The following is a 57,671-nucleotide window of genomic DNA, read 5'->3' as shown; positions in this document are numbered from 1 at the left end:
ACCGAGGAGTTCGCCGCCGGCTGACCGGCGAAACGCCGCGAAGGCGCCTCGGCGCAACGGGAGCGCGGGGTAGCGTCCGAGACATGCCCAGCCCCGAGCCCGCCCTGAGCCTGCGCGGACTGACCAAGCGGTTCGACGACGTCGTCGCCGTGGACCGGATCGACCTCGACGTGCCGCGCGGCGCCTTCTACGGGCTGGTCGGGCCGAACGGCGCCGGCAAGACCACGACGCTGTCCATGGCGACCGGGCTCCTGCGCCCCGACGCGGGGACGGCGCACGTCCTCGGGGTCGACGTCTGGGACGACCCGGTCGCCGCGAAGTCCCGCATCGGGGTGCTCCCGGACGGCCTGCGCCTGTTCGACCGGCTCACCGGCCAGCAGCTCGTGACGTATGCCGGCCTGCTGCGTGGCATGGACCGGGACCTGGTCGCGCAGCGGGTGGCCGAGCTGCTCACCGCGCTCGGGCTGACCGACGCCGCCGACAAGCTCGTCATCGACTACTCCGCCGGCATGACCAAGAAGGTCACGCTGGCCTGCGCGCTCGTCCACGCCCCCCGCCTGCTCGTGCTCGACGAGCCGTTCGAGGCCGTGGACCCCGTCTCCGCGCGCACCATCCGCGGCATCCTCGAGGACTTCGCCGGCAGCGGCGGCACGGTCGTCCTGTCGAGCCACGTCATGGAGCTCGTCGAGAGGATCTGCACCGACGTCGCCATCCTCGCCGGGGGTGTCGTGCGCGCGGCCGGCCCACTCGACGACGTCCGCGGTGGGCGGAGCCTGGAGGACCGGTTCCTCGAGCTGGTCGGGGGCGCTGCAGACGTGGAGGGGCTCGCGTGGTTGCGCACCTCGTCCGACTGAAGCTGCAGCTGCTGCGCAACAGCCTGCGACGCGGCGTCGCCGTCATCGTCGGGCTCGTCGTCGGCGTGCTGTACGGCGGCGGGTTCCTCCTGGCCGCGCTGGTCGGCCTCGTCGGGGTGCGCGTCGCCGGCGACCCCCAGCTGCTGCGGACCGTCCTCCTCGTGGGCGGGTCGGCGCTCGTCCTCGGCTGGTCGGTCCTGCCGGTGGTGCTCTTCGGCACCGACCCGACGCTCGACCCGGCGCGGTTCTCCACCTTCGCCGTCCCCGAGCGGACCCTCGCCGCCGGTCTCGTGGTCACCGGTTTCGTCGGGCTGCCGGGCCTGGCGACGGTGCTGCTCGGGCTCGGGGCCGTCGTGGCCAGCTCGTTCAGCGTGGGGTCGCTGCTCGTCGCGCTGGTCGCCGTCCCAGTGGCACTCCTCGGGTGCGTGCTGCTCAGCCGCATCGTGACCGCCGCCGCGGCGGCGGTCCTCGCCAGCCGGCGGGGCCGCGACGTCGCCGGTGTCGGCGGCCTCGTGCTTCTCCTGGCCGTCGGACCCTTGGCGGCGAGCCTCGGCAGCGGAGGGGTCACCGCGCAGACGACCCGACGGGTCGCCGACGTCCTCGCGTGGACGCCGCTCGCCTGGGCCTGGGGCGCACCCGCCGAGGCCGCCGCCGGGCACTGGGCGCACGCCCTCGGCCTGCTCGCCCTCGCGGTGGCGTGGACGGGGGTGCTCCTCGTCGCGTGGGAACGGCTGCTGACCTCGGTCCTGCGCAACCCCCGCAGCACCGGTGGCGGGGGAGGCGGTCACCGCGGTCTCGGCCTGTTCGGGCGCCTGCCCGCCACCCCGCTCGGCGCGGTCGCCGCGCGGGCCGGGACCTACTGGGTGCGGGACCCGCGGTTCAACGTCCCCGCCCTCATGACCATCCTGCTGCCCTCGGCGCTGCTGTTCCCCGGGCTGGCCAAGGACTCGGAGCTGGCCCTCGTCGCGATGCCGCTGGTGTCGGCATACCTGATCGGCTGGGGGCAGCACAACGACGTGGGTTATGACTCCACCGCGTTCTGGATGCACGTCAGCGCCGGCATGGACCCCGTCGCGGACCGGCTCGGCCGGCTCTTCCCGTCGGCGGTGATGGCGACCGCCTGCATCCCGCTCTACGCCCTCCTCGGCCCGCTCGTCGGGGGCCCGTGGCGCCTGCTGCCGGCCACCCTGGGCGTCGCGGTCGGCCTGGTGCTCAACGGGTTTGCCGTCGCGTGCGTCACCAGCGCGGTGAAGCAGTATGCCGTGCCGCCGCCGGGGGAGAACCCGTTCAGCAGCCGCCCAGGATCCGTCGGGGTGACCATGGCGGTGCAGACGGTCTGCGGCGGCGCGGTCATCGCCCTGTCGCTGCCGGCGCTCGCCCTGGGGGTCGCGGCCTGGTACGGCTTCCAGTGGGCGGCCTGGACCGCCCTGGTGGTCGGTCCGGCGCTCGGCGTGGTCGCCCTTGTCGTCGGGACGCGGTTGGGGGCAGACCTGTTCACGCGGCGCCAGGCCCTGCTCCTGCAGGACCTCGTCGCGATGCGCTGAGCAGCGTTACTTGTGGGCGGCCAGCCAGGCCGCCCCGATGATGCCGGCCTTGTTCTCGAGCTTGGCCGGGACGATCGGGGTCTTGAGCTTGAGCAGCGGCAGGAACTCCTCGTGGTCCTTGGACACGCCGCCACCCACGACGATCAGGTCCGGCCAGAGCAGCGCCTCGAGGTGGCTGTAGTACCGCTGGAGCCGCTTGGTCCACTCCGGGTAGCTCAGCCCCTCCTTGTCCTTGATCGAGGAGGCGGCGCGCGTCTCGGCGTCGTAGCCGTCGATCTCGAGGTGGCCCAGCTCGGAGTTGGGGATGAGCACGCCGTCGTAGATCAGCGCGCTGCCGATGCCGGTGCCGAGCGTCGTCATGACGACCAGGCCCTTCTGGCCCTTGGCCGCCCCGTAGTGGAGCTCGGCGACGCCCGCGGCATCGGCGTCGTTGACGAGCACGACGTCGTGGCCGAGCTTGGCCTCGAACAGCTTCTCGCCCTCGAAGTCGATCCACGACTTGTCGATGTTGGCGGCGCTGCGGACGACCCCGTGGGTCACGACGCTCGGCATGGTGATGCCGATGGGCGAGTCGCCGCGCACCTCGTCGAAGTGGTCGACGATGCCGTGGATGACGTCCGCGATCGCGTCGGGCGTGGACGGCACCGGGGTGTCGACGCGCATCCGCTTCGCGGCGAACGCCCCCTCGTCCAGGTCGACGGGTGCGCCCTTGATGCCGCTGCCACCGACGTCGATGCCGAGGGGAAGTCCGTGCTTGGCCATGTGTCCGCCTCCTTGCGGTCGCCGTGCGTCACGGCGTGGTGAGGGTGTCGCCGCGCGTCACGGCAGGGTCAGGATCTCGTTGCCGCTGTCGGTGATGAGGATGGTGTGCTCGAACTGTGCCGAGCGCCGGCGGTCGCGGGTCACCACGGTCCAGCCGTCGTCCCACATCTGCCACTCGTGGGTGCCGAGGTTGAGCATGGGCTCGATGGTGAACGTCATCCCCGGCTCGATGAGGGTGTCGTATGCCGGTGCCGCGTCGTAGTGGGGGATCACCAGGCCGCTGTGGAAGGACCGGCCGATCCCGTGGCCGGTGAAGTCGCGCACAACTCCGTAGCCGAAGCGCCGGGCGTAGCTCTCGATGACGCGACCGATGACGTTGACGGACCGGCCGGGCTGGGCCGCCTTGATGCCCCGGGCCAGGGCCTCGCGCGTGCGCTCGACCAGCAGGCGCGACTCCTCGTCCACATCCCCGCAGAGGTACGTCGCGTCGGTGTCGCCGTGCACGCCGTCGACGTAGGCGGTGATGTCGATGTTGACGATGTCGCCGTCCTCGAGGACCCGGCTGTCGGGGATCCCGTGGCAGATGACCTCGTTGACGCTCGTGCACAGCGACTTCGGGAAGCCGCGGTAGCCGAGCGTCGACGGGTACGCCTTGTGGTCCATGAGGAACTCGTGGCCGACCCGGTCGATCTCGTCGGTGGTGACCCCCGGGGCGATGACCTCGGCCGCGGCCGCCATGGCCCGGGCGGCGATCCGGCCCGCGACCCGCATCTTCTCGATCGTCTCCGCGTCCTTGACGTCGCCGTCGAGGTCGCGCCGCGGCTGGGGTCGGTCGACGTACTCCGGGCGGGCGATCGAGGCCGGCACCGGACGACGTGGCGAGACCACGCCGGGCGCCACGCTTGCGTACGTCAACGGCATACGGTGGAGTCTAGGGACGTCACCGCATCCGTCGAGTGGGAGGTCACCCCATGGCTTACTGGTACAACGTCGACACCGGACAGGTGGAGACCGACGAGGACAAGAGCCAGGGCGCCGACCTCATGGGGCCCTACGACAGCCAGGACGCCGCGTCCCGCGCGCTGCAGACCGCCCGCGAGAAGACCGAGGCCTGGGACGCTGCCGACAAGGAGTGGGAGGAGGGCGAGGACTGACCTCGCCGCCGGCCCGGTCGCTCGCCGAACCCGGTCGTCGAGGAGGCCCCGTCCGCGGGGAGCCTCAGTCGTCGAGGTGGTTGACCGCGACGACGTAGCCCGACTCGGGCCGCCAGACCTGCTTGTCCCATGTCGCGTACCGGGGGCCGACCGACAGCCCGGCCACCGCGCAGGCCCGGTCGTACTCCGCGAGCGGGGTGACGGGGCAGCCCTGGGGCAGGTGCGCGGCGTCGAGCCCGAACCCGGCCACGACGATCCCGCCGGGCCGCAGGTGGGCCGTGACCCGCTCCACGGCCTGCAGCAGGGTGCCCGGCGCGAGGAGGGGGACGACGTTGCCGGCCAGGACGGCGACGTCGAAGGCCTGGCTGCGCAGCTGCAGCCGGCTGAGGTCCTGGCGCACCCAGCGCGTCTTGGTGTCGCGCTGCTCCGCCACCGCGATCATGTCGGCGTCGGCGTCGACCCCGACGCACAGGTAGCCGAGGGCGGTGAGCTGGGTCGCCACGCGCCCGGTGCCGCACCCGGCGTCGAGGACGCGCGCGGGTGGGGGCAGCAGCGCCTCCACGAACGCCGCCTCGCCGTGGATGTCCACCCCGCTCGCCGCCAGGTCGTCGAAACGCTGTTGGTATGCCGTGGCCGCACCGATGCCGCCGGACACCTCCGACCACCTCGTGCGGGGCTCGCCCTCCAGTCCGTCGCTCATGCCCACAGCGTAGATTCGCCTGCGCTGGAACGGAACCCGGCGCTCACCCGAGCTCCCGGAGGCCCGGGAGCACGCGCTCGGCGAACGTGGTGAGGAACCGGGACTGGTCGTCGCCCGGGGCGTGGAAGACGAGGTGGTCGAAGCCCAGGTCGACGTAGGGCCGCACCGCCTCGACGACCTCCTCCGGGTCGTCGGAGACGATCCAGCGGGAGGCCACCTGCTCGTCGGACAGCTCGTCGCCCAGCCGTTCCATCTCGAGCGGGTCGCTCGTGCCGTGCTTCTGCTCGGCCGTCAGCGACAGGGCCGCCCAGAACCGGCAGTTGGCGACGGCCCGCTCCCGGTCGGGGTCCCAGGACAGCTTGACCTCGATCATCCGGTCGATGTCCTCGCGGGTGCGGCCGGACTTCTCGAGGCCCTCGTCGACCGCAGGGACGAGCTGGTCGCGGTAGAGCTCCTCGCCCTTGCCCGAGGTGCAGATGAAGCCGTCGCCGGACCGCCCGGCATACCGGGCCACCAGGGGGCCGCCCGCGGCGACGTAGACGGGCACCGGCTCCTCGGGGCGGTCGTAGACGGTGGCGTCGGTCAGCGTGTAGTAGTCGCCCTCGAAGCTGACCCGCTCGCCGGTCCACAGGGCACGCATGAGCCGCACCGACTCACGCAGCCGGGCGAACCGCTCCTTGAACTCCGGCCACTCCTGCACCGACCCGACGACGACCTCGTTGAGCGCCTCGCCGCTCCCGATGCCGAGGGCGACGCGGCCCGGGTACAGCGACCCGAGGGTGCCGAACGCCTGGGCCACGACGGCCGGGTTGTACCGGAACGTCGGGGTCATCACGGACGTGCCGAACTGGACGTGCTCGGTGCGCTCACCCAGCGCCGCGAGCCAGGCGAGGGAGAACGGCGCGTGCCCCCCGTGGTGGCGCCAGGGCTGGAAGTGGTCGGAGATCCACACGCTGTCCAGTCCCACCTGCTCGGCCTGCACGGCGTAGTCGAGCAGCTCGCGGGGTGCGAACTGCTCTGCGGAGGCCTTGTACCCGATGCGCAGCGTCATGGCGCCACCGTATGCCGCGCCCCGGTGCACGGCGCGACCGGGAGCCCGCAGTGGCAGGCTCGAGGGGTGCGGAGCGAGGACGAGGAGACCCAGCGGGACACGGCGGCCGGCGTGCTCGAGGGTGAGGCGCTGGAACGCGCAGTGCTCGACGCGGTCGACGAGGAGGCGTTGCTGGCGGACCTCGCCGCGCTGGTCGCCGCGGCGCCGGTCGGTGGCACGGTCGGCGAGGTGGCCGCGCAGCGGTGGGGAGCCCAGCGGCTGCGCGGGCTCGGCCTGGCCGTGGACGAGTGGGACGTCGACCTCGACGAGCTGCGTGCCTCGGACGGCCACCCCGGCGAGGAGGTCGACCGCTCCGAGCTGGTGGGAGTCGTCGGCACCTGGGCAGCCGAGCCACCTGTCCCGGGTGCTGACGAGGTGTCCGCGCTCGTCCTGTGCGGGCACACCGACGTCGTCCCGGTGGGGGACCGCTCCGGGTGGACCGACGACCCGTTCCGGCTCGCGCGGAAGGGCAACCGTGTCGTCGGTCGAGGGGCCTGCGACATGCTCGGGGGAGTCGCAGCCGTGCTGGCCGCGGTCAGGGCGCTCCGGTCAACGCACGTGCAGCTGCGCCGGCCGCTGGCGGTGCACCTGGTCAGCGGCGAGGAGGACGGCGGGGTCGGCGCGTACGCCACCCTGCGAGCCGGGCACCGCGGTGCCGCCTGCGTCATCGCGGAGCCGACCGGTGGTGCGGTGATCCCCGCGAATGCCGGGTCCCTCACCTTCCGGTTGGAGGTCCCGGGGCGCGCGGCCCACGGCTCGACCCGCACCCTGGGGGAGAGCGCAGTCGACCACCTCGCCCCCGTCCTGGCGGCGCTGCGGGACCTCGAGGCACGAAGGAACGCGGGTGTGGCTGGGCTGTTCGCGCACCTGGACCTCGCCGCCCCGCTGTCGGTGGGTTTGCTGCGTGGGGGCGACTGGGCCAGCACGGTGACGGACCTGCTCGTCGCCGAGGGGCGCTACGGCGTGCTGCCGGGTGAGTCGCTGGACGAGGCCCGGGCAGCCTTCGAGGAGGCTGCGGCGGCGGTCGGCCACCAGGATGCCTGGCTGGCCGAGCACCCGGTGCGCGTCTCCTGGCCCGGGGGCGCCTTCGCGCCCGGCTCGCTGCCGGAGGGCGACCCGCTGCTCGGGCAGGTGCTCGAGGCCGCTGCCGCAGCGGGGGCCGCTGGCGGGGACGGTGGCGGTGACGGCGCGAGCGGCCGGCCCCGTGTCGAGGGCGCGCCGTACGGGTCGGACCTGCGGCACTACGCCGGGCACGGCATCCCGACGCTGCAGTACGGGCCGGGGCTCCTCGCGGACGCCCACGCGGTCGACGAGGGGGTCGCCGTCGAGGAGCTGGTGGCCTGCGCGCGGGCCTACGTGCTGCTGGTCCTGCGCCGGTGCGGCGGCACGGGACCTGCAGCGTGGACGGGACGGGCGGCGCACCTCGGACGAGGTGCGCCGCCCGGATCGGACGAGGCGGCTCGGCTCAGAAGGTGATGCCGCGGGCGGCGAACCGGTCCTTGACGAGGGCGGCGGCCTTCGCGCCGTCACGCGCCAGCGCCTTGTCGTAGATCGCCTTGGCCGCGGCGGAGAACGACGTGTCCGGCGCGAAGTCGAACTGGGCGTCGATCATGGTCGTGTCCCAGGCGGTCGTGGTGCGGCCCATCGCCTCGTAGCCCTTGCGGATCTCCCACAGGGCCTGGCTCCAGATCTGGCCGTCGTAGTGCACCTCGCCCTTGCGGGTCGCCACGGTCAGGTTGCGGTCGAAGCGCCGGATGCAGTGCGGTGCCGCGGTGTACGACGTGGAGTCCCAGTCCATCGGGCAGGCCTCCTCCGCCTTGACCGGCCAGCCGTACTGCTTGGCCGCGGCGAGACCCACCGAGACGCCGAAGTAGTCGCCGAACGCCTCGCCGATCGACCCGGCGTCGAGCGACGTGCCGTAGCCGGGCACCTGCGACGCGTGGACCGCGTGGCCGTACTCGTGGACGATCACCTCGGCGTCCTCGGCGTCGTCGACCCCGCCCTTGCCGAGCCGGATCCGGTACGGCTTGTCGGTCTGGTAGCTGTTGTCGCCGCCGTACTGGTCGATCTTCACGTCGAACGGCTGCTTGACGATCCCCGGCAGGGTCGACCCGAAGCCGAGCGACTGCAGGTACTCCTGCGCCTGGTTGACCCAGAAGTAGCCCATGACCTGCTCGAACTGGTCCTGGTGGCGGGTGTAGACGAACGTGTTGGTCGAACTGAACGCCGGTGTGCCCGTAGCGGACTCGACGGTCACCCACTTGCCCCGCAGGTAGCCGGACCCGTCGAGGTTGCGCAGCTGGACGGTGGCGTAGGCGCTGGCCGGGACGGCGGCGTCGGAGTCGTTCTGGTCGGTCAGCGACTCGTCCCCGGACGACTGCACCGGGTTGACCATGAACACCGAGGCGGTGCCGGTCGCGGTGCCGGGGGTGGACTTGGTCGCGGCGGCGGGGGCGGCGACCGCGAGGGTCGCGGCCAGCCCGGTGACGGCGACGGACGCCAGGGCTGCGAGGTGGTGACGGCGCACGGGCACGGGTTCCTCCATACGGGTGGCGGCCCCCGGTTCGGGGCCGGACGCGGCGACGTTAGCCGCTCCGGCACCCGTTGTGGGTCCTACCGCTGCACGACTTCGGTGTGTCCGTCCGACCGCTGCAGGGCGGGACGACGGTCACGTGTCGGGCCCGAGCGCCTCACTCCGGGAACGAGTGCTCCGCCGCCGGGAACGCGCCGGAGGCGACGTCCGCGGCATACGCCTGGGCCGCCCGGCCGAGGTCGCCACGCAGGTCCGCGTACTTCTTGACGAAGCGGGGCGCCTTGCCGCCGCGCAGACCGGCCATGTCCTGCCAGACGAGCACCTGCGCGTCGCAGTCGGGGCCGGCGCCGATCCCGATGGTGGGGATGCCGAGGACCTCCGTGACCCGTGCGGCCAGTGGCGCGGGGACCATCTCCATGACGACGGCGAAGCAGCCGGCCCGCTCCAGCGCCACGGCGTCGTCGACCAGTCGGTCGGCGGCGTCGCCACGGCCCTGCACCTTGTAGCCGCCGAGGACGTGCTCGCTCTGCGGGGTGAAGCCGATGTGTCCCATGACCGGGATGCCTGCGCGGACGAGGAGCTCGACCTCGGGGACCATCGCCGCCCCGCCCTCGAGCTTGACCGCGTGCGCCAGGCCCTCCTTCATGAAGCGGGTCGCGGTGGCCAGGGCCTGCTGCGGGCTGGCCTGGTAGGAGCCGAAGGGCAGGTCCGCCACGACCATGGCGTGCCGGGCCGCGGACGTGACCGCACGGACGAGGGGGACGAGGTGGTCGACCGTCACCGGCACCGTGGTCTCGAAGCCGTAGACGTTGTTGCCGGCCGAGTCACCCACGAGGAGCACGGGGATGCCCGCCTCGTCGAAGATCTCGGCCGAGTACATGTCGTATGCCGTGAGCATGGCCCACTTGCGCCCCTCCTCCTTCCACGCCTGCAGGTGCGGGATGCGCACGCGACGCTGCGGTGCCGCCTGCACCCCCGTGCCGTACGGCGCGGTCGTCTCGGGGGCGGGGGAGGACGGGCTGGGCTGCTCGGTCATGGCGGCATCCTAGGAGCAGGGTCGTGTGTCGGCGGGGGAGCGGCCGGCACGGGTCGGGCCGACGGTGGAGGTGGTTGCGTCGCGCAACGAAGTTGGTTCCTCGCTGCAACCAAACGGACGCAAGTGGCCACGGACGCCCACCAATTCTCGACCGATCGGTCACAAATTTACGAACTCCTTAACAGCAGGGGTCTAGGTGTGGTCCGCCCTGCCGTGTTTGGCTCGCCCCTGTGTGTGCCGAAGGGTGCGCAACACACATAAAACTGGAGGATCCGTGAAAAGACGTCATCTGAGCGTCATCTCGGGCGCGGCCATCGCAGCCGTCGCCCTGAGTGTCGCGACGGCGCCGGCGCAGGCGACCCCCGCGCCGACCCAGAACGAGCCGAAGGCCGCCAACCGGGCGCACGACCTGCCCAACCCGCTGGGCGACGCCCAGCGCGCGCTGCGCAAGGAGGCGGTGGAGAAGCTCGTGAAGGGCGAGGCCACCACCGAGACCCGCGGCGGGCAGCGCGTCATCAAGCTGAAGGGAAACGCCAAGGCCGCCAAGGGCAGCAAGGCCGCGCAGGACCGCTACGTGTCCTACCCCGTGGAGCGTGAGGAGGACATCTTCACGATCCTCACCGACTTCGGGACCCAGACGATGCCCGCCACCGGTGGGACCGCGGGACCCGTCCACAACAACATCCCGCAGCCGGACCGCAACTGGGACGGCAACAGCACCGATGACAACTCGACCGCGTGGACCAGCAACTACGACCGCCAGCACTACCTGGACATGATGTTCGGCGACGGCGAGTCGTTCAAGGACTTCTACGCCAAGCAGTCCAACGGCCGGTTCGCCGCCAAGGGCGACGTCTCCGACTGGGTGACGGTGCCGTACAACGAGTCCCGCTACGGCCACAACCCGGTCAAGGGTGACGGCACCAGCGAGGCCGACGGCTACTGGAACTACATCAAGGACACGGCCACCGCCTGGTACGACGACCAGAAGGCACAGGGCAAGACCGACGCCCAGATCGCCGAGTACCTCAAGCAGTTCGACAAGGTCGACCGCTACGACTACGACGGCGACGGCAACTTCAACGAGCCCGACGGCTACATCGACCACTTCCAGGCGATCCACGCCGGGGAGGGCGAGGAGGCCGGTGGCGGCGCCCAGGGCGCGGACGCGATCTGGTCGCACCGCTGGTACGCCTACTCCACCAACCAGGGCAAGACCGGCCCGGACTTCAACAAGCTCGGCGGCGTGCCGCTCGGCAGCTCCGGCATGTGGATCGGTGACTACACCACCGAGCCCGAGAACGGTGGCCTCGGCGTCTTCACGCACGAGTTCGGCCACGACCTCGGCCTGCCGGACCTGTACGACACCCAGGGTGGCGACAACGGCACCGGCTTCTGGACGCTGATGTCGGGTGGCTCGTGGCTCAACCACGGCACCGACTCGATCGGCACCACCCCGGGCTACATGGGTCCGTGGGAGAAGCTGCAGCTCGGCTGGCTCGACTACAAGGTCGTCCCGTACGGCCAGGACTCGACCGTCAAGCTCGGCTCGGCCGACAAGCCGGCGAGCCGGTCCGACTACCAGGCGCTCATCACGACCCTGCCGGACAAGACGGTGACCACCGACTACAACAAGCCGCACGGCGGCTCGATGGAGTGGTGGGGCGGTGCGGACGACAGCCTCAACAACACGCTGACCCGCACGGTCGACCTGACCGGCAAGAGCTCCGGCTCGGTCTCCGCGTGGCTGCAGTACAACATCGAGTACGGCTACGACTACCTCTACGCCGAGGTCAGCACCGACGGCAGCAACTGGACCCAGCTCGGCTCGCCGATCAGCGGACCGGTCGACAACGAGGCCATGACGCCCTGGGCGCAGCAGACCTGGGACCTCACGCCGTACGCCGGCACGAGCGTCCAGTTCCGCTTCCGCTACGCCACCGACGGCGGCCTCCACTACGAGGGCCCCTTCGTGGACGACGTCACGGTGAGCGCTGACGGCGCACAGGTCTTCAGCGACGACGTGGAGTCCGGCGACAACGGCTGGACGGCCAAGGGCTTCACCCGCATGGGTGGCTCGACCTCCGTTCAGGCCAGCCACTACTACATCGCCGAGAACCGCACGTACACCGGCTACGACAAGACGCTGCAGACCGGCCCGTACAACTTCGGCTGGGCGAAGACCAAGCCCGACTGGGTGGAGCGGTTCCCGTACCAGAACGGCATGCTCGTCTGGTACATCGACGGCCAGTACACCGACAACAACACCAGCGGCCACCCCGGTGGCGGCGAGGTGCTCCCCGTCGACGCCCGTCCGGCCCCGGTGCGGTTCTACGACGGCACCAAGCTGGGCAACCGGCGCCAGCCGTTCGACGCCACCTTCGGCCTCGAGCGCACGGACGCGGTGACGTTCCACAAGAACGGCATCGCCACGGACGTCCCGTCCCGGCCGGGCATCCCCACCTTCGACGACAGCAACCCGAGCGCCTACTGGGACGCCACGAACCCGTGGAGCTCCACGAAGGTCGCCGGTTCCGGCACCGTCATGAAGGTGAGCAAGTCCGAGGACGGCGGCAACGAGCTGCAGGTGCAGGTCAGCTTCAAGTGAGCTGACCGGACGCCCTGAGCGCCCGTCCCAGGAGCCCCGCGACAACGGCGTCGCGGGGCTCCTGCGTGTCCCGCCCACGGAAGGGCCCCGCCGGCTGCTGCCGGCGGGGCCCTCCGTGGTGCTTGTCGGACCTGTTACCTGGGGGCCACCGTGATGTTGAGGTGACCGCCGTTGGCCTTGCCGTTGACCGTGACGGTCGTGCCCGTCCTGGGGACGTCGACGCCGTACCAGCCCGGCTCGTACCGGCCCGCGTGGGCGCCGGTGCAGGCGTGCTCGTCGCAGTTGCTCCACCACGACTTCGTGTCGTCGAAGACGCTCACCGCCGGCTTGGAGGCGATGCTGCCCGCGACGCCGTTGTTGTGCAGCGTGATCGGGTCCGTGGGCTCGACACCGAAGGTCGAGTCGTAGGACAGGATCCGGTTGCGCATCAGCGTGCCGTCCGGCCAGTGGCTGAACTGCGGGTGGGCGTCGACGGGCAGGACGAGCCCGCCGCCCGGGTGGTCACCGACGTTGTTGTCGCTGAACGAGTCGTCCCAGTACGACACGAGCAGGCCGTCCTGGTACGGGTAGGACTCGACCCAGTCGGGACGGGTGTTGAGGAAGCCGAAGTTGTACGCCGTCCTGAGCGAGGCGTCGTACCCGTCGTACTGACGGTTCTCCAGCACGTAGGCGTTGAAGAAGAACTGGTCCTCCGACCCCGTGGTCGAGACGAAACCGTCCAGCGTCCACGCGGAGTCCGCGACCGCCGTGCCACCGACCGCGACGGCGTCCACCTGGAAGCCGGGCTCGACCGCGGCCGCGTCCGTCTCGTAGTGGAACCGCATCCGGGTGGTGCCCGCCGGCAGGGTGGCGGTCAGGTCCACCCAGCTGCCCGCCGTCGAGCCCGTGATGCCGGTGCCGGAGTCGTTGAACCCGCTCTGGTTGTGGCCGGTGTGCGGGCCGGTGTCGGACCGGTTCGTCGGGACCTTCGTCCACGTGGTGCCGTCGGGCGACGCCTCGAGGAAGGCGTAGTCCCAGTCCTGCTCGATCTGGTACCGGACCTTGGCCGTCACCGCTGTACCGGCGACCGGGGCGGTCATGTAGGTGTTGAGGTCGTTGCCGGCCGTCGACCAGAAGAAGGTCGAGCCCTCCGCCGGTGCGCCCAGCTCGAGCGGGACGTTCTTGTCCGGCAGGACGACGAACACCGCCTGCGGCGACTTCGTGGCCGGCGTGTTCGGGCCGAGCTTGTGCGTCGACTTCTGGCCGGCCCTGGCCACCTCGTAGAAGGGTCCGTTGTCTCCCTGCGGCGAGAGCCACCCGAGCTGGAACTTCTCCCACACGCCCATGTCGGTCGGTGCGTCACCGATGCCGTCGGGACCGCCGTCGCCGATGTTCGCGCCGGACGACATCAGGGTCCAGAACGCCGTGTTGTTCTCGGCGCCACCGGTGTTGCCCGAGGTGTCGTAGAGGTCCGGCAGGCCGAGGTCGTGGCCGAACTCGTGCGCGAAGACGCCGAGCCCGCCGTTCTCCGGCTGGACCGTGTAGTCGCCGACCCAGACGCCCGTGGGGTTGTTCGGCACCTGCGCGCTGGACACGAGCCCGGTGTTGGAGCCGATGTTCACGCCGGGAAGGCCGCCGGGGCCGCCACCCTGGAGGTTGGCGTACGACCGGTGGCTCCAGATGGCGTCCGAGCCCTGGTTCGGGTCGCCGGCGGCCTGGTCGCCGCCCGCGTGGACGATCTGGAAGTGGTCGATGAAGCCGTCGGGCTCGGCGAAGTTGCCGTCCCCGTCCACGTCGTACCGGTCCTGCTGGTCGAACGTGCGCAGGTACGCCTGCACCTGCGCCATCGTCATGCCGCTGTCGAGCTGGTTCTTCGTCCACACGGCGAGCGCGTCGCGGATCAGGGCCTTGCTCGTGTTGCAGACGATGTCACCGCAGTAGTCGCGGCCGTACAGCGCCTCGTTGAAGGGGACCCTCACCCACTCGGTGACCGCGCCGTCGACGGAGTACCGGCCCGAGGACTGCGCCTCGTAATACTTCCGCATCCGGTTGAAGTACATGTCCTGGTAGTGCGCCCGGTCGTAGTCCGGCTGCCACAGCGTCGAGTTGTCGACGGAGCGGTCGGGGGCCGGGATCTCGTTGCGGCGCGGGCCCGTGACGTCGGTGGCGCTGCCGTCCGGCGGCGGCCCCTGGAATCGCGGGTCGGGGTACTGCTGGTCCCCGAACTCCGCGAGCACGACGAAGATCTTGTCGGTGCCCTCGTTGTCGAGCTTGACGTACTGACCCTTGCCGACCTTGGCGACCTTGCCCTGCATGGCCTTGTCGCCCTCGAGGCGTCGCTGGAGGGCGGCTTCCTTCTGGGCCGCCTTCTTCTGCGCGATGGGCAGGGGGTGGGGCCGGTTGTCCGACCCGCCCTTGCCCTTCCCCGCGGCCGTGTCCGTCGGTGGGACGGCGCTGGCCGGGCCGGTGGTGAGGAACGCCCCCACCACCAGCGAGCTTGCGGCGAGCAGGCTGTAGACCCGCCGCCGTCGTGCGCGGACTGCTTGTGTCACGTGGACCGTCCTTGTGTCGCTGGAACTCCTCCTGGTGACTCGGTCGGCCCCGTCGATCAGGTGCGGCTGACCGGGACGGGGACAGTGAACGCCCCGCAGCCACCGCTTGTGATCACCCGACAACCGTTTCGTTATGCACTCGTGACCTCCGGCCGCCTCGTCCCGCAGCGCGGACGGGGAGCCGAGACCGTCCCATGACATCGGTCATGGGTCCCGGGGAGCCGCCCGCGCCGTCCTCCCGGCCACCCGTAGGCTTCCGGCCGTGGACTACGACGACGTCGTCATCGGTGCCGGGCACAACGGGCTCACGGCCGCGGCATACCTCGCCCGTGCCGGGCGGCGCGTCCTCGTCCTCGAGGCCGCCGACCACGTCGGCGGCGCGGCCGTCTCCGCGCAGGCCTTCGCCGGGGTCGACGCCCGGCTCTCGCGGTACTCCTACCTCGTCTCGCTCCTGCCCCGGCAGGTCGTCGGCGACCTCGACCTGGACCTGCGGCTCATCCGGCGCCGCTTCTCCTCCTTCACGCCCGTCCCCGCCGACCCGGCGCGCGGGCTGCTGGTCGACAACGCCGACGAGGCGGCGACCGCCGCGGGCTTCGCGGCGCTGACCGGCGGGCAGGGCGAGCACGCCGCGTGGCAGGACTTCTACGGACGCGTGCAGGCCGTGGCGGGGAAGGTCTTCCCGACGGTCCTGGAGCCGTTGCGCACGGAGGAGGACCTCGCTGCCCTCGTGGGCGACGACGAGCTCTGGGCGGCCCTCGTGCGCCGCCCCCTCGGCGAGGTGCTCGAGGAGCGCTTCGCCGACGACACGGTGCGCGGGGTCGTCGCCACCGACGCCCTCATCGGAACCTTCGCCGACCTGCGCGGCGACGACCTGCGCCAGAACGTCTGCTTCCTCTACCACCTCATCGGCGGCGGCACGGGCGACTGGGACGTCCCCGTGGGCGGCATGGGTGCGGTCACCGAGGGGCTGGCCCGCGCGGCCACCGCCGCGGGCGCCGAGATCCGCACGGGCACGAGGGTGCTCGCCGTGGACCCGGACGGCACCGTCGACTGGGACGGCGGCTCGGCGCGGGCCTCGACCGTCCACGCCGCCTGCGCGCCGGCCGTCCTCAACGAGCTCCTCGCCGCCGCCGGCGCCGACCCGGTCGAGACCGAGGCGCAGCCCGAGGGGGCCCAGCTCAAGGTCAACATGCTGCTCTCGCGCCTGCCGCGGCTGCGCGACGAGGCCGTGGACCCGCGCGCCGCCTTCGCGGGGACGTTCCACGTCAACGAGGGCTACGCCCAGCTGCAGGAGGCGTATGCCGCGGCCGCCGACGGGCGCGTGCCGCAGGTCCCGCCGTGCGAGATCTACTGCCACAGCCTGTCGGACCGCTCGATCCTCGGGCCGGGGCTCGCCGGGTCGGACGCCCAGACCCTCACGCTCTTCGGGCTGCACCTGCCCGCGCGGCTGTTCCGGGGCTCGCAGGAGCAGCACGACCAGGTCAAGGACCTCGCCCTGGCCCGCACCCTCGAGTCGCTGAACTCGGTGCTCGCCGAGCCGATCCAGGACGTGCTGCTGCGCGACGGCGACGGCGCCTACTGCCTCGAGGCGCGCACCCCGGTCGAGCTCGAGGCCGACCTCGGGCTGCCCGGCGGCAACATCTTCCACCGGTCGCTGCAGTGGCCCTGGGCCGAGCGGCCCGAGGAGGTCGGTACGTGGGGTGTCGAGACGCGGCACGAGAAGGTGCGCCTCGCGGGTGCCGGCGCGCGACGCGGGGGCGGCGTGAGCGGCATACCCGGGCACAACGCGGCACGGTCGGTGCTCGAGGGCTGAGCGGCCCGCGGCAGGTAACCCCGGCGAAACACGACTAGGGCAGGATTCGTCACATGGATCGTCAGCAGGAGTTCGTCCTCCGCACCATCGAGGAGCGCGACATCCGCTTCGTGCGGCTGTGGTTCACCGACGTGCTCGGCACGCTGAAGTCGGTGGCGGTGGCGCCGGCCGAGCTCGAAGGGGCGTTCTCCGAGGGGATCGGCTTCGACGGCTCGGCGATCGAGGGCTTCGCCCGGGTCTACGAGGCCGACATGCTGGCCAAGCCGGACCCCTCGACGTTCCAGGTGCTGCCGTGGCGCGGTGACAACCCCGGCACCGCCCGCATGTTCTGCGACATCACGCTGCCCGACGGCGCCCCGAGCTTCGCCGACCCGCGCCACGTCCTGCAGCGGGCCCTGGGCAAGGCGGCCGACCTCGGCTTCACCTTCTACACGCACCCGGAGATCGAGTTCTACCTGCTCAAGCAGGGCTTCGCGCCGGGCGAGGTCCCCGAGCCGGTCGACCAGGCCGGGTACTTCGACCACGTGCCCCACGGCACCGGCCACGACTTCCGCCGCGCGGCCATCACCATGCTCGAGTCGATGGGCATCTCGGTGGAGTTCAGCCACCACGAGGGCGGCCCGGGCCAGAACGAGATCGACCTGCGCTACGCGGACGCGCTCTCGACCGCCGACAACATCATGACCTTCCGCACGGTCATCAAGGAGGTCGCGCTCGAGCAGGGCATCTTCGCCTCCTTCATGCCCAAGCCGTTCGCCCAGCACCCGGGGTCCGGCATGCACACCCACATGTCGCTGTTCGACGGCGACAGCAACGCCTTCCACGAGCCGGGAGCGCCGTACCAGCTGTCCAAGGTGGGGCGGCAGTTCATCGCCGGGCTGCTGCGGCACGGTGCCGAGATCACCGCGGTGACCAACCAGTGGGTCAACTCCTACAAGCGGCTCTGGGGCGGCGGAGAGGCCCCGGCCCACCTCACGTGGGGCCACAACAACCGCTCGGCCATGGTGCGGGTGCCGATGTACAAGCCCACCAAGGGGCAGAGCAGCCGGGTCGAGGTGCGCACGCTCGACGCCGCCTGCAACCCCTACCTGGCGTTCGCGCTCATGCTCGCCGCAGGCCTCAAGGGCATCGAGGAGGACTACCCGCTGCCGCCCGAGACCGAGGACGACGTGTGGGGCCTGACGTCGGCGGAGCGCCAGGCGATGGGCATCGAGGCGCTGCCCACCTCCCTCCACGAGGCGATCCGGGTCATGGAGCGCAGCGACCTCGTCGCCGAGACGCTGGGCGAACACGTCTTCGACTTCTTCCTGCGGAACAAGCGGGCGGAGTGGGACGACTACCGCGGCGAGATCACCCGCTTCGAGCTGGAGCGGTACCTCCCCGGCCTGTGAGCGGACGCACCCCGCTGACGAGGGGAGCCCTCACTAGGGTGGTCGGGTGAGCACCGGTCGGTCGTCGTCGCAGGCCGGCACGCTGGCCAGGCTCGGGTTCGCCGACGCCCAGCGGGCCGGGCAGCTGCTCGCCGACCCCGCGCTCGCCGGCCTCGTCGACCCGCTCGACGACGTCTTCCGCGACGGGCTGCCCGACGCCCTGGGGGCGGTCGCCGACCCCGACCTCGCCCTGCTGTCGCTCGTGCGGCTCATGGAGTCCCTGCGCGCCAGCGAGCCACGCCGCCGCGACGAGGAGGACGGGCCCGGGGCCGAGGTCCGTGGCCTGCTGGCAGCGATGCGCCACCCGGGGCCCGCCCGGGACCGGATGCTGGCCGTCCTCGGCGCCTCGACCGCGCTCGCCGACCACCTCGTCGCCCACCCCGAGCACTGGCGCAGCGTCGCGCACGCCGCACCGGTCGAGGTCGACGACCGCGTGCACGACGTCGTGGCGGCCGTCCGCGACCGCGGCGAGGACACGGCATACGACGCGCTGCGCATCGCCTACCGGCGCAACCTGCTCGGCATCGCAGCCCTGGACCTCACCGCACCGGACGCCGTCGAGGAGCTGCCCCGCACGGCGGCGGCGCTCGCCGACCTGGCGCAGGCCGCGCTCGAGGGGGCGCTCGTCATCGCGCGCGAGCAGGTGGGGGAGCAGGCAGACGCCTGCGACTTCGCCGTCATCGGCATGGGCAAGACGGGCGGCCGCGAGCTCAACTACGTCAGCGACGTGGACGTCATCTTCGTCGCCGAGCCCCGCGACGGCGTCGAGGAGGCCGTGGCCATGGCCGCCGGCACGGCGCTCGCGACCCAGCTCATGCGGGCCTGCTCCACCTCGACCGGGCAGGGCACGCTCTGGCCGGTGGACGCGGCGCTGCGCCCGGAGGGCAAGAACGGGCCGCTGGTGCGGACGGTGGAGTCGCACCGCGCCTACTACGAGCGCTGGGCCAAGACCTGGGAGTTCCAGGCGCTGCTCAAGGCGAGGGTCGTCGCCGGGGACCGCGACCTCGGGGAGGCCTACCTCGGCGCCCTGCGCCCGATGGTGTGGCAGGCCGCCTCCCGCGAGAACTTCATCGAGGACGTCCAGGCGATGCGCCGCCGGGTGGAGCAGCACGTGCCCGCGGCCGAGGCCGACCGCCAGCTCAAGCTCGGGCCCGGCGGGCTGCGCGACGTCGAGTTCAGCGTGCAGCTGCTCCAGCTCGTCCACGGGCGCACCGACGAGGCGTTGCGCTCGGGGACCACCCTCGAGGCCCTCGACGCCCTCGCCCGCGGCGGCTACGTCGGCCGTGACGACGCCGCGGTGCTCGACTCCAGCTACCGGCTGCTGCGCACGCTGGAGCACCGGATCCAGCTCTACCGCCTGCGCCGGACCCACCTCATGCCCACCGGCGACGCCGACCTGCGCCGCCTCGGCCGGGCCCTCGGCCACCGGTCCGACGCCGCCAAGGCGGTCGTGGACCAGTGGCAGAAGCAGGCGCGCGAGGTCCGGCGCATCCACGAGCGCCTGTTCTACCGGCCGCTGCTCGCCGCCGTGGCCCGGCTCAGCAGCAGCGACGCGCGGCTGGGTCCCGAGGCCGCGCGCGACCGGCTCTCCGCCCTCGGCTTCCGCGACCCGGCCGGGGCGATCCGGCACCTCGAGGCGCTGACGTCGGGCGTGAGCCGCCGCGCCGCGATCCAGCGCACGCTGCTGCCGGTCATGCTCGGGTGGTTCGCCGACGAGGCCGACCCCGACGGGGGGCTGCTCGCGTTCCGCAAGGTGAGCGAGGAGCTCGGCTCCACCCACTGGTACCTGCGGCTGCTGCGCGACGAGGGCTCGTCCGCCGAGCGCCTCGCGCACATCCTCGCGCGGAGCCGGTATGCCGCGGACCTCCTCGTCGGGGCGCCCGAGGCGGTGGCCATGCTCGGCGAGGCCGGCGGGCTGCGGCCGTTGCCGCGTGAGGACCTCGTCCGCCGGATGACCGCCGCCGCGGGGCGCCAGGACGACCCGGACAAGGCGGTCCGCACCGCGCGCGGCCTGCGCCGGCAGGAGCTGTTCCGCGTGGCGGCCGCCGACCTGCGGGGCGAGCTCGACCTGCAGGAGGTGGGCGTGGCGCTGACCGACCTCACGGCCGCGCTCGTCGAGGCGGCCCTCGCCGTGGCCCGGCGCGTCGTCGAGCAGCGGCACGGCGACCTCGTGACCCGCATCCTCGTCGTCGGCATGGGACGCCTCGGCGGACGGGAGGTGGCGTACGGCTCGGACGCCGACGTCCTCTTCGTCCACGACCCGCTCCCGGGCGCCGACGAGGGCGTGGCCCAGGACCAGGCCCTGGAGGTGGTGCAGGAGCTGCGCCGCCTGCTCGGCTCGGCCGGGCCGGACCCCCAGCTCGGTCTCGACGCCGACCTGCGACCGGAGGGCAAGAACGGGCCGCTCGTGCGCAGCCTCGCCAGCTACCGCGCCTACTACGAGCGGTGGTCGCTGACGTGGGAGTCCCAGGCGCTGCTGCGGGCCGACCCCATCGCCGGGGACGCCGAGCTGGGGGAGGAGTTCGTGCGGCTCGTCGACCCGCTGCGCTGGCCGAGCGAGGGGCTGAGCGAGTCCCAGGTCCGCGAGATCCGCACGCTCAAGGCCCGGATGGAGGCCGAGCGGCTGCCGCGGGGCGCCGACCCCAAGGCCCACTTCAAGCTCGGCCGGGGCGGGCTCAGCGACGTCGAGTGGACCGTCCAGCTGCTGCAGATGAAGCACGCCCACGAGCTGCCCGGCCTGCGGACCACGAGCACGCTCCCGGCGCTCGCGGCGGTGGAGGAGGCGGAGCTGCTGCCGGCGGACCACGTGGCCGCGCTGCGCGAAGCCTGGACGCTCGCCTCGCGGCTTCGCAACGCGGCCGTGCTGTACCGCGGCAAGCCGGTCGACAGCGTGCCGTCCGACCTGCGCGTCGCCGACGGCGTGGGTCGGATCCTGGGCCTCGAGCCCGGCTCCGGAGCCGAGCTCGCCCAGACCTACCGCAGGGTCGCGCGGCACGCCCGGACGGTCACCGAGCTCGACTTTTACGGGACCCGGTAGCGAGGTACGGTCGAGCGCATGGTCAGGGGCAGGGATGGCGCTGTCGTGGTGCCCTCGTACGCCGAGGTGCTCCGGGCTCCGTCGTTCCTGCCGATCTTCGTCGCCTCCACCCTGTCCACCTGGGGCGACTACATCGCGCGGATCACGATCGCGGCCGTCGTCTTCGGCTGGACCGGCTCGGCGCTCGCGACCGCGGCCACCTTCGCCGTCTCCCTGGTGCCCACGATCCTCGGGCGGGGCCTCCTCGGGCCGTTCTGCGACCGGTTCCCCCCGAGGCTGACCCTCATCGGCGCCCACCTCCTGCGCGCCGTCATCGTCGGCCTGCTCATCCTCACGGTCACCACGACCCGTTCCGTCGCCCTCGTGCTCGTGCTCGTCTTCGCGCTCGAGTTCGTCGGTGGCCCGGCCGCCACCGCGGGGCAGATGCTCCTGACCGACGTCTTTCCCGACCGCCGCCTCTACGCCCGCGCCTTCGGGCTCAACACCCTCGCCACCCAGGTCAACCAGGCGATCGGCCTCGCCGTCGGTGGCGCGGTCGTGGGGGTGCTCGGCGACACCAAGGCGCTGATGCTCGACCTGGTCACCTTCGTCGTCGGGGCCGCCGTCCTCGCCGGCATCCGCCCCCGGGCCTCGGGGGTGGCCCGCGACGACACCTCCTTCGTCCGGGACCTCGTCGCCGGCTGGCGGCAGATCCGCGGCAACCGCGTCCTGACCCGCCTGCTGGCCCTCTCGCTCGTCAGCGGGCTCGGCATCGCGGCGCCCGAGGCCGTCGCGCTGCCCTACGCCAGCACCCACACCGGCTCCTCGGCCTGGGGCGGCCTGCTCATGGCCGCGCCCATCGTCGGCGCCGTGGCGGGGCTGCTGCTCATCGGCCGGCTCCCCGCGGAGCGGCAGTCCGGCCTCATCATGCGTCTCGCCCTGCTCATGCCGCTGCCCCTGCTCGTGACCGTCTTCGAGCCGCACCTCGGCGTGGTCTGGGTGGCGTGGTTCGTCTGCGGCGCCCTCCAGTCCTACATGCTTCCGCTGCAGGCCGCCTTCACGCTCCTCGTCCCCACGGCCATGCGCGGGCGCGTCTTCGGCCTCGCCGGTGCGCTGTCGGTCGGGGTCACCGGCCTGTGCTTCCTGGCCGCCGGGTGGGTGTCGGAGAAGACCTCGCCCGCGGCGTCGGTCGGGGTGTGCGCCGTCGTGACGTTCGGCGCGCTGGTGCTGCTCGCGGCGCGCTGGCCGCGCGAGGAGGTCGCCGGCCGGATCCACGACACCTTCGCCGGCCCGGACGACCACGAGGCCGCGCACGAGGTGGTCGACACCACCACTCCGCCCACGACCGCGCCCCCGGCCCGCATCGTCCTGGGCGACTCCGAGGAGGGGCCCGCGGCACGTGCCGCGTCCGACCAGCGCAAGGGCACGGTTCCCGGGGGCTGAGACCGCCGCAGGGGCCACTCCGGGGGCTCCGTAGAATCGTGACCATGATGGCCACGATCGACCTGCGCGGACGCGCGCTGGGAGCCCGCGAGCTGCGGGACCTCCTGCCGCGGGCGGACTTCGACGTGGCGGCCGCCGTCGAGACGGTGCGGCCGCTGTGCGAGGACGTGCGCCATCGCGGTGCCGAGGCCCTCTACGACCTCGGCCAGCGGTTCGACGGTGTCCGGCCGCCCCGCCTGCGCGTGCCCGCGGAGGTGCTCGCGGCTGCCCTCGAGCAGCTCGACCCGCAGGTGCGCGAGGCGCTGGAGGAGGCGGTCCGCCGCACCCGCCAGGTGCACGAGCGCCAGCGCCCCACCGAGACGACGGTCGACGTCGTCGCCGGCGGCCGCGTCGAGAACCGCTGGCTCCCGGTGGACCGCGTCGGCCTGTACGTGCCCGGCGGCCGGGCGGTGTACCCGTCCAGCGTCGTCATGAACGTCGTGCCGGCCCAGGTCGCCGGCGTCGGCTCGCTGGCGGTGGCGAGCCCGCCGCAGCGCGAGAACACCGGCATCTTCGAGGGCTACCCCCACCCGACCGTGCTCGCCGCGTGCGCGCTGCTCGGCGTCGAGGAGGTGTATGCCGTGGGCGGCGCCCAGGCGGTGGCCGCCTTCGCGTTCGGCTTCACCGACGGCGAGGACTCCTGCGAGCCGGTCAGCCTCGTCACCGGCCCGGGCAACATCTACGTCGCGGCGGCCAAGCGCTACCTCAAGGGCGTCATCGGCATCGACTCCGAGGCCGGCCCCACCGAGATCGCCGTCCTCGCCGACGACACCGCCGACCCCGTGCACGTCGCCTCCGACCTCGTGTCGCAGGCCGAGCACGACCCGCAGGCGGCCTCCGTCCTCGTGACCCCGAGCGCCGCGCTGGCCGAGGCCGTCACCGCCGAGGTCGCGCGTCGCGCGGCTGCCACCAAGCACTCCGGCCGCGTCACCGAGGCGCTGTCCGGCCAGCAGTCCGGCGTCGTGCTCGTCGACGACCTCGACGCCGGTCTCGCCGTCGTCAACGCCTACGGCGCCGAGCACCTCGAGCTGCAGGTCGCCGACGCGGAGGCGGCCAGCCGCCGGATCCGCAACGCGGGTGCCGTCTTCGTGGGTCCCTTCTCGCCCGTGAGCCTCGGCGACTACCTCGCCGGGTCCAACCACGTCCTGCCGACCGGTGGCTGTGCCTGCCACAGCAGCGGCCTGTCGGTGACCTCGTTCCTGCGCTCCGTCCAGGTGATCTCCTACGACGAGGAGGCCCTGCGCGAGGTGGCGGACCGGGTCGTGGTGCTCGCCCAGGCCGAGGACCTGCCCGCCCACGGCGAGGCGGTCTCGGCCCGGTTCGGCGACCGGTCGTGACCGGGCTGCAGGAGCTGCTGCGCGAGGACCTGCGCGGCAGCACGCCCTACGGCGCGCCCCAGCTCGAGGTCCCGGTCCGGCTCAACACCAACGAGAGCTCCTACCCGGTGCCGCCGGAGGTGGTCGCCGAGATCACCTCCGCCGTCGCCGCGGTGGCGCCCGACCTCAACCGGTACCCCGACCGGGAGTTCACCGCGCTGCGCACCGAGCTCGCGGCATACCTGACCCGCACCACCGGCACCGCGGTGGACCCGGCCCAGGTGTGGGCCGGCAACGGCTCGAACGAGGTGCTCCAGCACGTCGTCCTGGCGTTCGGCGGACCCGGGCGCACGGCACTCGGCTTCACCCCGGCGTACTCCATGCACCCGATCATCAGCCGGTCCGTCGGCACGACGTGGGTCGACGGCCTGCGCGGGCAGGGGAGCACCCAGGCGTTCGACCTCACCGCCGAGTCCGCCGTGGAGCAGGTGCGCGCACACGACCCGCACCTCGTCTTCCTCTGCTCGCCCAACAACCCCACCGGCACGGCGCTGGGGCTCGACGTGGTCGAGCGCGTGTACGACGCGGCGGAGCGTGCGGTGGTCGTGGTGGACGAGGCGTATGCCGAGTTCGCCCGGCCGGGGACGCCGAGCGCCCTGGGGTTGCTCGAGGGCCGGCCGCGCCTGGTCGTGACCCGCACCATGAGCAAGGCCTTCGCGTTCGCCGGCGGCCGGCTGGGCTACCTCGCGGCGGACCCCGCCTTCGTCGACGCGCTGCGCCTGGTGCGGCTGCCGTACCACCTGTCCTCGCCCACGCAGGCCGTCGCGCTGGCGGCCCTGCACCACGCCGACACCATGCTGGCGACGGTCGAGGCGATCAAGCACGAGCGCGACCGGATGGTCGACGGGCTGGCCGCGCTGGGGCTCGAGCCGGTGCCGAGCGACGCGAACTTCGTGCTCTTCGGCGGCCTCGCCGACGCCCGGGCGACGTGGCAGGCGCTGCTCGACCGGGGTGTGCTGGTCCGGGACGTGGGCATCCCGCACTATCTTCGTGTCACGGCCGGGACCCCGGCCGAGACCGACGCGTTCCTCGCCGCCATGGCGCAGGTCGCCGGTCAGGACGGTTTCGGGACGGACGACGGGAGCACGCGGTGACCGCAGGGGACCGCACGGCGGCACTGAGCAGGACGACCTCGGAGTCCAGCGTCGAGCTCGAGCTGAACCTCGACGGCACCGGCCAGGCGGACGTCGACACCGGCGTCCGCTTCTACGACCACATGCTGGCCTCGCTGGCCAAGCACTCGCTCCTCGACCTGCGGGTCAAGGCGACGGGTGACGTCGACGTCGACGTGCACCACACCGTGGAGGACGTCGCGATCGTCCTCGGCGACGCGCTGCGGGAGGCGCTCGGCGACAAGAGCGGGATCGCGCGCTTCGGCGACGCCACCGTCCCGCTCGACGAGGCGCTGTGCCAGGCCGTCGTCGACGTGGCGGGGCGGCCCTACGTCGTGCACACCGGCGAGCCCGAGGGACAGCAGTACGCCCTCATCGGCGGCCACTTCACCGGCTCGATGACGCGCCACGTCTGGGAGTCCTTCGCCGGACGAGCCGGGATCGCCCTGCACGTGCGGGTGCTCTCCGGCCGCGACCCGCACCACATCGTCGAGGCGCAGTTCAAGGCCGTGGCGCGGGCGCTGCGGGCCGCGGTGGCCCGCGACCCGCGGGTGGTCGGCGTCCCCAGCGCGAAGGGCAGCCTCTCCACGTGAACGAGCGGTGGCAGCCGGCGCAGGAGATGCGCGGGCTGCTCCTGGTGCGGGCCGAGCCGCCCGCCGTGACGAGGTGGGTGCGCGGGGGACTCGTGGCGTGCCAGCTCGTCCCGCTCGCGTCGTGGACGGCCGTCGTCCCGGTCGAGCCCGCGTCCCGGGTGCAGGCGCCCTACGACGGTGCCGCGTCGGTCCTCGTCGGCCGTCCGCTGCCCCGACGGCTGCGGCCCGCCCTGGGCTTCGTCGTCGCCGACCACCGGGCCGCGGTGGTCGTCCGTGCGCGGGGGCTGCGGGACTCGCCACGCTGGCTCCTCTGGGAGCCGGGCCGGGGTCCGGTGCGGACCCGCGAGCTCCAGCAGGCCGGGCCACGGGAGCTGGCGGCAGCCGCCGGGCACCCGGCCGCGGCCCGGGAGGTCGCCGCCGTCGTGCGGGACCGCTCGGGCGACGCCCAGCGCCTGCTCACCGACCTGTTGACGGTGCTCGGCCTGCCCGGTGCGGACCTCATCGGGCCGCACGTGGGCCTGCGCGGGCAGGTCGTCGCGCCCACGGCCCAGGCCGTCGCCCGGTTCGAGCGCCGCATGGCCGAGATCGCCCGCCACCACAGGGAACTGGAGGACAGCTGATGACACGGGTGGTCGTGTTCGACTACGGCAGCGGCAACGTCCGCTCCGCCGTCCGCGCGCTGGAGCACGTCGGCGCGCAGGTGGAGCTGACGGGGGACCGTGCCCTCGCCCAGGAGGCCGACGGCCTGTTCGTGCCAGGGGTGGGCAACTTCCACGCCTGCATGGCGGGGCTGCGCGCAGCCGACGGCCCCCGGGTCATCGAGAGCCGGCTCGCCGGTGGGCGCCCCGTCCTCGGGGTGTGCGTGGGCATGCAGGTCCTCTTCGAGGGGTCCGACGAACCCGGCGGCTCGGTCGCGGACGGCATGGGCGAGTGGCCCGGGCGGGTCGAGCGGCTCAAGGCCGACGTCGTCCCGCACATGGGCTGGTCGACGGTCGAGCCCGGGGCCGGGTCGCGGCTGTTCGCCGGGATCGAGCGCGAGCGGTTCTACTTCGTCCACTCCTACGCCGTGCAGGACTGGGTCCTGCCCGACCCGCACGGGCCCATGGCCGTCATGACGCCCACGGTGACGTGGGCCGAGCACGGTGGCCGCTTCGTCGCCGCGGTGGAGAACGGTCCCCTGTCGGCGACGCAGTTCCACCCCGAGAAGTCCGGTGACGCCGGCCTGGCCCTGCTGGAGAACTGGGTGCGCTCGTTGTGACGCCCCACGGCGGCCACGGCTCCGGCACCCCGCACGGACGCCCGCCGCGACCCTGACACCCCCACCCGTCCCGACCCCGACGCCGTACCCGACGCCGTACCCGAGGAGAGAGCTTCCCCATGACCCAGAACCCCCGTCTCGAGCTGCTGCCCGCCGTCGACGTGCAGGGCGGTCGCGCCGTCCAGCTCGTGCAGGGCGTTGCCGGCAGCGGGGGCGAGTTCGGCGACCCCTGGGAGGCGGCCCTCGCCTGGCAGGAGCAGGGGGCGGAGTGGCTGCACCTCGTCGACCTGGACGCCGCGTTCGGCCGGGGCTCGAACCGCGAGCTGCTCGCCGACATCGTGGGCCGGCTCGACATCAAGGTGGAGATGAGCGGCGGCATCCGCGACGCCGCGTCGCTCGAGGCGGCCCTGGCGAGCGGCTGCCGGCGGGTCAACCTCGGCACCGCGGCGCTGGAGGACCCCGAGTGGACGGCTGCCGCGATCGCCGAGCACGGTGACCGCGTCGCGGTGGGCCTCGACGTGCGGGGCACGACCCTCGCGGCTCGGGGCTGGACCAAGGACGGCGGCGACCTGTGGGAGACGCTGGCCCGGCTCGACTCCGAGGGCTGCGCGCGCTACGTCGTCACCGACGTCAACAAGGACGGGATGCTCAAGGGTCCCAACCTCGAGCTGCTCCGCGACGTCTGCGCCCGCACCGAGCGCCCGGTCGTGGCCTCCGGTGGCGTCTCCACGCTCGAGGACATCGCCGCGATCCGCGAGCTCGTCCCGCTCGGGGTCGAGGGCGCGATCGTCGGGTCCGCGCTCTACCGGGGCGCGTTCACCCTGCCCGACGCCCTCGACGTGGCGGGCCGCCCGTGACCGGCCCGGCGCACCCGACCGGCGGTCCCTCCGACTCGGCCGGCGTCCCGTTCGGCGGCCGCGAGCTGACCGGGACGGGCTTCGACGGCGACACCGGTGCCGCCGACGCGGCCCTGGAGCAGGCCCTCCGGGACCCGGGCGACGAGCCCGCCCTGGTGTCCGCCGTCGCCGCGGCGCGGCTGCTGGTGCCGGTGGTGGCCGAGCCCGCCGAGGTCGACGAGACCGGAGCCCTGGCCGTGGAGAAGCAGACCGACATGGCCGCGGTCACGCTCGTGGCCCCGGACGGCACCCGTGCCCTGCCGGTCTTCACGTCGATGGCCTCGCTGGCATCGTGGGACCCCGCCGCGCGGCCCGTCCCGGTCACGGCGGCACGCGCGGCGCAGGCCGCCGTGTCCGAGCGCTGCGACGTCATGGTCGTCGACGTGGCCGGCCCCACCACCGTGGCGCTGCGACCCTCGATGGTGTGGGCGCTCGCCCAGCAGCGCGACTGGGTGCCCGCCCACGAGGACGACGTCGTCGCCCGCGCGGTCGCGGCGGCGGTCCGCGAGCAGCCCGACGTGCTGGACCACGAGCTGTCGGCGGGGGAGCCCGGCCAGGGCGTCCTGCGCGTCGTGCTCGAGCTGAGCCCGGGCCTCACGGCGGAGCAGGTGCAGGCGGTGGCGACGGCTGTGGGGGAGCGCCTGGCCACCGACGGCGAGGTCCGCGCCCGGATCGACGGGCTCGCGTTCTCGATCCGCTGACACCCGGCCGGGGCGTCAGTCCCGCGCGTCGTGGGGCGGCAGCAGCTCGGTGAGGCCCACGACGGCCGACACCGGCAGCGGCCGGTACAGGTGCGGGAACGTCTCCCCGGTCTCCGGGTTGCCGACCTCGACCACCGGGGGCTCCGGCAGCAACGACTCGTCGACCTCGAGCAGCAGCAACGGTGTCGCCACGTCGGCATAGAACGACCGCCGCACCACCGGCCACTGCGCCGCAGACGAGCAGTGGACGAACCCCTCGTCCTCGAAGGTCCGGCCCCGGGTGGACTGCGTGTAGCTGCCCGTCTCCCGGGCCCGCTCCCAGTGCTCCGGCTCGGCGAGGTGGTAGATCGTCACCGGGCGAGCGTATGCCGCGTGCCCCGGCACCGGGGCACGCGGCACACCGGCTCGGGCTAGCTGCCCGCCTGCGTGTGTGGGTGGGGTGCGTTCTCTCGTCCCGGCGTGGGCGCGAGCAGCCCTCCCACCCTCTCCCCGCGGGCGCCGGGGCGCATCCGCACGAACCGGTCGATACCGGTCGGGCCCGCCGACGTCCGTCCGGGCTCGCCGATATCGGGTCGACCAGCGTCGGTGGCCGCTGGGACAGTGGTGCCGTGCTCACCCGCTACCGCCGTGTCCTCGTCGTCCCCGCCCTGCGCCGGGCGCTGGTCCTCGGGTTCCTGGTGCGCATGCCGATCTTCGCCGGTGGCGTGGTCATCACGCTGCACGTCGTGAGCCACCTGCACCGGTCCTACGGCGCGGCCGGGCTGGTGTCGGCGGCGGCCACGGTGGCGATCGCCATCAGCGGTCCGTGGCGGGGCCGCCTGCTCGACCGGCACGGGCTGCGGCGCGTGGTCGTCCCGTCGATCGTCGTCGCCGCCGTGTGCTGGTCGGTCGCGCCCTTCGTGGGCTACTGGCTGCTCATGGCGCTGGCGGCCCTGGCCGGCCTGTTCGTCATCCCGTCGTTCTCGATCATCCGCCAGGCGATCATCGCCGCCGTGCCCGAGGTCGACCGCCGCACGGCGATCTCGCTCGACTCCGTTGCCGTGGAGCTGTCGTTCATGATCGGTCCGGCGGCCGGGGTGTGGGCCGCCACGGTGTGGTCCACCGACTGGGTCCTGTTCGCCATCGAGATGCTCGGCGTGGCCGCGGGCGTGCTGCTGTGGTTCGCCGACCCCGTGCTGCGCGAGGCGCCCGAGGAGGGCGACGACGACGAGGCGGTGGCGGCACCCGTGACGCGGGGGCAGTGGTTCCGGCCCGCCTTCGTCGTCGTGTGCCTCGGCGCCGCCGCCACGACGTTCGTCCTCGGCGGCACCGACATCGGGATCGTCGCCGCCCTGCGCGACTTCGACGCCCAGTCCTCGATCGGGTGGGTCCTCGCGCTGTGGGGGTTCGGCTCGCTGCTCGGCGGCCTCGTCTACGGCGGGCTGCACCGGTCGGTGTCCGCCTTCTGGCTGCTGGGCGCCCTCGCCCTCGTCACCGCCCCCATGGCCTTCGGCGGGGGCCCGGTGTCGCTGGGGGTGCTCGGCTTCGTCGCCGGCCTCTTCTGCGCGCCGACGATCACCGCCACCGTCGACCAGGTCAGCCGCGTCGTGCCGTCGGCCGCCCGGGGCGAGGCGATGGGGTGGCACGGCTCGTTCATGACGGCCGGCATGGCGCTCGGCGCACCGGTGGCGGGGTTCGCGATCGACCACCGCGGGTGGTCCAGCGGCTTCGTCGCCGTGGCGGTGGTGGGGGCCGTCGTCGCGGTCGTCGGCGGCATCGGCACCTCCGCGCGGGCGCGGGAGCGCCGGGCCCGCGCGGTCGTCCCGCACGAGGTCCCGGCCGGGCGATAGCCTCCCGCCCGTGCCGACCCGACCCGACACCGCTGGTCCCCGTCCCGACGGGGATGCCGCGGCGACCACCCGCGACCCGGCCTCAGGCTCCGGCCACACCAACGAGTACGGCCAGCCGGTCGGGCGGCCGGTCCCCGGCTGGGTCCCGCGGCCGCCGGTGGCGCCCGTGACGCTCGTCGGCCGCACCTGCCGCCTCGAGCCGGCCGCCGCGCACGCCGAGGGCCTGCACCGGGCCCTGGACGTGGAGAGCCACCCCTCGACCTGGGCGTACTACCCGCAGGGGCCGCTGGCGGACGCGTCGGCCATGGCGGCGTGGGTGGCCTCGCTCGACGCCTCGCCGACCTCGGTCCCGCTCGCGGTGCTCGACCCGGACGGGACCTCCCTCGGCATCGCCAGCTACCTGCGGATCGACCCGCCGAACGGCTCGGTCGAGGTCGGCGGCATCGTCCTGTCCGACGCCCTGCAGCGCACCACCGCCGCCACCGAGGCGATGTACCTCATGATGCGGCACGCCTTCGACGACCTCGGGTACCGCCGGTACGAGTGGAAGTGCGACTCGGCCAACGAGCCCTCCCGCCGGGCCGCCGGCCGCCTCGGCTTCTCCTACGAGGGCACGTTCCGCAACGCCGTCGTCTACCGCGGCCGCAACCGCGACAGCGACTGGTACTCGATCACCGTCGAGGAGTGGCCGGCGGTCCGGGCCGAGCTCGACCGGTGGCTCGACCCCGGCAACTTCGACGCCGATGGCAGGCAGCGCACGCGGCTCGACATGGCGACGGCGCTGGGCCAGGAGCCGCTGCGGGCGCCCCAGGACCGCTGAACCCGTCCGACCGGGACCGGCAGGACGAGCGGGCCGGAGCACCGGCGCAGGTGCGGGCTCCGTCGAAGGGCCGAGCCGACGGTGGCGGCGCAGCGGGCATGCTGGCCGGCGGAGGTGGACCGCGATGTCCTTCATCGAACCAGCGGCGGCGGGGGAGTCGGACCCGCAGGTGGCCGCCATGTATGCCGACGAGCGCGCCTCGTGGGGGTACCTGCCCAACTACGCGGAGCTGTTCAGCCACGAGCCGGCGGTGATGGCCGCCTGGCGCCAGCTCGTCGGCTCGGTCCGCGGCAACCTGGACCGGCGCCGGTTCGAGCTGGTGACGCTGGCCGCCGCGCAGGCCCGGGGGTCGAGCTACTGCTCACTGGCGCACGGCAAGTTCCTCGCCGACCTGTTCCACTCGCCGGACGAGGTCGCCGGGCTGGCCGGCGCGGCCGACGAGCCGGTGCCGGCCAGCGAGGTCGACCTGGCCCTGATGGAGCTCGCCCGGCACGTCGCGCAGGACCCGTCCACCGTGGACCGCTCCGAGGTGCGCCGGCTGCAGGACCTCGGGCTGGACGACCGCGAGATCTTCCTCGTGGTGGCCGCCGTCGCCGCGCGGTGCTTCTTCGCCACCGTCCTCGACGGGCTGGGGGCCGAGCCGGACGAGCAGCTGGCCGCCCTGCCGCAGCCGATGCAGGCGGCCCTCACGGTCGGACGGCCGGTCGCCGCGTCCCCGTCGGGGGCAGCCGCCGCGGACGCCTGACCCGCCACCACCTTCGCAGGTCGCAGCTCATCCTTCGGGTGGAGTTGCGGGTGGATGCGTTGACTTACCGTGACACACCGGGAGAGACGTCCGTCCTCCGCCCGTTGCCTCCAGGCCCGTCGACTGAGGTAGACCATGACGCGTCCGACCCGTCCCCGCCCCCTCGTGGCCGCCACGGCAGCCGCGGCCGCCGCTGCGGCACTGGTGACCCTGACGCCGGGACCTGGCGTTGCCGCTCCCGCCGGGACCGTCCACCTCCCGGACCTGCAGACGGTCATCCCCACCGATGCCTTCAGCGTCGTCACCACGACGACCGGCAGGGAGTTCAGGTACACGCACCTCGTCTACGACGCCGGTCCCGGACCGCTCGAGGTCCAGCCGACCTACGTCCAGTCGACCGGTGGGTACCGGGGGACCCAGGAGGTCTTCACCCACGACGCCTCCGGCACCTGGAGCCAGGTGGCGCAGTACCGCGTGCCGGACGTCTTCGTCTACCACGCCGAACACGGCCACTTCCACTTCCCGCTCGCCAGCTTCGGCCTCTATCGCGTGTCCGCGACCGGGGGCATCGGTGCGGCCGTGGCGCTGTCCCCGAAGGTGGGCTTCTGCATCGACGACTCCTACATCTACAGCTCCACCGTCGAGCACTCCGGCACGTTCGTCGGAACCCGCAGCAGCTGCACGGACCCCAGCGGCCTGCGGGGCCTGTCCGTCGGCGGGGCGGACGAGTACGACTACCGCGACCCGGGCCAGGCCATCCCCATCGACGGGGTCCCCGACGGCACCTACTGGTTCAAGGCCGTCACCGACCCGAACAACGACTTCGCCGAGGCGAACGAGGCCAACAACGAGACCGACGTCAAGGTCACCATCAAGGGCTCGACGGTCACGGCGGGGGAGGTCCGCCACCCGGACACGACTCCGCCGCAGGTGTCCCTCGCCGCCCCGACCGAGGGGGCCACCGTGCGTGGCTCGGTCGTGCTCCGCGCGACCACACCCCTCACCACGCCGGCGAAGGTCGAGTTCGTCGTCGACGGCACCGTCGTCGGCCCGGCCGTCGCCGGCGGCACGGGCTGGACCTACACGTGGAACTCGGCGTCGGTGGTCGACGGCTCCCACTGGGTCGCCGCGCGGGTCACGGATGCCCTCGGCCGGGTCGGCACCAGTGCCGTGGCCGCGGTGGACGTGTCGAACGTGGCGCCCCCGCCGTCCGGTCTCCCGCTGGCCGTCGCCGGCACGGCATACAGCGACGGTGCCGGGGCACGGACGGCGACGGTGACGGGCCTGCGGGGAGGCAACCTCGCGCTGGCCCTGGTCGCCTCCGACGGGCCGTCCGGTGACCCCGAGACGACCACGGTGGGCGGCAGCGGCCTGACGTGGTACCTGGTGCGCCGGGCGAACACCTCCGGCGGCACCTCGGAGGTGTGGAAGGCAGTCGTCCCGACGACCTCGACGTCGGTGTCGGCGACGGCCACTCCCTCCGGCAGCTCGTACCACGCGTCCCTCACCCTGCTGGCCTTCGACGGCTCCGCCGGTGTCGGCACCGGCGTGGCCCGCAGCGCGACGACGGGCGCGGCGACCGCCTCCCTGACGACGACCCGCGCCGGCTCGTGGCTCTTCGGCGTCGGGAACGACTGGGACGGGGCCGTCGGGCGCACGCTCGCCACCACCCAGACGATGCGCCACCAGTGGGTGGACACCTCCCTCGGCGACACCTTCTGGTCACAGTCCACCAGCGCGCCGACGCCCGCGAGCGGGACCGCCGTCACCCTCGGCACCACGGCCCCGACCACCCACCAGTGGAACCTCGCCGGGGTCGAGGTGCTGGCCTCGACCACCACCCCGCCGCCGGCCGACACGACCCCGCCCACGGTGTCCGTCACCGACCCGGCCGCCGGCTCTACCGTCGGCGGCACCACGGTCCTGGGGGCCACCGCGGCCGACAACGTCGCCGTCGCGTCGGTGACCTTCCTCGTGGACGGGGTGGCGGTGGGCCCGGCGGACACGGCCGCGCCCTTCATGGCGAGCTGGGACAGCACGAAAGTCACGTCCGGCAGCCACACCGTGACCGCGCGTGCGGTCGACACCTCGGGCAACACGGCGACGTCGGCGCCGGTCCCCGTGACGGTGGACAACACCGCGCCACCCCCGCAGGTCGTGACGGTCGACGGCCGCAGCAGCGTGCAGGCCACCGGCACCCTGACCGCGACGGGGCTGACCACCTCGACCGCGGGTGACACCCTGGTCGCGTTCGTCGGCCTCGACGGTCCTGCCGGCGCCGGCCAGCAGAGCGCCACCGTCTCCGGTGCCGGGCTGGCCTGGACCCTGGTCAAGCGCGCCAACACCCAGTCCGGTGACGCGGAGATCTGGACCGCCCACCCGACCGGCACGCTCTCCGCGGCGTCGGTGACCGCCACGCCGTCACGGGGCGGCTTCGCAGGTGCCCTCACGGTGCTGGCCCTCAAGGGTGCCGCCGGTACCGGGGTGGCCGGGGCGGCGGGTGCGCCCTCGGGCGCGCCCTCCATCTACCTGCCGGGGGTCCAGCGCGGTTCGTGGGTCTTCGCGGTGGGCAACGACTGGGACAACGCCGTGGCGCGGACCCCCGTCTCCGGGCAGGTCCTCCAGCGCCAGGACGTCGTGACCGGCGTCGGGGACACCTTCTGGGTGCAGTCCCCGAGCGCGCCCGCGGCGGGTCTGTCCCTCGTCACCGTCGCCGACAGCGCCCCCACCGGCGACCAGTGGAACTACGCCGCCGTGGAGGTGCGCGCCGCCGCGGGCTGAGCGGCCGGGCGGGTCAGACGACCGAGCCGGTGAGCTTCTCGCCCGGCCCCTGCCCTGGCGGGTCGGGGATGACCGAGGCCTCGCGGAAGGCCAGCTGGAGCGACTTGAGCCCGTCGCGCAGGGGAGCGGCGTGCTGGCTGCCGAGGTCGGGTGCCGAGGCGGTGATGAGGCCGGCGAGGGCGTTGATCAGCCTGCGGGCCTCGTCGAGGTCGAGGTGCTCGGCGGCGTCCGGGCCCTCGGCGAGCCCGCACTTGACGGCGGCCGCCGACATGAGGTGGATGGCGGCGGTGGTGATGACCTCGACCGCCGGCACCTCCGCGATGTCGCGGGTGGCCTGCTCGGTGGGGTCGACGCCGTCGGGATTGGGAGATTGCGTGCTCACGCTGGTAGCCTTGCAGATCGACCGGCCGTGCCCAGCGCCGGGGGACTCCGACGGAGGCCTCCACGAAGGGGACGGTGTGCAAGTGAAGCAGCACCTGCTTCCACCCGCGACGACCACCAGGTCGCCGGGTTCCCGAGGTCACCGAGGCGTGTGCCGCGGGGCGTGAGCTCCACGGCATACCGGCCCTTGGTGGACCCCGAGACGGATCAGGTGAGGCTTCCCGCGCAACGGCGACGGGAAGCCTTTCTCGTTGTCGCGGACACGACCCTGGATCCCAGCACAAGGAGACACCCATCAGCGAGCCTCGCATCAACGACCGCATCCGGGTACCGGAGGTGCGGTTGGTTGGTCCCAACGGAGAACAGGTCGGCATCGTGCGCGTCGAGGACGCGCTGCGGCTGGCCGCCGAGGCCGACCTCGACCTCGTCGAGGTGGCCCCGATGGCCAAGCCTCCCGTCGCCAAGCTCATGGACTTCGGCAAGTTCAAGTACGAAGCCGCCATGAAGGCCCGGGAAGCCCGCAAGAACCAGGTCAACACGGTCATCAAGGAGATCAAGCTCCGCCCGAAGATCGACCCGCACGACTACGGCACCAAGAAGGGCCACGTCGAGCGGTTCCTCAAGGGCGGCGACAAGGTCAAGGTGACGATCATGTTCCGCGGCCGCGAGCAGTCCCGCCCCGAGCTGGGCTTCCGGCTGCTGCAGCGCCTCGCCGAGGACGTCGTCGAGCTCGGCACCGTGGAGTCGGCCCCCAAGCAGGACGGCCGCAACATGATCATGGTGCTCGCGCCGACCAAGAAGAAGTCCGAGGCGATGGCCGAGCAGCGCCGCGCGCGCAAGGCGCCGGCCGCGGACGCACCGGCTGCGGACGCACCGGCTGCGGACGCACCCGCCGCGGACGCACCCGCCGCCGAGGCGCCGGTCGCGGACGCACCGGTCGCCGACGCTCCCGCAGCGGAGCAGGCCCCGGCCGAGTAGGCCCCCGAACCACCCGAGCACCACCCACCAGACGAACACGTCGGACAGAAGGAGATCGGCAGCCATGCCGAAGAACAAGACGCACTCTGGCGCCAAGAAGCGCTTCCGGATCACCGGCAAGGGCAAGGTCATGCGCGAGCAGACCAACGGCCGCCACCTGCTCGAGCACAAGTCCTCGAAGTACACGCGCTCGATCGCCAACGACGTCGAGGTGTCCAAGCCGGACGCCAAGAAGGTCAAGAAGCTCCTCGGCCGCTGAGCCGGTCCACCCCTGACAGCAGCGCACCGGGCTCAGCACAGCAGCAGCCTCGGATCGTCTAGAACCAAGCAAGGAGAACTCACGTGGCACGCGTGAAGCGGGCGGTCAACGCCCAGAAGAAGCGCCGGGTCGTCCTCGAGCGGGCCAGCGGCTACCGCGGTCAGCGCTCGCGCCTGTACCGCAAGGCCAAGGAGCAGGTCACCCACTCCCTCGGGTACGCCTACCGTGACCGCCGGGCCAAGAAGGGCGACTTCCGTCGCCTCTGGATCCAGCGGATCAACGCCGGCGCCCGCGCCAACGGCATGACCTACAACCGCTTCATCCAGGGCCTGAAGGCCGCGGAGATCGAGGTCGACCGTCGCATGCTGGCCGAGCTGGCCGTCAACGACGAGGCCGCCTTCGCCGCGCTCGTCGAGATCGCCCGGGCCAACGTGCCGGCGACCGCCGACGCCACCGCCTGAGCTCCGCCTCAGCGCACACCGAGCGCCGGGACATGCCCCCGCTGAGCGCCCCCCTGACCAACCCCAGGTCGGACCGGGTCAAGGCGGTGCGGGCGCTGTCCCGGCGCTCGGTGCGTGAGCGGGCCGGCCGGTTCCTGGCCGAGGGCCCCCAGGCCGTGCGCGAGGCGGTGCAGCACCGCCCCGACTGCGTGGTCGACGTCTACGCCACTCCGGCTGCCGCGCAGCGGTATGCCGCGGACATCCTCGAGCCCGCACTGGCGGCGGGGCTGCACGTGCACGAGGTCGACGACGAGGTCCTCGCGGCCATGTGCGACACCGGGTCGCCCCAAGGGGTGGCCGCGGTGTGCCGGGTCCTGGCAGCGGGCCTCGATGAGGTCCTCGCGACCAGTCCCCGGCTGCTGGTCCTGCTCACCCACGTCCGGGACCCCGGCAACGCGGGGACCGTCATCCGCGGGGCCGACGCCGTCGGCGCCGATGCGTTGCTGGTGACCGACGCGTCCGTTGACGTGTTCGGTCCCAAGGTCGTCCGGTCCACGGCCGGGTCCCTGTTCCACCTGCCGGTCGTGACCGGCCTCGCCTTCGAGCCCACGGTCGAGCGGCTGCGCGCCGCCGGCATACGCACGCTCGCGGCCGACGGCGCGGGGGACCGGGTCCTCGGCGACGTCGACCTGCTCGGTCCGCACGCGTGGGTCATGGGGAACGAGGCCTGGGGGCTCCCGGAGGAGACCCGGGCCCGGTGCGACGAGGTGGTCCGCGTGCCCATCTACGGCCGGGCCGAGTCGCTCAACCTCGCCATGGCCGCGACCGTGTGCCTCTACGCCTCGGCGAGCGCCCAGAACGGCTAGGGTCGCCGCCATGGAGTTCACGCCCGGGATGCTCATGGACAACGAGTCCGCAGGCATCGCAGCCGAGCTGATCCCCGACGGGCTGGTCGCCGCGGACGCCGACGCCCGGATCCTGTTCCTCAACAGCCGGGCCGGCCGCATCCTGGGCCGTCCGCGCGAGGAGCTCGTGGGCGCCGACATCCGCGAGGCGGTCGACCTGCAGGACAGCGACGGCAGCTCGTGGTGGGAGACCACGAACCCGTGGGGCGGGCTGCGGATCCGCACCGGCCACCGCGAGAAGATGCTCATGCTCCGGCACAACGGCCGCGAGGTCCTCGTAACCGCCAAGTACCTGCGCCCCGGGCGCAACGAGCCCGTGAACCGGGTCAACATCCTCATGCGCGACGCCCTCTACCGGCGTCGCCAGGAGGCCGAGAACGCCGCCGTCATCTCCACCGTCGCGCACGAGCTCCGCTCGCCCCTGACCAGCGTCAAGGGGTTCTCCTCGACCCTGCTACGTCGCTGGGACCGGTTCACCGACGAGCAGAAGCGGCTCATGCTCGAGACGATCGAGGCCGATGCCGACCGCGTCACCCGGCTCATCACCGAGCTGCTCGACGTGTCCCGCATCGACTCCGGCCGGCTGCAGATCCGGCCGCTGCCGCTCGACGTCTCGTCGGTGTTCCACCGGCACGTGGAGCGGGCGGTGGCCAGCGGCCTGGAGCGCGACCGGTTCGCGATCGAGGTCGCCGAGGACCTGCCCGAGGTGTGGGCCGACCCCGACCGGCTCGACCAGATCCTGTCCAACCTGCTCGAGAACGCCGTCCGCCACGGCGACGGCGTGGTCACCCTGTCCGCCGTCCCCGCCGACGCCGACGCCCGGGCCGCGATGGTGGCCAAGGGCCGGGGCGAGGAGGGCGTCGAGATCGTCGTCAGCGACGAGGGCCCGGGCATCCCGGAGGACCACCGAGCCCTGGTGTTCAGCCGGTTCTGGCACGGCTCGGGCCGGGGGAGCACCGGCCTGGGGCTCTACGTCGTCCGTGGCCTGGTCGAGGCGCACGGCGGTCGGGTCGTGGTCGGCACCGCGCCGTCGGGTGGGGCGCAGTTCCGGCTCAGCCTGCCCTCGACCGCGCCCGAGTACCTCGCCTGAGTGGTTCGCCCGAGCACCTCGCCGGAGGACGGTCGCGGGTCCCTGCCCGTGGAACGCGGTTGCGGCTCGCTGCGGTCTCGCGCCACGCTGGTGCCATGACCGGCCGCACGATGCGATTTACCGCGCCTTCGGACGCGGCCGTCGTGCTGCGCTGAGGGCGCCCCACCACCGTCCCGCGGTACCCCGCGCGGCAGCTCCCCGGCACACCTCGCCGCCGTCTGGCGGCCGCCTCCGAAGGCACCTCCACCACCCGCCCCACGTGGGAAGGTCGCGCGCGGGCGCCCCTAGACTCGGGGAGCCGCGCCCCCAGCAGAGATGAAGGACATGTCCGGACCCAACAAGCAGTACGACCCCGTCGAGGTGGCCGCGCTGGACCCGGCGGCCGTCGAGCAGGCCGTGGACGAGGCCCTCGCCGCCATCGCGGCCGCCGGCACCCTGGAGGAGCTCAAGGCGGCCCGCCTTGCCCACCAGGGGGAGAAGAGCGCCCTGGCCCTGGCCAACCGCGAGATCGGCGCCCTGCCGCCGAGCGCCAAGGCCGAGGCAGGCAAGCGCGTCGGCCAGGCGCGCGGTCGCGTGGGGCAGGCGCTGGCGGCCCGGCAGGCCGAGCTCGAGGCGGAGCGGGACGAGCGCATCCTCGTCGAGGAGGCCGTCGACGTCACCGTCCGCGTGCCGCGCCGCCCGCTCGGCGCGCGCCACCCGATCAGCCTCGTCTCCGAGCGGGTCGAGGACATCTTCGTGGCCATGGGCTGGGAGATCGCCGAGGGGCCCGAGGTCGAGGCCGAGTGGCTGAACTTCGACGCCCTGAACATCGGCGCCGACCACCCGGCCCGCCAGGAGCAGGACACCTTCTTCGTCGAGCCCGCGGGCTCGGGGCTGGTCCTGCGGACCCACACCTCGCCCGTGCAGGTCCGCACGATGCTCACCCACGAGCCGCCGGTCTACGTCCTGTGCCCCGGCAAGGTGTTCCGCACCGACGACCTCGACGCGACCCACACCCCGGTCTTCCACCAGTTCGAGGGGCTCGTCGTCGACGAGGGCATCACGATGGCGCACCTCAAGGGCACGCTCGACGCGTTCGTGCAGCGGCTCTTCGGTGACGGCATCGAGACGCGCCTGCGCCCCAACTACTTCCCGTTCACGGAGCCGAGCGCCGAGATCGACTGCCGCTGCTGGGTCTGCGGTGGATCCGGGACGCTCGACGGCGCCTCCTGCCGCACCTGCGGCGGCACCGGGTGGATCGAGCTCGGCGGCTCCGGCATGGTCAACCAGCGGGTCCTGCGCGCCGCCGGCGTCGACACCGACCGCTACACCGGCTTCGCCTTCGGCCTCGGCGTGGAGCGCTCGCTGATGCTGCGGCACAACGTCGCCGACATGCACGACATCGTCGAGGGAGACGTGCGGTTCTCCCAGCAGTTCGGAATGGAGATCTGATGTACGCGCCCGTGTCCTGGCTGCGCGAGCTCACCGACGTGCCCGCCGACGCCACCGGCGCCGACGTCGCCGCGTCGCTCGTGCGGGTCGGTCTCGAGGAGGAGGGGCTGCACGGTGGCGACATCTCCGGGCCGCTCGTCGTCGGTCGCGTCCTGACCGTCGAGCCCGAGCCGCAGAAGAACGGCAAGACGATCAACTGGTGCACCGTCGACGTCGGCGAGCACGGCCAGCGCCTTGCCGAGGGCAAGGCCCAGGAGATCGTCTGCGGCGCCCACAACTTCGGTCCCGGCGACCTCGTCGTGGTGGTGCTGCCCGGCGGGGTGCTGCCCGGCGGCTTCGAGATCTCCGCTCGCAGGACCTACGGCCACGTCAGCAACGGCATGATCTGCTCCGCCAAGGAGCTGGGCCTCGGCGAGGACCACAGCGGGATCATCGTGCTGTCGGAGCTGCTCGGCGACGAGGCCGCGGCCGACCTGAAGCCGGGGGACGACGCGATCGCCCTGCTCGGCCTCGCCGACGAGGTCGTCGAGGTCAACGTCACCCCCGACCGCGGGTACTGCTTCTCGATGCGCGGCATCGCCCGCGAGTACGCCCTGTCCGAGGGCGTCGCCTTCCGCGACCCGGCCGACCTCGACGTGGCCGAGCCGGGCGAGGGCGGGTATGCCGTGCACCTCACCGACGAGGCGCCGATCGACGGCCGCGAGGGCTGCGACCGCTACATCGCGCGCGTCGTCCGCGGGGTCGACACCTCGGCGTCGAGCCCGCAGTGGATGCAGAAGCGGCTCACCCAGGTCGGCATGCGGCCCATCTCCCTGGCCGTCGACGTCACGAACTACGTGATGATGCTGCTCGGCCAGCCCCTCCACGCGTTCGACCTCGACACCCTGTCGGGCTCGGTCGGCACGCGCCGCGCCCGGGCGGGGGAGAAGCTCACCACCCTCGACGACGTCGAGCGCGCGCTCGACCCCGAGGACCTGCTCATCGTCGACGGCGCCGACACCCCGCTCGCGATCGCGGGCGTCATGGGTGGCGCCTCCTCGGAGGTCTCCGCCAGCACGACGAACGTGCTCGTCGAGGCGGCGCACTTCGACCCGGTCACCGTCGCCCGGTCCGCCCGTCGGCACCGGCTCACCACCGAGGCCTCGCGCCGGTTCGAGCGCGGCGTCGACCCGGACGTGACGGCCGCGGCGGCGCAGCTGGCCGTCGACCTGCTCGTCGAGCACGGTGGCGGCACGGCCGACCCGGCACACACCGACGTCGACCACCGGGTGGCCCGCGAGCCGTTCGACTTCGACACCACCCTGCCGACCCGCTACGTCGGCCTCGAGTACCCCCGCGAGGAGGTCCTGGCGACCCTCGCCGCGATCGGTTGCGAGGTGGAGCAGGGCAACGGCGACACCGTGGTGGTGCGAGCGCCGTCGTGGCGGCCCGACCTCACCGACGGCCCGGAGCTGGTCGAGGAGGTCGCCCGCGTGCGCGGCTACGACCAGATCCCGTCGGTCCTGCCGCAGCCGAAGTCCGCGGGCCGCGGCCTCACCCACGGCCAGCGCGTCCGTCGCCTCGTCGCGACGACCCTCGCGCACCAGGGGCTGACCGAGGTACTCAGCTACCCGTTCGTCGCGCCCGGGCTCTTCGACGCGCTGGCGTATGCCGCGGACGACCCCCGCCGGCGCGCCGTCCGGCTGGCGAACCCGCTGTCGGACGAGGCGCCGCTGATGCGCACGTCGGTCCTGGACTCCCTGCTCGACACGCTGCGGCGCAACGTCGCCCGCGGCACGCGCGACGCCGCGGTGTACGAGATGGGGCTCGTGACACAGGCCCCCGAGGCCCCGTTGTCGGCCCCGGTCCCCGCGACGGAGTCGCGACCCGACGACGCCACCCTCGCAGCGATCACCGGTGCGGTGCCCGACCAGCCGCGGCACGTGGCGTACGCCGCCGCCGGCGACGCCGAGCGGGGTGGCCCCTGGGGGCCGGCCCGCCCGGTCGACACCTCGGACGCCGTGGCCTGGGCCCTGGCCCTGGGGCAGGCCCTCGGGCTCGACCTGCGGGTACGTGCGGCCGAGCGCGCGCCATGGCACCCGGGACGCTGCGCCGAGCTCCTACTCGAGGACGGCACGGTCGTCGGCCACGCCGGCGAGCTGCACCCCAAGGTCGTCGCGGCGCTGGAGCTCCCGGCCCGCACGGTGGCCGGCGAGCTCGACGTCGACGTCCTCGTCGCCGCGAGCGGCACGCCGCACGGCGCGACGGCCCTGTCGACGTTCCCCGTGGCGCACACCGACGTGGCACTGGTCGTCGACGAGACGGTCCCCGCAGCCGACGTCGAGTCGGCCCTGTCGGTCGGCGCCGGTGCGGACCTGGAGTCGCTCCGGCTGTTCGACGTCTACCGGGGCGAGCAGGTGGGTGACGGGCGCAAGTCCCTCGCCTACCGGCTCACCTTCCGCCCGACGGCCCGCACCCTCACGACCGACGAGGTGTCCGCCCTGCGCGACGCCGCCGTGGCCGAGGCGTCGAGCCGCACGGGGGCGGTGCAGCGGTGAGCGCTCGCGTCGCGGTCGTCACCGGCGCCTCCCGGGGCATCGGCAGCCACGTCGCGGACGCGCTCGAGGCGGCCGGGTGGGTCGTCGAGCGCGGCTCCACCGCCGTGGCGCCGGTGACCGACCGGGCGGCCGTCGAGCGGTGGGTGGCCGACGTGGTGGCGCGGCACGGGCGGCTCGACCTGCTCGTCAACAACGCCGGGGTCATCGACGCGGAGGTGCCGCTCGCCGACAGCGACCCCGAGCAGTGGTGGCACACGATCGAGGTCAACGTGCGTGGCCCGTACCTCATGACGCGCACCGCCCTGCCGCACCTCGCCGCGACGGGCGGACGGATCGTCAACATCAACTCCGGTGCCGCGTACCGCAACTACGACATCGCGACGGCCTACAACGTCAGCAAGGGCGCGCTCGCCCGGCTGACCGCGGCCACCGGCATCGGCGGCCAGCACGGCGTCAGGGCCTTCGACCTCGCGCCGGGGGTCGTCCGGACCGACATGACGCTGGCCATGAAGGCGCACGAGGACCGCACCGAGTGGACCTCGCCGCAGGAGGTCACCGCCCTGCTCCTCGCCCTGGCGGACGGGCGGCTCGACGCGTGGTCGGGCCGCATGGTGCGGGCCGGGGTCGACACGGTCGAGTCGCTGCAGGCTCGGGCCGAGCGGGGCATCGGCGAGGGGGACCGGACCCTGGGCCTCCTGCGCTGGGGCGACGACGACCCGTTGACCTGACCCCTGAGAGCTCCGGCCCGGGCCGCCTCGGCCCGCCCCCGAGCGTGGTTGTCCGGACTTCGGATGGTCGTGCATGGGCATCCGTAACCGTGTATGTTCATGCACATGCGGAGAGTGGCGGTTGCCGGGGCGAGCGGGTATGCCGGGGGCGAGGTCCTGCGGTTGCTGCTCGGCCACCCCGAGCTGGAGGTGGGTGCGGTCACGGCCGCCTCGAGCGCCGGTCAGCGCCTGGGCACGATCCACCCGCACCTGACGCCGCTGGCCGACCGGGTCGTCGAGGACACGACGGCCGAGACCCTCGCCGGTCACGACGTCGTCGTGCTGGCCCTCCCGCACGGCCACTCCGCCCGCATCGCCGCCGAGCTTCCGGATGACGTGGTCGTCGTCGACTGCGGCGCCGACTTCCGCCTCCGGGACGCCGAGGCCTGGACGACCTTCTACGACACGCCCTGGGCGGGCTCGTGGGAATACGGCATGCCCGAGCTGTGCGTCCCCGGGGGCAAGCAGCGCGCGGCCCTTGTGGGCACCCCGCGGGTTGCCGTGCCGGGGTGCTACCCGACCGCGGTGAGCCTGGCGCTCGCGCCCGGCTACGCAGCCGGGGTGCTGGCACCCCACGACGTGGTCGTCGTCGCGGCCTCGGGAACGTCCGGCGCCGGCAAGTCCGCCAAGCCGCACCTGCTCGGCAGCGAGGTGATGGGGGCGATGTCGCCGTACGGCGTCGGAGGGGTGCACCGGCACACGCCGGAGATCGAGCAGAACCTGCGCGGCGTGGCCGGCGACGACGTCACCGTCTCGTTCACGCCGACGCTCGCGCCGATGCCGCGCGGCATCCTGGCCACCTGCACCGCTCCCGTCGCGGGCGGCGCGTCCGCGCAGTCCGTGCGGGCGGCCTGGGTGGAGGCGTATGCCGACGAGCCGTTCGTCCACGTGCTCCCCGAGGGGCAGTGGCCCTCCACGGCGAGCGTCCTGGGCAGCAACTGCGTCCACGTCCAGGTGACGCTGGACGAGCGCGTCGGCCGGGTCGTGGTCGTCGCCGCGGTGGACAACCTGACCAAGGGCACCGCCGGAGCGGCCGTGCAGTGCACCAACCTCGCCCTGGACCTCCCCGAGACCACCGGGCTTCCCATCGCTGGAGTCGCACCATGAGCCTTCCGTTGCACCTGATGAGGCACGCGGTCGAGGTGGCGTTCGTCCGCCTGCCGGCCGGCACCGAGCCCGACTTCGACTGGCGCACCGGGCCGCTGGCGTCCGTCACGTACACCGACAGCGAGACCTCGGTCGTGTGCGCGCACGACGCGGTCCCGGCGGGTGCCCGCGCCCAGGGACCGCTGACGGCGTTCGAGATCGCCGGTCCGCTCGACTTCTCGACCGTCGGTGTCCTCGCCGGGCTGCTCGACCCGCTGGCCACCCAGGGGATCAGCATCCTGGCGATGTCGACCTTCGACACCGACTGGATCCTCGTCGACGCCCAGCACGCCGACGAGGCGATGGCCCTGTGGAAGCGCGACGGCAACACCGCCGCACCGGCCAGGCTCTCCGGAGGTGCGTCGTGAGCGTCACCGCGCCCCGCGGCTTCCGCGCGGCCGGGGTCACCGCCGGGCTCAAGGCGTCCGGAGCGCCCGACCTCGCGCTCGTCGTCAACGACGGCCCCGACCACCACGCAGCCGCGGTCTTCACGAGCAACCGGGTCGAGGCCGCGCCGGTGACCTGGTCCCGGCAGGTCGTCAGCGACGGCCGGGTCGACGCCGTGGTGCTCAACTCCGGCGGGGCCAACGCGTGCACCGGCCCGCAGGGGTTCGCCGACACCCACGCGACGGCCGAGCACGTCGCCGAGGCGCTCGACACCTCCGCCGGCGACGTCGTCGTCTGCTCGACCGGCCTCATCGGCGAGCTGCTGCCCATGCCCAAGGTCCTGACCGGGGTCGACGCCGCGGCGGCGGCCCTGTCCGCGGACGGCGGCGAGGACGCGGCGGTCGCCATCAGGACGACCGACACCGTCCACAAGCAGGCCACGGCCACCCGCGACGGCTGGTCCGTCGGCGGGATGGCCAAGGGCGCGGGGATGCTCGCGCCGGCGCTGGCGACGATGCTCGTCGTCGTCACGACCGACGCGGTGGTCGAGCCGGGCGAGCTCGACGGTGTGCTGCGTACCGCCACCGCCGTCAGCTTCGACCGGGTCGACTCCGACGGGTGCCAGTCCACCAACGACACCGTGCTGCTCATGGCGTCCGGCGCCTCGGGGGAGCGCCCGTCGATCGAGGACCTCACCGCGGCCGTCACCGAGGTGTGCGCATCCCTGGCCCGCCAGCTCGTCGCCGACGCCGAGGGCGCCCACCACGACATCGCGATCGAGGTCACGGGGGCCGCGTCCGTCGAGGACGCCCTCGAGGTCGGGCGCGCGGTCGCCCGGAACAACCTGTTCAAGTGCGCGGTCTTCGGCAACGACCCCAACTGGGGGCGCGTGCTCGCCGCGGTCGGCACGACCCGCGCGGCCTTCGAGCCGCACGAGCTCGACGTCACGATCAACGGCGTGCAGGTGTGCCGCGCCGGCGGTGTCGGCGAGGACCGCTCCCTCGTCGACCTCACCGGCCGCGAGGTGCACGTGCTCGTCGACCTGCACGCCGGCGACGAGACCGCGACGATCTGGACCAACGACCTCACGCACGACTACGTCCACGAGAACTCGGCCTACTCCACATGACCGCGACCCAGCCCCCCGCAGGCCCCCGGACCGCCAACACCGTCCGCGGCCACATCGGCGCCGCCGCCCTGCGCGTCGCCCAGGGCAAGGCCCAGACCCTGGTCGAGGCCCTGCCGTGGCTCGAGCGCTTCCGCGGTGCCCTCGTCGTGGTCAAGTACGGCGGCAACGCCATGACCGACGACACCCTCAAGGCCGCCTTCGCCCAGGACGTGGCGTTCCTGCGGTATGCCGGGCTGCGGCCGGTGGTCGTGCACGGCGGCGGTCCGCAGATCGCCTCGATGCTCGACCGCCTCGGTCTCGAGAGCGAGTTCCGTGGCGGGCTGCGGGTGACGACGCCCGAGGTCATGGACGTCGTGCGCATGGTCCTCACCGGGCAGGTCGGCCGTGAGCTCGTCGGGCTGCTCAACCAGCACGGCCCGGTCGCCGTCGGGCTCTCGGGGGAGGACGCCGGCCTGTTCGGCGCCCGCCGCCGGGGGACCACCGTCGACGGCGAGGACGTCGACCTCGGGCTCGTCGGCGACGTCGTCGAGGTCGACCCCGGCGCGGTGCAGGACATCCTCGACGCCGGGCGCATCCCGGTCGTCTCGACCGTGGCGCCCGACCTCGACGTCGACGGCCAGGTCCTCAACATCAACGCCGACACCGCCGCCGCGGCGCTCGCGGTGGCGCTGCGGGCGCGCAAGCTCGTCGTCCTCACCGACGTCGAGGGCGTGTACGCCGCGTGGCCGGACCGGGACTCGCTGCTGTCCTCGCTGACCGTGAGCGGCGCCAAGGAGCTGCTGAGCCGCGTCGACGCCGGCATGATCCCCAAGCTCGAGGCGTGCGTGCGCGCGGTCGAGCAGGGCGTCCCGCAGGCCCACGTGGTCGACGGCCGCCAGCCGCACTCGCTGCTGCTCGAGGTGTTCACCTCCGAGGGCATCGGCACGATGATCGTCCCCGACGAGGAGAGGTCCTGATGGGCACCCACAACGACGCGCTCCTCGACCGCTACCAGCGCTCGGTCCTCGGCGTCTTCGGCCGGCCGCCGCTGGTGCTGTCGCACGGCGACGGCTGCTGGGTCTGGGACGTCGACGGCAACCGCTACCTCGACCTCGTCGGCGGCATCGCCGTCAACGCCCTCGGCCACGGCCACCCGGCGCTGGTCGCCGCCGTGAGCAAGCAGGCGGCCGAGGCGATCCACGTCTCCAACCTGTTCACCTCCCCTGCCCAGGTCGAGCTGGCCGAGCGGATCCTGCAGGTCGCCGAGGCGCCCGAGGGGTCCGCGGTCTTCTTCGCCAACTCCGGTGCCGAGGCCATCGAGGCCGCGATCAAGCTCTCCCGCCGCACCGGTCGCTCGGGCATCGTCGCGGCCGAGGGCGCCTTCCACGGCCGCACCACCGGGGCCCTCGCCCTCACGCACAAGGCCGCCTACCGCGAGCCGTTCGAGCCGCTGATCCCCGGCGTCACGCACGTGCCCTACGGCGACGAGGACGCCCTTCGCGCGGCGGTCACCGACGAGACGGCCGCCGTCGTCCTCGAGCCCGTGCAGGGTGAGGCCGGCGTCCTGAGCCCCGGTCCGGCATACCTGCGCCTTGCCCGCGAGCTCACCACCGCCCACGGTGCGCTGCTCGTGGTGGACGAGATCCAGACGGGGGTCGGCCGCACGGGCACCTGGTTCGCGTTCCAGCAGGCGGGGATCGTCCCCGACGCGATGACGCTGGCCAAGGGACTCGGCGGGGGAGTGCCGATCGGGGCGCTGGTCACCTTCGGGCGCGAGGTGTCGGGGATGCTCACCGTCGGCCAGCACGGCTCGACGTTCGGCGGCAACCCGCTGGCGGCCGCGGCCGGGCTCGCCGTCCTGGAGACGATCGAGTCGCAGGGCCTGCTCGCTCACGTCCGCGAGGTCGGCGAGCACCTCGCCGAGGCCGTGACCGGCCTCGGCCACCCCCTCGTCACGGGGGTCCGGGGTGCAGGACTGCTGCGGGCCATCACCCTCGCCGCGGACGTCGCGCCCGCCGTCGCCGCGGCAGCCCGCGAGGGCGGGTTCATCGTCAACCCCGTGGCCCCGAACGCCCTGCGGCTGGCGCCACCCCTCGTCATCACCACCGAGCAGGTCGACCTGTTCGTCGCCGCCCTGCCCGCCTTCCTCGACGCCGCGTCCACCCCGGCCGGCGCGACCCCGGCCGGCACGAACCCGGCCGGCACGAACCCGGCCGGCACGAACCCGGCCGGCACGAACCCGGCCGGCACGACCCCGAAGGAGACCGCGTGACCCTCCGCCACTTCCTGCGCGACGACGACCTCAGCGCCGAGGAGCAGGCGCTGGTCCTCGCGCGCGCGGCCGAGCTCAAGGCAGCCCCCTTCTCGCGGCAGAGCCTGGCCGGCCCGCAGGTCGTCTCGGTCGTCTTCGACAAGCCGACGCTGCGCACGCAGGTGTCCTTCACGGGCGCCATCGCCCAGCTGGGCGGCCACCCGCTCGTCGTCGACGGCACCCTGGCGCAGATCGGGGTCCGCGAGTCGGTCGCCGACACCGCGCGCGTCCTCGGCCGCCAGTCCGCCGCGATCGTGTGGCGCACCTACGGCCAGGACCGGATCGAGGAGATGGCCGCGTTCGCCGGGGTCCCGGTCGTGAACGCCCTCACCGACGACTTCCACCCCTGCCAGATCCTCGCCGACCTGCTGACCGTCAACGAGCGCAAGGGCGTGCTCGCCGGGCTGACCCTGGCCTACGTCGGTGACGGCGCGAACAACATGGCCCACTCCTACCTGCTGGGCTGCGCGCTGGCCGGCATGCACGTTCGCGTTGGCACCCCCGCGTCGCACCAGCCCCAGGCCGCCATCCTGGCCCGGGCCGAGGAGGTCGCCGCCGAGCAGGGCGGCTCGGTGGCGGTGGTGGACGACGCCGGTGCGGCCGTGGCCGGGGCCGACGTCGTCGTCACCGACACGTGGGTGTCGATGGGCATGGAGGCGCAGAAGGGCGAGCGGCAGGGCAGCGCCAGCCCGTTCGTCCCGTTCGCCGTGACGGAGTCGCTGATGGCTCAGGCCGACGCCGACGCGATCTTCCTGCACTGCCTGCCCGCCTACCGCGGCTTCGAGGTCGAGGCCGCCGTCATCGACGGTCCGCAGTCCGTCGTGTGGGACGAGGCGGAGAACCGCCTGCACGCCCAGAAGGCCCTGCTGTCCTTCCTCGTCGAGGAGTCCGCGTGACCATGCGCCGCCGGTACGTGGCCGGACCCGTCGTGGGGCGCCGGTGAGCATCGCCGGCACCCGGACCGCTAGGCACCAGCGCATCGTCGAGATCCTGGGGCGCACCGAGGTCCGCTCGCAGACCGAGCTGCTCGACCTGCTCGCCCAGGACGGCGTCGAGGTCACCCAGGCGACCCTGTCGCGCGACCTCGTCGAGCTCGGAGCCGTCAAGGTCCGCGCGGGCCGCGCGCTCGTGTATGCCGTGCCGGGGGAGGGCGGCGACCCCACGGCCCGCCCCGCCCAGGGGTCGCAGGCCGTGAGCACCCGGCTGCGCCGCGTCTGCTCCGAGCTGCTCGTGACGGCCGAGCCGTCGCACAACCTCGTCGTCCTGCGGACCCCTCCCGGGGCGGCGAGCTTCCTCGCCTCGGCCATCGACCACGCACGCATCGAGGGGCTGCTCGGCACCATCGCCGGGGACGACACCATCATGGTCATCACGACCGGCACGGCCGCCTCGCGGCGGATCGCCGACCACCTGCTCGCGCTGGCGGGCACCACGACGAACGAGGAGCAGCGGTGAACGAGCGGGTCAGCCTCTGGGGCGGACGCTTCGCGGGAGGCCCGGCCGACGCGCTGGCCGCCCTGAGCAAGTCGACGCACTTCGACTGGCGGCTCGCGCCGTACGACCTGGCCGGGTCCCGCGCCCACGCCCGCGTGCTGCACGCTGCCGGGCTGCTCGACGACGCCTCGCTCGAGGCGATGCTGGACGCGCTGGCCCGGCTGGCCGCCGACGTCGAGTCGGGCGCCTTCGTACCGGCCGCCGACGACGAGGACGTCCACACCGCGCTGGAGCGCGGGCTGATCGAGCGAGCCGGGGCGGACGTCGGCGGACGCCTGCGGGCCGGGCGCTCGCGCAACGACCAGGTCGCCACGCTGTTCCGCATGTACCTGCGCGACCACGCCCGCTCCGTCGCAGCCCTCGTCCTCGACGTCGTCGACGCGCTGCTGTCGCAGGCGCAGCGGCACCCCGACACCGCGATGCCCGGCCGCACGCACCTCCAGCACGCGCAGCCGGTGCTGCTCGCGCACCACCTGCTCGCCCACGGATGGGCCCTGCTGCGCGACGTGCAGCGGCTGCAGGACTGGGACGTCCGCGCGGCGGTGTCGCCCTACGGCTCGGGCGCCCTCGCAGGGTCGTCGCTCGGCCTCGACCCCGAGGCCGTCGCCGCGGACCTCGGCTTCGACACCTCCGTCGAGAACTCCATCGACGGCACCGCGTCGCGCGACTTCGTCGCCGAGTTCGCCTTCGTCTCGGCCATGACGGCCGTCGACGTCTCGCGTCTCGCCGAGGAGGTCGTCCTCTGGGCGACCAAGGAGTTCTCCTTCGTCACGCTCGACGACGCCTACTCGACCGGGTCGAGCATCATGCCGCAGAAGAAGAACCCCGACGTCGCCGAGCTGGCCCGCGGCAAGGCCGGGCGGCTCGTCGGCGACCTCGCCGGCCTCCTCACGACGCTGAAGTCGCTGCCGCTCGCGTACAACCGCGACCTGCAGGAGGACAAGGAGCCGGTCTTCGACGCGGTCGACACCCTCGAGGTCCTCCTGCCCGCGTTCAGCGGCATGGTCGACACCATGGTCTTCGACGCCGACCGGCTCGCCTCCCTGGCGCCGCAGGGCTTCTCGCTCGCGACCGACGTGGCCGAGTGGCTGGTGCGCGGGGGCGTGCCCTTCCGGGTCGCCCACGAGGTGGCCGGTGCCTGCGTGCGCGCCTGCGAGCAGCGTGGCATCGAGCTGTGGGACCTCACCGACGAGGACCTCGCCGCCATCTCGCCCCACCTCACCCCGGGTGTACGCAGCGTGCTCACCGTCGAGGGGTCGCTCGCCTCCCGTGACGCCAAGGGAGGCACGGCACCGGCCCGCGTGGCAGAGCAGAGGGAGCGGCTCGCCGAGGCCGTCGTCCGGGCACGCGCCTGGGCCGACCGGCCCGTCGAGGTGCGCTGACACCGCTGGACGTGGCGCCGACGCAGGACGCCGGCGCCCTCGCAGGTGCGCCCCCGGCATACCGGATGCTCCGGATGCGGGACATCGGACCGCGCATTCGCTAGGTTCGGTGACGTGGGTCACAGTCGACCCGCTCCGGCGTTCGAAGGGATGACGGCATGGGTGTCAGCGACGACCTCACCGCGGCGGCAGGGCACGTGGCAGGCCTGCGACGAGCGGTGACAGCCCTGTCCAAGGAGCTCGGCAACACCATCGACATCCAGCGGCTGCGCGACGACGTCGTGCGGCTCGCCGACGACGTCGACCTCGTGGCGCGCGGCGCCGGGGTCGGCTCCCAGGACCGTGCCGGCGGACCGGGCGAGATCGTGTTCATCCCGGACGAGGACTACGACCCCGCGATGTGGTCGGACGTCGAGGACGAGGGCGTCGGCTACCGCCGGGGCCAGTGACGTGACCGCACCCTTCAGCGGAGGCGTCCACGCCCCCGGACGCGCCCGCATCACCGCCCGCACCCTGCGCGAGGACCGGTGGTGGCTCCAGCCGCTCGTGACCTTCGTCTGCTTCACGGCCTGGCTGCTCTACGGACTCATCAGGGCCTCGATGCAGAAGGACTACTTCGTCGCCGACTACGGCTACCTCACGCCGTTCGCGTCGCCGTGCCTGTCGACCTCGTGCGTGCCGGGCTCGACACACTTCGGCACGCCGTTCGGCCAGTGGCCGCCGCTCATCCCGTTCGCGGTGCTGACGCTGCCGTTCCTGCTGCTGTTCCGGCTCACCTGCTACTACTACCGCAAGGCGTACTACCGCTCGTTCTGGCTGTCCCCGCCGGCGTGTGCGGTCCCCGAGGCGCACCGCGAGTACTCCGGCGAGACGCGGTTCCCGCTCATCGCGCAGAACCTGCACCGGTACTTCTTCTACGCGGCCGTCCTCGTCAGCCTCATCAACACCTACGACGTGCTGCACGCCTTCCGCGGCAAGGACGGCGGCTTCGGCATCGGGCTCGGGACGCTCATCCTGCTCGCCAACGTCGTGCTCCTGTGGTGCTACACCCTGGGCTGCCACTCCTGCCGCAACATCGTCGGCGGCCGGCTCAACCACTTCTCCAGGCACCCGTTGCGCTACAAGGCCTGGGGCTTCGTCGGCAGGCTCAACGCCCGTCACATGCAGTTCGCCTGGATCACCCTCGGCAGCCTCGTCGTCACCGACGCGTACATCGCGCTCGTGTCGTCCGGCACCATCTCCGACCTGCGCATTCTCAACTGAGGAGCCACGTGACCGACCTCGAGACGCACGACGTCGACGTCCTCGTCATCGGTGCCGGTGGCGCCGGCCTGCGCGCCGCCATCGAGGCGCGCGAGCAGGGGCTGCGCACGGCCGTCGTGTGCAAGAGCCTGTTCGGCAAGGCGCACACCGTCATGGCCGAGGGCGGCATCGCCGCGTCGATGGGCAACGCGAACCCCAAGGACAACTGGGAGGTCCACTTCCGCGACACCATGCGCGGCGGCAAGTTCCTCAACAACCCGCGCATGGCCGAGCTGCACGCCAAGGAGGCACCGCAGCGGGTGTGGGAGCTCGAGACGTACGGTGCGCTGTTCGACCGCACCCCCGAGGGCAAGATCAGCCAGCGCAACTTCGGCGGGCACGAGTACCCGCGCCTGGCCCACGTCGGCGACCGCACCGGGCTGGAGCTGATCCGCACGCTCCAGCAGAAGATCGTCAGCCTGCAGCAGGAGGACCGGCGCGCCACCGGCGACTTCGAGGCACGGTTGCGGGTCTTCGCCGAGTGCACGGTCACCGACATCTTCAAGGACGCGTCGGGCGCGGTCTCCGGCGCGCTGGCGTACTGGCGCGAGAGCGGCGACTTCGTGCTGTTCCGCGCGCCGGCGGTGGTGCTCGCGACCGGCGGGATCGGCAAGTCGTTCACCGTCACCAGCAACTCGTGGGAGTACACCGGCGACGGCCACGCCCTGGCCCTGCGCACCGGTGCTGCGCTCATCAACATGGAGTTCATCCAGTTCCACCCGACCGGCATGGTGTGGCCGCCCTCGGTGAAGGGCATCCTCGTCACCGAGTCGGTGCGCGGCGACGGGGGAGTGCTGCGCAACTCCGAGGGTCGGCGGTTCATGTTCGACTACGTGCCCGACGTGTTCCGGGCGCAGTACGCCGACACCGAGGAGGAGGCGGACCGCTGGTACAAGGACGCCGACAACAACAAGCGTCCGCCCGAGCTGCTGCCCCGTGACGAGGTGGCGCGAGCCATCAACAACGAGGTCAAGGAGGGGCGCGGCTCGCCCCACGGCGGCGTCTTCCTCGACGTGTCGAGCCGGCTGCCGGCCGAGGAGATCATCCGGCGGCTGCCGTCGATGCACCACCAGTTCAAGGAGCTCGCCGACGTCGACATCACGGCCGAGCCGATGGAGGTCGGCCCGACCTGCCACTACGTCATGGGCGGCGTCGAGGTCGACGCCGACACCGCGGCGACCAGCGTCCCGGGGCTGTTCGCCGCGGGGGAGGTCGCCGGCGGCATGCACGGCTCGAACCGGCTGGGGGGCAACAGCCTGTCCGACCTGCTGGTGTTCGGCCGGCGGGCCGGGGTCGGGGCCGCCGACCACGTGCGGGCCAGGGGACTCGAGGGCGGCGCGCACCCCGCCCCCGCGGAGGCCGACGTCGCGGCCGCAATGCGGGCGGCGCTCGGGCTGTTCGACGGCAAGAACGGTGGCCAGAGCCCGTACGACCTGCACCACGAGCTCCAGGGGAAGATGAACGACCTCGTCGGCATCATCCGGCGCGAGCACGAGGTCCGGGAGGCGCTCGAGGTCCTCGACGAGCTGGACGCCCGGGCCCGCAACGTCGTCGTCGCCGGCGGGCGGCGGTTCAACCCGGGCTGGCACCTCGCGATGGACCTGCGCAACATGCTGGCCGTGTGCCGCTGCGTGGCGATGGCGGCCCTGGAGCGCACCGAGTCCCGCGGCGGCCACACGCGCGAGGACTATCCGGCCATGGACCCCGAGTGGCGCCGGCTCAACCTCGTCGAGACCATGACCGACGACGGGCGGATCGAGATGCGGCGCCAGCCCGTCCCCGAGATCCGCCAGGACCTGCTCGAGCTGTTCGAGCGCTCCGAGCTGTCGAAGTACCTCACCGAGACCGAGCTGCAGCGGCATGGAGGGAGCGGGGCATGAGCTACCAGGGGAGCTTCCGGGTGTGGCGCGGCGACGTCGACGGGGGAGCGCTGCAGGACTACACCGTCGAGGTCAACGAGGGCGAGGTCGTCCTCGACATCATCCACCGGCTGCAGGCGACCCAGGCCCCGGACCTCGCGGTCCGCTGGAACTGCAAGGCCGGCAAGTGCGGCTCGTGCTCCGCTGAGGTCAACGGCCGGCCGCGGCTGCTGTGCATGACGCGGATGAGCACGTTCGAGGAGGGTGACACCGTCACGGTGACGCCGCTGCGCACCTTCCCCGTCGAGAAGGACCTCGTCACCGACGTGTCGTTCAACTACGAGAAGGCGCGCGAGGTGCAGGCGTTCAGCCCGCCGGAGGGCGTGGCGCCGGGCGAGTACCGCATGCAGCAGGTCGACGTCGAACGCAGCCAGGAGTTCCGCAAGTGCATCGAGTGCTTCCTCTGCCAGGACGTCTGCCACGTCGTGCGTGACCACGAGGACAACAAGGCTGCGTTCTCCGGCCCCCGGTTCCTCATGCGCATCGCCGAGCTCGACATGCACCCCCTCGACTCCGCCGACCGGCGGCCGGCCGCGCGCGAGAAGCACGGTCTCGGCTACTGCAACATCACCAAGTGCTGCACCGAGGTCTGCCCCGAGCACATCAAGATCACCGACAACGCCCTCATCCCGCTCAAGGAGCGCGTCGTCGACCGCCACTACGATCCCCTCGTGTGGCTGGGCAACACGATCCGACGGCGCAAGGGCTGACCGCTCCCGGGCCGGGACCGCGCCTCGGGCGGTCCTTCTTCGCCGAGGACGTCCTCGACGTCGCCCCCGCCCTGCTCGGAAGCCTCCTCACCGTCGGGCCCGTGACCGTGCGGCTCACCGAGGTCGAGGCGTATGCCGGGGAGTCCGACCCCGGGTCCCACGCCTTCCGCGGGCCGACGCCCCGCACGCAGGTGATGTTCGGGCGCGCCGGTCACCTCTACGTCTACTTCACCTACGGGATGCACTGGTGCGCCAACGTCGTCACGGGCACCGAGGGGCACGCCAGCGCGGTGCTGCTGCGCGCCGGCGAGGTGGTGGGCGGCGAGGAGGTGGCGGCCGGGCGACGTGCGGGCATCGCCCGGCGCGACTGGACACGGGGCCCCGCCCGCCTGGCGACTACGCTCGGGCTGCGGGGCGAGCACTCGGGCGCAGACGCCTGCGGGGACAGCGGGATCGCCTTCCACGCGCCGGGGACCCACGTGCCCGCGAGCCGCATCCGGACCGGTCCCCGGGTGGGGGTGAGCGGCGCCGGCGGGGACGCCGCGGCATACCCGTGGCGCTTCTGGCTGGCCGACGAGCCGAGCGTGTCGGTGTACCGCGCAGCGAAACCGCGCAGCCGCCGCCCCGGCGCATAGGGCAGGCTTGGCCCGTGCCGCGCGGTGCGGCGCACCGACCGAAGGAGACCGACGACCGTGACGAACGTTCTCGACGAGCTGCAGTGGCGAGGCCTGGTGGCGCAGACCACCGACGAGGCCGCGCTGCGCCAGGCCCTCGGCGACGGACCGATCACGGCCTATTGCGGGTTCGACCCGACGGCCCCGTCGCTGCACTTCGGCAACCTCGTGCAGCTCGTCGTGCTGCGCCACCTGCAGCGGGCCGGGCACCGGGTCATCTGCCTGGTCGGTGGCTCGACCGGCCTCATCGGGGACCCACGGCCGTCGGCGGAGCGGGTGCTCAAGACCAAGGAGCAGACGGCCGAGTGGGTGGCCAACATCCAGCGGCAGGTGCGGCCGTTCCTGGCGACGGACGGGGACAACCCCGCGGTGTTCGTGAACAACCTCGACTGGACCGAGGGCCTGTCGGCGCTGGACTTCCTGCGTGACATCGGCAAGCACTTCCGGGTCAACCAGATGGTCAAGAAGGAGGCGATCGCCGCGCGGCTGAACTCCGACGAGGGGATCTCCTACACCGAGTTCAGCTACCAGCTGCTGCAGGGGCTGGACTACCTGCAGCTGTACCGCGACCACGGGTGCACGCTGCAGACCGGCGGCAACGACCAGTGGGGCAACCTCACGGCGGGCTCGGACCTCATCCACCGGGTCGAGGGCACGTCGGTGCACCTGCTCACGACCCCGCTGCTCACCGACAGCTCGGGGGAGAAGTTCGGCAAGAGCGCCGGCAACGCCATCTGGCTGTCGCCGGAGATGACGAGCCCGTACGCCTTCTACCAGTACTGGATCAACGTCGAGGACGCCTCGGTGGTGACCCTGCTCAAGGTCTTCACCGACCGCACGCAGGAGGAGGTCGCCGAGCTGGAGAAGTCCCTGGCCGAGAAGCCGTACCTGCGGGAGGCGCAGAAGGCCCTCGCGGCGGACGTGACGACCCTCGTCCACGGCCCCGAGGCGACGGCTGCGGTGCAGGCGGCGTCCGAGGCGCTCTTCGGCAAGGGGGACGTGGGTGCCCTCGACGCGGGCACGCTGCTCGACGCCACGGCGGAGCTGCCCGGTGGTCGGGTGGAGGTCGGCACCTCCGTCACCGACGCTCTGGTGGCGGTGGGCCTGGTCGACTCGCGCAACGCCGCCCGCAGGGCGATCTCCGACGGGGGAGCGTCGCTCAACAACGTCAAGCTGGCCGACCCCGAGCAGCTGCTGGGGGAGGGGGACTTCCTGCACGGGAAGGTCGCCCTGCTCCGCCGTGGCCGCAAGTCCCTCGCCGCAGGGCGCCGGTCCGACGCCTGACGGGCACACCCGACGGATCCGCTGGTCCGGCGCCGCAGGGCGCTGACCAGCGGATTTGTCTTTTCGGCGAGGCCCCGTCTAATGTTCTCGACGTCAGCCCGACAGGGAGGAACGGACACCACCGCGGTCACCACCGCGAAGAAGGCCGGTCCCGCGGGTTGGAACCCCCGAAGAACTGCTCGAACGCTTCACCGCGTCCGAGGCCAGGAAAGGGGAATCTCCAGACCGGATCCCGCCGCCGAGAAGCGGATTTGGGAAAAGGAAACGGAGAGCGTAAGATTGAAGGGTTGCCCCGGACGCCGGCCGACAAGGTCTGCGAAAGGTGCGCGTCCGATCCTTGAGAACTCAACAGCGTGTCAAAAATCGATGCCAATTACCTCGTTTCGGGGTGGCTCGTGGCTGGACTTGATGGTTTGGTTGTGGGTTGCTTCGAACGAATTTCCTTTGGTTGACAATGAATTTCTAGCAATTGCTAGTTGTTCTTGCTCAGTCAGTGAATTGA

The 57,671-nt window shown here is 73.0% G+C and carries 52 protein-coding genes (1 of these 52 running past the window's edge); 43 read left to right on the top strand and 9 right to left on the bottom strand.

Annotation, left to right across the window (positions count from 1 at the left end):
- The 3 genes in view from J2X64_RS18960 to J2X64_RS18950 are tightly spaced (at most 59 nt apart) and all read left to right on the top strand, a layout consistent with a single transcriptional unit that may run on beyond the window.
- Positions 1 to 24 carry the 3' portion of an MBL fold metallo-hydrolase gene (locus J2X64_RS18960; protein WP_310157884.1) on the top strand. 636 nt of this gene lie to the left of the window's left edge, so 24 of the gene's 660 nt are visible here — the last part of the coding sequence; its start codon lies beyond the left edge, outside the window; it ends in the stop codon at positions 22 to 24.
- A 59-nt stretch (positions 25 to 83) separates the two neighbouring features.
- Positions 84 to 854, top strand: a complete 771-nt coding sequence (locus J2X64_RS18955) for an ABC transporter ATP-binding protein (RefSeq protein WP_310157880.1) — start codon at positions 84 to 86, stop codon at positions 852 to 854.
- The gene (locus J2X64_RS18950; protein WP_310157878.1) at positions 830 to 2,398 is read left to right on the top strand and encodes a hypothetical protein; all 1,569 of its coding nucleotides are present in this window, start codon (positions 830 to 832) and stop codon (positions 2,396 to 2,398) included. The genes J2X64_RS18955 and J2X64_RS18950 overlap by 25 nt, the downstream gene beginning before the upstream one ends.
- A gap of 6 nt (positions 2,399 to 2,404) precedes the next feature.
- Here the strand turns inward: J2X64_RS18950 and ppgK are convergent, their stop codons facing one another.
- Both ppgK and map read right to left on the bottom strand, forming a co-directional pair.
- Positions 2,405 to 3,160: a polyphosphate--glucose phosphotransferase gene (gene ppgK, locus J2X64_RS18945; RefSeq protein ID WP_310157876.1), complete on the bottom strand. Its 756-nt coding sequence runs from the start codon at positions 3,158 to 3,160 to the stop codon at positions 2,405 to 2,407.
- Between the two features lie 57 nt (positions 3,161 to 3,217).
- Positions 3,218 to 4,081: a type I methionyl aminopeptidase gene (gene map, locus J2X64_RS18940; protein WP_310157873.1), complete on the bottom strand. Its 864-nt coding sequence runs from the start codon at positions 4,079 to 4,081 to the stop codon at positions 3,218 to 3,220.
- Positions 4,082 to 4,131: 50 nt separating this feature from the next.
- Between map and J2X64_RS18935 the strand changes: the two genes are divergently transcribed.
- Positions 4,132 to 4,314 (top strand): methionine aminopeptidase, encoded by a 183-nt coding sequence (locus tag J2X64_RS18935; protein WP_310157871.1) that lies wholly within the window; start codon positions 4,132 to 4,134, stop codon positions 4,312 to 4,314.
- 64 nt (positions 4,315 to 4,378) lie between these two features.
- Here the strand turns inward: J2X64_RS18935 and J2X64_RS18930 are convergent, their stop codons facing one another.
- Complete coding sequence (locus J2X64_RS18930; RefSeq protein ID WP_310157870.1) at positions 4,379 to 5,014, bottom strand: class I SAM-dependent methyltransferase; 636 nt, start codon at positions 5,012 to 5,014, stop codon at positions 4,379 to 4,381.
- Between the two features lie 43 nt (positions 5,015 to 5,057).
- Positions 5,058 to 6,065: a glucose-6-phosphate dehydrogenase (coenzyme-F420) gene (gene fgd / locus J2X64_RS18925; RefSeq protein ID WP_310157867.1), complete on the bottom strand. Its 1,008-nt coding sequence runs from the start codon at positions 6,063 to 6,065 to the stop codon at positions 5,058 to 5,060.
- A 66-nt stretch (positions 6,066 to 6,131) separates the two neighbouring features.
- Here fgd and J2X64_RS18920 point away from each other — a divergent pair, with 66 nt between their 5' ends.
- Complete coding sequence (locus tag J2X64_RS18920; protein WP_310157865.1) at positions 6,132 to 7,580, top strand: M20/M25/M40 family metallo-hydrolase; 1,449 nt, start codon at positions 6,132 to 6,134, stop codon at positions 7,578 to 7,580.
- Here the strand turns inward: J2X64_RS18920 and J2X64_RS18915 are convergent.
- Positions 7,570 to 8,637 carry a M36 family metallopeptidase gene (locus J2X64_RS18915; RefSeq protein WP_310157863.1) on the bottom strand — a complete coding sequence of 356 codons (1,068 nt, stop codon included), beginning with the start codon at positions 8,635 to 8,637 and terminating at the stop codon, positions 7,570 to 7,572. The genes J2X64_RS18920 and J2X64_RS18915 overlap by 11 nt on opposite strands.
- A gap of 157 nt (positions 8,638 to 8,794) precedes the next feature.
- A complete protein-coding gene (gene panB / locus J2X64_RS18910) occupies positions 8,795 to 9,673 on the bottom strand; it encodes a 3-methyl-2-oxobutanoate hydroxymethyltransferase (protein ID WP_310157861.1) in 879 nt (292 codons plus the stop codon).
- 274 nt (positions 9,674 to 9,947) lie between these two features.
- Between panB and J2X64_RS18905 the strand changes: the two genes are divergently transcribed.
- A complete protein-coding gene (locus J2X64_RS18905; RefSeq protein WP_310157859.1) occupies positions 9,948 to 12,281 on the top strand; it encodes an immune inhibitor A domain-containing protein in 2,334 nt (777 codons plus the stop codon).
- Between the two features lie 134 nt (positions 12,282 to 12,415).
- On the opposite strand, the gene J2X64_RS18900 is transcribed toward J2X64_RS18905, so the two are convergent.
- Entirely contained in the window at positions 12,416 to 14,812 is a 2,397-nt protein-coding gene (locus tag J2X64_RS18900; protein ID WP_310157856.1) for an immune inhibitor A domain-containing protein, read from the bottom strand.
- 262 nt (positions 14,813 to 15,074) lie between these two features.
- On the opposite strand from J2X64_RS18900, the gene J2X64_RS18895 reads away from it, so the two are divergent.
- The 11 genes from J2X64_RS18895 (at position 15,075) to J2X64_RS18845 (ending at position 28,489) form a co-directional block, all read left to right on the top strand.
- Positions 15,075 to 16,625, top strand: a complete 1,551-nt coding sequence (locus tag J2X64_RS18895; RefSeq protein ID WP_310157854.1) for an NAD(P)/FAD-dependent oxidoreductase — start codon at positions 15,075 to 15,077, stop codon at positions 16,623 to 16,625.
- Positions 16,626 to 16,678: 53 nt separating this feature from the next.
- Positions 16,679 to 18,016 (top strand): type I glutamate--ammonia ligase, encoded by a 1,338-nt coding sequence (glnA, locus tag J2X64_RS18890; protein ID WP_310157852.1) that lies wholly within the window; start codon positions 16,679 to 16,681, stop codon positions 18,014 to 18,016.
- Between the two features lie 46 nt (positions 18,017 to 18,062).
- On the top strand, positions 18,063 to 21,092 hold the full coding sequence (locus J2X64_RS18885; protein WP_310157850.1) for a bifunctional [glutamine synthetase] adenylyltransferase/[glutamine synthetase]-adenylyl-L-tyrosine phosphorylase: 3,030 nt from the start codon (positions 18,063 to 18,065) through the stop codon (positions 21,090 to 21,092).
- Positions 21,093 to 21,110: 18 nt separating this feature from the next.
- Positions 21,111 to 22,514: an MFS transporter gene (locus J2X64_RS18880; RefSeq protein ID WP_310157849.1), complete on the top strand. Its 1,404-nt coding sequence runs from the start codon at positions 21,111 to 21,113 to the stop codon at positions 22,512 to 22,514.
- Between the two features lie 44 nt (positions 22,515 to 22,558).
- Entirely contained in the window at positions 22,559 to 23,890 is a 1,332-nt protein-coding gene (gene hisD, locus J2X64_RS18875; protein ID WP_310157848.1) for a histidinol dehydrogenase, read from the top strand.
- The gene (locus tag J2X64_RS18870) at positions 23,887 to 25,023 is read left to right on the top strand and encodes a histidinol-phosphate transaminase (RefSeq protein ID WP_310157845.1); all 1,137 of its coding nucleotides are present in this window, start codon (positions 23,887 to 23,889) and stop codon (positions 25,021 to 25,023) included. Before hisD ends, J2X64_RS18870 begins: the two co-directional genes overlap by 4 nt.
- Positions 25,020 to 25,634 (top strand): imidazoleglycerol-phosphate dehydratase HisB, encoded by a 615-nt coding sequence (gene hisB, locus J2X64_RS18865; protein WP_310157844.1) that lies wholly within the window; start codon positions 25,020 to 25,022, stop codon positions 25,632 to 25,634. Before J2X64_RS18870 ends, hisB begins: the two co-directional genes overlap by 4 nt.
- Positions 25,631 to 26,254, top strand: coding sequence for a hypothetical protein (locus tag J2X64_RS18860; protein ID WP_310157842.1), 624 nt, complete (start codon positions 25,631 to 25,633; stop codon positions 26,252 to 26,254). Before hisB ends, J2X64_RS18860 begins: the two co-directional genes overlap by 4 nt.
- Positions 26,254 to 26,892 carry an imidazole glycerol phosphate synthase subunit HisH gene (gene hisH / locus J2X64_RS18855; protein WP_310157840.1) on the top strand — a complete coding sequence of 213 codons (639 nt, stop codon included), beginning with the start codon at positions 26,254 to 26,256 and terminating at the stop codon, positions 26,890 to 26,892. The genes J2X64_RS18860 and hisH overlap by 1 nt, the downstream gene beginning before the upstream one ends.
- Before the next feature lie 119 nt (positions 26,893 to 27,011).
- A complete protein-coding gene (gene priA, locus J2X64_RS18850; protein WP_310157838.1) occupies positions 27,012 to 27,749 on the top strand; it encodes a bifunctional 1-(5-phosphoribosyl)-5-((5-phosphoribosylamino)methylideneamino)imidazole-4-carboxamide isomerase/phosphoribosylanthranilate isomerase PriA in 738 nt (245 codons plus the stop codon).
- Complete coding sequence (locus tag J2X64_RS18845) at positions 27,746 to 28,489, top strand: SseB family protein (RefSeq protein ID WP_310157836.1); 744 nt, start codon at positions 27,746 to 27,748, stop codon at positions 28,487 to 28,489. The genes priA and J2X64_RS18845 overlap by 4 nt, the downstream gene beginning before the upstream one ends.
- A gap of 15 nt (positions 28,490 to 28,504) precedes the next feature.
- Here J2X64_RS18845 and J2X64_RS18840 read toward each other — a convergent pair whose 3' ends face one another.
- Complete coding sequence (locus tag J2X64_RS18840) at positions 28,505 to 28,843, bottom strand: DUF952 domain-containing protein (protein ID WP_310157833.1); 339 nt, start codon at positions 28,841 to 28,843, stop codon at positions 28,505 to 28,507.
- 254 nt (positions 28,844 to 29,097) lie between these two features.
- Between J2X64_RS18840 and J2X64_RS18835 the strand changes: the two genes are divergently transcribed.
- The 4 genes from J2X64_RS18835 (at position 29,098) to J2X64_RS18820 (ending at position 34,664) form a co-directional block, all read left to right on the top strand.
- Entirely contained in the window at positions 29,098 to 30,318 is a 1,221-nt protein-coding gene (locus tag J2X64_RS18835) for an MFS transporter (RefSeq protein WP_310157831.1), read from the top strand.
- 10 nt (positions 30,319 to 30,328) lie between these two features.
- Positions 30,329 to 31,138, top strand: coding sequence for a GNAT family protein (locus tag J2X64_RS18830; RefSeq protein ID WP_310157829.1), 810 nt, complete (start codon positions 30,329 to 30,331; stop codon positions 31,136 to 31,138).
- Between the two features lie 124 nt (positions 31,139 to 31,262).
- Entirely contained in the window at positions 31,263 to 31,883 is a 621-nt protein-coding gene (locus J2X64_RS18825) for a carboxymuconolactone decarboxylase family protein (protein WP_310157827.1), read from the top strand.
- 135 nt (positions 31,884 to 32,018) lie between these two features.
- Positions 32,019 to 34,664 carry an Ig-like domain-containing protein gene (locus J2X64_RS18820; RefSeq protein ID WP_310157825.1) on the top strand — a complete coding sequence of 882 codons (2,646 nt, stop codon included), beginning with the start codon at positions 32,019 to 32,021 and terminating at the stop codon, positions 34,662 to 34,664.
- 13 nt (positions 34,665 to 34,677) lie between these two features.
- Here the strand turns inward: J2X64_RS18820 and J2X64_RS18815 are convergent, their stop codons facing one another.
- Positions 34,678 to 35,046, bottom strand: a complete 369-nt coding sequence (locus J2X64_RS18815; protein WP_310157823.1) for a DUF1844 domain-containing protein — start codon at positions 35,044 to 35,046, stop codon at positions 34,678 to 34,680.
- A 293-nt stretch (positions 35,047 to 35,339) separates the two neighbouring features.
- Here J2X64_RS18815 and infC point away from each other — a divergent pair, with 293 nt between their 5' ends.
- From infC to tyrS, 22 genes are all read left to right on the top strand, one after another.
- Positions 35,340 to 36,023 (top strand): translation initiation factor IF-3, encoded by a 684-nt coding sequence (infC, locus tag J2X64_RS18810; protein ID WP_310157955.1) that lies wholly within the window; start codon positions 35,340 to 35,342, stop codon positions 36,021 to 36,023.
- Positions 36,024 to 36,087: 64 nt separating this feature from the next.
- On the top strand, positions 36,088 to 36,282 hold the full coding sequence (gene rpmI / locus J2X64_RS18805; protein ID WP_310157820.1) for a 50S ribosomal protein L35: 195 nt from the start codon (positions 36,088 to 36,090) through the stop codon (positions 36,280 to 36,282).
- Positions 36,283 to 36,365: 83 nt separating this feature from the next.
- Positions 36,366 to 36,743, top strand: coding sequence for a 50S ribosomal protein L20 (rplT, locus tag J2X64_RS18800; RefSeq protein WP_310157819.1), 378 nt, complete (start codon positions 36,366 to 36,368; stop codon positions 36,741 to 36,743).
- Positions 36,744 to 36,775: 32 nt separating this feature from the next.
- Positions 36,776 to 37,588 carry an RNA methyltransferase gene (locus J2X64_RS18795; RefSeq protein ID WP_310157817.1) on the top strand — a complete coding sequence of 271 codons (813 nt, stop codon included), beginning with the start codon at positions 36,776 to 36,778 and terminating at the stop codon, positions 37,586 to 37,588.
- 10 nt (positions 37,589 to 37,598) lie between these two features.
- Positions 37,599 to 38,717 (top strand): ATP-binding protein, encoded by a 1,119-nt coding sequence (locus J2X64_RS18790; RefSeq protein ID WP_310157815.1) that lies wholly within the window; start codon positions 37,599 to 37,601, stop codon positions 38,715 to 38,717.
- A gap of 324 nt (positions 38,718 to 39,041) precedes the next feature.
- Positions 39,042 to 40,148: a phenylalanine--tRNA ligase subunit alpha gene (gene pheS / locus J2X64_RS18785; protein ID WP_310157813.1), complete on the top strand. Its 1,107-nt coding sequence runs from the start codon at positions 39,042 to 39,044 to the stop codon at positions 40,146 to 40,148.
- Positions 40,148 to 42,685, top strand: coding sequence for a phenylalanine--tRNA ligase subunit beta (pheT, locus tag J2X64_RS18780; RefSeq protein WP_310157811.1), 2,538 nt, complete (start codon positions 40,148 to 40,150; stop codon positions 42,683 to 42,685). The genes pheS and pheT overlap by 1 nt, the downstream gene beginning before the upstream one ends.
- The gene (locus tag J2X64_RS18775; RefSeq protein WP_310157810.1) at positions 42,682 to 43,413 is read left to right on the top strand and encodes an SDR family oxidoreductase; all 732 of its coding nucleotides are present in this window, start codon (positions 42,682 to 42,684) and stop codon (positions 43,411 to 43,413) included. Before pheT ends, J2X64_RS18775 begins: the two co-directional genes overlap by 4 nt.
- A 105-nt stretch (positions 43,414 to 43,518) precedes the next feature.
- Positions 43,519 to 44,559 (top strand): N-acetyl-gamma-glutamyl-phosphate reductase, encoded by a 1,041-nt coding sequence (gene argC / locus J2X64_RS18770; RefSeq protein WP_310157808.1) that lies wholly within the window; start codon positions 43,519 to 43,521, stop codon positions 44,557 to 44,559.
- Entirely contained in the window at positions 44,556 to 44,966 is a 411-nt protein-coding gene (locus tag J2X64_RS18765) for an ACT domain-containing protein (RefSeq protein ID WP_310157805.1), read from the top strand. Before argC ends, J2X64_RS18765 begins: the two co-directional genes overlap by 4 nt.
- Positions 44,963 to 46,114, top strand: a complete 1,152-nt coding sequence (gene argJ, locus J2X64_RS18760; protein WP_310157804.1) for a bifunctional glutamate N-acetyltransferase/amino-acid acetyltransferase ArgJ — start codon at positions 44,963 to 44,965, stop codon at positions 46,112 to 46,114. The genes J2X64_RS18765 and argJ overlap by 4 nt, the downstream gene beginning before the upstream one ends.
- Positions 46,111 to 47,070, top strand: a complete 960-nt coding sequence (gene argB / locus J2X64_RS18755; RefSeq protein ID WP_310157803.1) for an acetylglutamate kinase — start codon at positions 46,111 to 46,113, stop codon at positions 47,068 to 47,070. The genes argJ and argB overlap by 4 nt, the downstream gene beginning before the upstream one ends.
- Positions 47,070 to 48,365, top strand: a complete 1,296-nt coding sequence (locus J2X64_RS18750) for an acetylornithine transaminase (RefSeq protein ID WP_310157800.1) — start codon at positions 47,070 to 47,072, stop codon at positions 48,363 to 48,365. Before argB ends, J2X64_RS18750 begins: the two co-directional genes overlap by 1 nt.
- Positions 48,362 to 49,300 (top strand): ornithine carbamoyltransferase, encoded by a 939-nt coding sequence (gene argF, locus J2X64_RS18745; RefSeq protein WP_310157798.1) that lies wholly within the window; start codon positions 48,362 to 48,364, stop codon positions 49,298 to 49,300. The genes J2X64_RS18750 and argF overlap by 4 nt, the downstream gene beginning before the upstream one ends.
- 43 nt (positions 49,301 to 49,343) lie before the next feature.
- Positions 49,344 to 49,859: an arginine repressor gene (locus tag J2X64_RS18740; protein ID WP_310157795.1), complete on the top strand. Its 516-nt coding sequence runs from the start codon at positions 49,344 to 49,346 to the stop codon at positions 49,857 to 49,859.
- The gene (gene argH, locus J2X64_RS18735; RefSeq protein ID WP_310157792.1) at positions 49,856 to 51,280 is read left to right on the top strand and encodes an argininosuccinate lyase; all 1,425 of its coding nucleotides are present in this window, start codon (positions 49,856 to 49,858) and stop codon (positions 51,278 to 51,280) included. Before J2X64_RS18740 ends, argH begins: the two co-directional genes overlap by 4 nt.
- Positions 51,281 to 51,438: 158 nt before the next feature.
- Positions 51,439 to 51,729, top strand: a complete 291-nt coding sequence (locus J2X64_RS18730) for a hypothetical protein (protein WP_310157790.1) — start codon at positions 51,439 to 51,441, stop codon at positions 51,727 to 51,729.
- Between the two features lies 1 nt (position 51,730).
- Positions 51,731 to 52,543 carry a hypothetical protein gene (locus J2X64_RS18725; RefSeq protein WP_310157788.1) on the top strand — a complete coding sequence of 271 codons (813 nt, stop codon included), beginning with the start codon at positions 51,731 to 51,733 and terminating at the stop codon, positions 52,541 to 52,543.
- 8 nt (positions 52,544 to 52,551) lie between these two features.
- On the top strand, positions 52,552 to 54,462 hold the full coding sequence (locus J2X64_RS18720; RefSeq protein WP_310157786.1) for a fumarate reductase/succinate dehydrogenase flavoprotein subunit: 1,911 nt from the start codon (positions 52,552 to 52,554) through the stop codon (positions 54,460 to 54,462).
- Complete coding sequence (locus tag J2X64_RS18715) at positions 54,459 to 55,211, top strand: succinate dehydrogenase/fumarate reductase iron-sulfur subunit (protein ID WP_310157784.1); 753 nt, start codon at positions 54,459 to 54,461, stop codon at positions 55,209 to 55,211. The genes J2X64_RS18720 and J2X64_RS18715 overlap by 4 nt, the downstream gene beginning before the upstream one ends.
- Positions 55,175 to 55,846 (top strand): DNA-3-methyladenine glycosylase, encoded by a 672-nt coding sequence (locus J2X64_RS18710; protein ID WP_310157781.1) that lies wholly within the window; start codon positions 55,175 to 55,177, stop codon positions 55,844 to 55,846. The genes J2X64_RS18715 and J2X64_RS18710 overlap by 37 nt, the downstream gene beginning before the upstream one ends.
- A 57-nt stretch (positions 55,847 to 55,903) precedes the next feature.
- Positions 55,904 to 57,169 (top strand): tyrosine--tRNA ligase, encoded by a 1,266-nt coding sequence (tyrS, locus tag J2X64_RS18705; RefSeq protein WP_310157780.1) that lies wholly within the window; start codon positions 55,904 to 55,906, stop codon positions 57,167 to 57,169.
- The last annotated feature ends 502 nt before the right edge of the window (positions 57,170 to 57,671 follow it).

The organism is Phycicoccus sp. 3266, from assembly GCF_031456495.1.
In the GTDB taxonomy this organism is placed as follows: Bacteria; Actinomycetota; Actinomycetes; order Actinomycetales; family Dermatophilaceae; genus Pedococcus.
Note: the sequence above shows the minus strand (reverse complement) of the source record. Positions and strands in the feature narration are given on the sequence as shown.

What these genes read in the sequence shown, in the direction of transcription:
- J2X64_RS18750 (WP_310157800.1), top strand. Translation starts at nt 47,070, where the DNA reads ATGGGCACCCACAACGACGCGCTCCTCGACCGCTACCAGCGCTCGGTC.
- J2X64_RS18825 (WP_310157827.1), top strand. Translation starts at nt 31,263, where the DNA reads ATGTCCTTCATCGAACCAGCGGCGGCGGGGGAGTCGGACCCGCAGGTG.
- J2X64_RS18765 (WP_310157805.1), top strand. Translation starts at nt 44,556, where the DNA reads ATGAGCCTTCCGTTGCACCTGATGAGGCACGCGGTCGAGGTGGCGTTC.
- J2X64_RS18955 (WP_310157880.1), top strand. Translation starts at nt 84, where the DNA reads ATGCCCAGCCCCGAGCCCGCCCTGAGCCTGCGCGGACTGACCAAGCGG.
- J2X64_RS18930 (WP_310157870.1), bottom strand. Translation starts at nt 5,014, where the DNA reads ATGAGCGACGGACTGGAGGGCGAGCCCCGCACGAGGTGGTCGGAGGTG.
- priA (WP_310157838.1), top strand. Translation starts at nt 27,012, where the DNA reads ATGACCCAGAACCCCCGTCTCGAGCTGCTGCCCGCCGTCGACGTGCAG.
- J2X64_RS18795 (WP_310157817.1), top strand. Translation starts at nt 36,776, where the DNA reads ATGCCCCCGCTGAGCGCCCCCCTGACCAACCCCAGGTCGGACCGGGTC.
- fgd (WP_310157867.1), bottom strand. Translation starts at nt 6,065, where the DNA reads ATGACGCTGCGCATCGGGTACAAGGCCTCCGCAGAGCAGTTCGCACCC.
- glnA (WP_310157852.1), top strand. Translation starts at nt 16,679, where the DNA reads ATGGATCGTCAGCAGGAGTTCGTCCTCCGCACCATCGAGGAGCGCGAC.
- hisH (WP_310157840.1), top strand. Translation starts at nt 26,254, where the DNA reads ATGACACGGGTGGTCGTGTTCGACTACGGCAGCGGCAACGTCCGCTCC.
- argB (WP_310157803.1), top strand. Translation starts at nt 46,111, where the DNA reads ATGACCGCGACCCAGCCCCCCGCAGGCCCCCGGACCGCCAACACCGTC.
- rpmI (WP_310157820.1), top strand. Translation starts at nt 36,088, where the DNA reads ATGCCGAAGAACAAGACGCACTCTGGCGCCAAGAAGCGCTTCCGGATC.
- panB (WP_310157861.1), bottom strand. Translation starts at nt 9,673, where the DNA reads ATGACCGAGCAGCCCAGCCCGTCCTCCCCCGCCCCCGAGACGACCGCG.
- hisD (WP_310157848.1), top strand. Translation starts at nt 22,559, where the DNA reads ATGATGGCCACGATCGACCTGCGCGGACGCGCGCTGGGAGCCCGCGAG.
- J2X64_RS18730 (WP_310157790.1), top strand. Translation starts at nt 51,439, where the DNA reads ATGGGTGTCAGCGACGACCTCACCGCGGCGGCAGGGCACGTGGCAGGC.
- J2X64_RS18820 (WP_310157825.1), top strand. Translation starts at nt 32,019, where the DNA reads ATGACGCGTCCGACCCGTCCCCGCCCCCTCGTGGCCGCCACGGCAGCC.
- pheS (WP_310157813.1), top strand. Translation starts at nt 39,042, where the DNA reads ATGTCCGGACCCAACAAGCAGTACGACCCCGTCGAGGTGGCCGCGCTG.
- ppgK (WP_310157876.1), bottom strand. Translation starts at nt 3,160, where the DNA reads ATGGCCAAGCACGGACTTCCCCTCGGCATCGACGTCGGTGGCAGCGGC.
- argC (WP_310157808.1), top strand. Translation starts at nt 43,519, where the DNA reads ATGCGGAGAGTGGCGGTTGCCGGGGCGAGCGGGTATGCCGGGGGCGAG.
- map (WP_310157873.1), bottom strand. Translation starts at nt 4,081, where the DNA reads ATGCCGTTGACGTACGCAAGCGTGGCGCCCGGCGTGGTCTCGCCACGT.
- J2X64_RS18790 (WP_310157815.1), top strand. Translation starts at nt 37,599, where the DNA reads ATGGAGTTCACGCCCGGGATGCTCATGGACAACGAGTCCGCAGGCATC.
- J2X64_RS18935 (WP_310157871.1), top strand. Translation starts at nt 4,132, where the DNA reads ATGGCTTACTGGTACAACGTCGACACCGGACAGGTGGAGACCGACGAG.
- J2X64_RS18880 (WP_310157849.1), top strand. Translation starts at nt 21,111, where the DNA reads ATGGTCAGGGGCAGGGATGGCGCTGTCGTGGTGCCCTCGTACGCCGAG.
- pheT (WP_310157811.1), top strand. Translation starts at nt 40,148, where the DNA reads ATGTACGCGCCCGTGTCCTGGCTGCGCGAGCTCACCGACGTGCCCGCC.
- J2X64_RS18715 (WP_310157784.1), top strand. Translation starts at nt 54,459, where the DNA reads ATGAGCTACCAGGGGAGCTTCCGGGTGTGGCGCGGCGACGTCGACGGG.